The 52,003-nt window shown below is 65.5% G+C and carries 38 protein-coding genes; 29 read left to right on the forward strand and 9 right to left on the reverse strand.

The genetic code is table 11. From position 1 onward, the window contains the following. On the forward strand, positions 1-871 hold an 871-nt coding region (locus tag VGE27_RS13130), incomplete at its 5' end, for a DUF2911 domain-containing protein (RefSeq protein ID WP_331050120.1). 86 nt (positions 872-957) lie between these two features. Here the strand turns inward: VGE27_RS13130 and VGE27_RS13135 are convergent. After that, positions 958-1,692 (reverse strand): hypothetical protein, encoded by a 735-nt coding sequence (locus VGE27_RS13135; RefSeq protein WP_331050121.1) that lies wholly within the window; start codon positions 1,690-1,692, stop codon positions 958-960. A gap of 243 nt (positions 1,693-1,935) precedes the next feature. Then, positions 1,936-3,603, reverse strand: coding sequence for an energy-dependent translational throttle protein EttA (gene ettA / locus VGE27_RS13140; RefSeq protein ID WP_331050122.1), 1,668 nt, complete (start codon positions 3,601-3,603; stop codon positions 1,936-1,938). 107 nt (positions 3,604-3,710) lie between these two features. Here ettA and VGE27_RS13145 point away from each other — a divergent pair, with 107 nt between their 5' ends. The 4 genes from VGE27_RS13145 (at position 3,711) to VGE27_RS13160 (ending at position 7,617) form a co-directional block, all read left to right on the forward strand. Further along, a complete protein-coding gene (locus VGE27_RS13145) occupies positions 3,711-5,027 on the forward strand; it encodes a DUF1624 domain-containing protein (RefSeq protein ID WP_331050123.1) in 1,317 nt (438 codons plus the stop codon). Between the two features lie 71 nt (positions 5,028-5,098). After that, entirely contained in the window at positions 5,099-5,824 is a 726-nt protein-coding gene (locus VGE27_RS13150) for a cytochrome c biogenesis protein CcdA (protein ID WP_331050124.1), read from the forward strand. Positions 5,825-5,992: 168 nt separating this feature from the next. Next, complete coding sequence (locus VGE27_RS13155) at positions 5,993-6,541, forward strand: TlpA disulfide reductase family protein (protein ID WP_331050125.1); 549 nt, start codon at positions 5,993-5,995, stop codon at positions 6,539-6,541. Then, on the forward strand, positions 6,541-7,617 hold the full coding sequence (locus VGE27_RS13160) for a LacI family DNA-binding transcriptional regulator (protein WP_331050126.1): 1,077 nt from the start codon (positions 6,541-6,543) through the stop codon (positions 7,615-7,617). Before VGE27_RS13155 ends, VGE27_RS13160 begins: the two co-directional genes overlap by 1 nt. Positions 7,618-7,708: 91 nt before the next feature. Here the strand turns inward: VGE27_RS13160 and VGE27_RS13165 are convergent, their stop codons facing one another. Continuing rightward, positions 7,709-8,287, reverse strand: a complete 579-nt coding sequence (locus tag VGE27_RS13165; protein ID WP_331050127.1) for a hypothetical protein — start codon at positions 8,285-8,287, stop codon at positions 7,709-7,711. 53 nt (positions 8,288-8,340) lie between these two features. Then, entirely contained in the window at positions 8,341-9,843 is a 1,503-nt protein-coding gene (locus VGE27_RS13170; protein WP_331050128.1) for a pyridoxal phosphate-dependent decarboxylase family protein, read from the reverse strand. A 100-nt stretch (positions 9,844-9,943) separates the two neighbouring features. Between VGE27_RS13170 and VGE27_RS13175 the strand changes: the two genes are divergently transcribed. Continuing rightward, positions 9,944-11,146, forward strand: coding sequence for a mannose-1-phosphate guanylyltransferase (locus VGE27_RS13175; RefSeq protein WP_331050129.1), 1,203 nt, complete (start codon positions 9,944-9,946; stop codon positions 11,144-11,146). On the opposite strand, the gene VGE27_RS13180 is transcribed toward VGE27_RS13175, so the two are convergent. Next, positions 11,143-11,970 (reverse strand): enoyl-CoA hydratase/isomerase family protein, encoded by an 828-nt coding sequence (locus VGE27_RS13180; protein ID WP_331050130.1) that lies wholly within the window; start codon positions 11,968-11,970, stop codon positions 11,143-11,145. The genes VGE27_RS13175 and VGE27_RS13180 overlap by 4 nt on opposite strands. 194 nt (positions 11,971-12,164) lie before the next feature. Between VGE27_RS13180 and VGE27_RS13185 the strand changes: the two genes are divergently transcribed. Continuing rightward, a complete protein-coding gene (locus VGE27_RS13185) occupies positions 12,165-12,647 on the forward strand; it encodes a hypothetical protein (protein WP_331050131.1) in 483 nt (160 codons plus the stop codon). 241 nt (positions 12,648-12,888) lie between these two features. Here the strand turns inward: VGE27_RS13185 and VGE27_RS13190 are convergent, their stop codons facing one another. Then, on the reverse strand, positions 12,889-13,446 hold the full coding sequence (locus VGE27_RS13190; protein WP_331050132.1) for a 2'-5' RNA ligase family protein: 558 nt from the start codon (positions 13,444-13,446) through the stop codon (positions 12,889-12,891). Between the two features lie 35 nt (positions 13,447-13,481). Here VGE27_RS13190 and VGE27_RS13195 point away from each other — a divergent pair, with 35 nt between their 5' ends. From VGE27_RS13195 to VGE27_RS13225, 7 genes are all read left to right on the forward strand, one after another. Then, positions 13,482-13,751, forward strand: coding sequence for a putative signal transducing protein (locus tag VGE27_RS13195; protein ID WP_331050133.1), 270 nt, complete (start codon positions 13,482-13,484; stop codon positions 13,749-13,751). Next, complete coding sequence (locus VGE27_RS13200) at positions 13,748-14,560, forward strand: SDR family oxidoreductase (protein ID WP_331050134.1); 813 nt, start codon at positions 13,748-13,750, stop codon at positions 14,558-14,560. The genes VGE27_RS13195 and VGE27_RS13200 overlap by 4 nt, the downstream gene beginning before the upstream one ends. Positions 14,561-14,622: 62 nt before the next feature. After that, entirely contained in the window at positions 14,623-15,702 is a 1,080-nt protein-coding gene (locus tag VGE27_RS13205; RefSeq protein WP_331050135.1) for an L-threonylcarbamoyladenylate synthase, read from the forward strand. 14 nt (positions 15,703-15,716) lie between these two features. Then, the gene (locus tag VGE27_RS13210) at positions 15,717-16,634 is read left to right on the forward strand and encodes an enoyl-[acyl-carrier-protein] reductase (protein WP_331050136.1); all 918 of its coding nucleotides are present in this window, start codon (positions 15,717-15,719) and stop codon (positions 16,632-16,634) included. A gap of 38 nt (positions 16,635-16,672) precedes the next feature. After that, positions 16,673-18,589 (forward strand): ATP-binding protein, encoded by a 1,917-nt coding sequence (locus VGE27_RS13215; protein WP_331050137.1) that lies wholly within the window; start codon positions 16,673-16,675, stop codon positions 18,587-18,589. Between the two features lie 25 nt (positions 18,590-18,614). After that, the gene (locus tag VGE27_RS13220) at positions 18,615-19,070 is read left to right on the forward strand and encodes an SRPBCC family protein (protein ID WP_331050138.1); all 456 of its coding nucleotides are present in this window, start codon (positions 18,615-18,617) and stop codon (positions 19,068-19,070) included. 11 nt (positions 19,071-19,081) lie between these two features. Next, complete coding sequence (locus VGE27_RS13225) at positions 19,082-20,290, forward strand: MFS transporter (protein ID WP_331050139.1); 1,209 nt, start codon at positions 19,082-19,084, stop codon at positions 20,288-20,290. Between the two features lie 217 nt (positions 20,291-20,507). Here VGE27_RS13225 and VGE27_RS13230 read toward each other — a convergent pair whose 3' ends face one another. Beyond that, complete coding sequence (locus tag VGE27_RS13230) at positions 20,508-23,672, reverse strand: VPS10 domain-containing protein (protein ID WP_331050140.1); 3,165 nt, start codon at positions 23,670-23,672, stop codon at positions 20,508-20,510. 341 nt (positions 23,673-24,013) lie between these two features. Between VGE27_RS13230 and VGE27_RS13235 the strand changes: the two genes are divergently transcribed. From VGE27_RS13235 to VGE27_RS13250, 4 genes are read left to right on the forward strand one after another with little or no spacing between them, the layout of a single operon-like run. Next, positions 24,014-24,883, forward strand: a complete 870-nt coding sequence (locus VGE27_RS13235) for an SPFH domain-containing protein (RefSeq protein WP_331050141.1) — start codon at positions 24,014-24,016, stop codon at positions 24,881-24,883. Between the two features lie 42 nt (positions 24,884-24,925). Further along, positions 24,926-25,150: a hypothetical protein gene (locus VGE27_RS13240; RefSeq protein ID WP_331050142.1), complete on the forward strand. Its 225-nt coding sequence runs from the start codon at positions 24,926-24,928 to the stop codon at positions 25,148-25,150. Further along, entirely contained in the window at positions 25,150-26,595 is a 1,446-nt protein-coding gene (locus VGE27_RS13245) for an alpha/beta fold hydrolase (protein ID WP_331050157.1), read from the forward strand. The genes VGE27_RS13240 and VGE27_RS13245 overlap by 1 nt, the downstream gene beginning before the upstream one ends. A 42-nt stretch (positions 26,596-26,637) precedes the next feature. Continuing rightward, positions 26,638-28,269 (forward strand): alpha/beta hydrolase family protein, encoded by a 1,632-nt coding sequence (locus tag VGE27_RS13250; RefSeq protein ID WP_331050143.1) that lies wholly within the window; start codon positions 26,638-26,640, stop codon positions 28,267-28,269. Here the strand turns inward: VGE27_RS13250 and VGE27_RS13255 are convergent. After that, on the reverse strand, positions 28,262-31,237 hold the full coding sequence (locus VGE27_RS13255; protein WP_331050144.1) for an alpha/beta hydrolase: 2,976 nt from the start codon (positions 31,235-31,237) through the stop codon (positions 28,262-28,264). The genes VGE27_RS13250 and VGE27_RS13255 overlap by 8 nt on opposite strands. A gap of 112 nt (positions 31,238-31,349) precedes the next feature. On the opposite strand from VGE27_RS13255, the gene VGE27_RS13260 reads away from it, so the two are divergent. The 11 genes from VGE27_RS13260 (at position 31,350) to VGE27_RS13310 (ending at position 51,029) form a co-directional block, all read left to right on the forward strand. Then, on the forward strand, positions 31,350-33,110 hold the full coding sequence (locus VGE27_RS13260) for a histidine kinase (RefSeq protein ID WP_331050145.1): 1,761 nt from the start codon (positions 31,350-31,352) through the stop codon (positions 33,108-33,110). Then, a complete protein-coding gene (locus VGE27_RS13265) occupies positions 33,104-33,802 on the forward strand; it encodes a LytTR family DNA-binding domain-containing protein (protein WP_331050146.1) in 699 nt (232 codons plus the stop codon). The genes VGE27_RS13260 and VGE27_RS13265 overlap by 7 nt, the downstream gene beginning before the upstream one ends. Before the next feature lie 109 nt (positions 33,803-33,911). Then, positions 33,912-36,482: a zinc-dependent metalloprotease gene (locus tag VGE27_RS13270; RefSeq protein WP_331050147.1), complete on the forward strand. Its 2,571-nt coding sequence runs from the start codon at positions 33,912-33,914 to the stop codon at positions 36,480-36,482. A 147-nt stretch (positions 36,483-36,629) separates the two neighbouring features. After that, positions 36,630-39,209: a zinc-dependent metalloprotease gene (locus tag VGE27_RS13275; protein ID WP_331050148.1), complete on the forward strand. Its 2,580-nt coding sequence runs from the start codon at positions 36,630-36,632 to the stop codon at positions 39,207-39,209. Positions 39,210-39,465: 256 nt separating this feature from the next. Further along, a complete protein-coding gene (locus tag VGE27_RS13280; protein WP_331050149.1) occupies positions 39,466-42,660 on the forward strand; it encodes an efflux RND transporter permease subunit in 3,195 nt (1,064 codons plus the stop codon). Positions 42,661-42,734: 74 nt separating this feature from the next. Further along, positions 42,735-43,865 (forward strand): efflux RND transporter periplasmic adaptor subunit, encoded by a 1,131-nt coding sequence (locus VGE27_RS13285; protein WP_331050150.1) that lies wholly within the window; start codon positions 42,735-42,737, stop codon positions 43,863-43,865. Between the two features lie 150 nt (positions 43,866-44,015). Beyond that, positions 44,016-46,109: a M20/M25/M40 family metallo-hydrolase gene (locus VGE27_RS13290; RefSeq protein WP_331050151.1), complete on the forward strand. Its 2,094-nt coding sequence runs from the start codon at positions 44,016-44,018 to the stop codon at positions 46,107-46,109. 81 nt (positions 46,110-46,190) lie between these two features. After that, positions 46,191-48,050 carry a serine/threonine-protein kinase gene (locus VGE27_RS13295; protein WP_331050152.1) on the forward strand — a complete coding sequence of 620 codons (1,860 nt, stop codon included), beginning with the start codon at positions 46,191-46,193 and terminating at the stop codon, positions 48,048-48,050. Between the two features lie 411 nt (positions 48,051-48,461). Further along, the gene (locus VGE27_RS13300) at positions 48,462-49,367 is read left to right on the forward strand and encodes a pirin family protein (RefSeq protein ID WP_331050153.1); all 906 of its coding nucleotides are present in this window, start codon (positions 48,462-48,464) and stop codon (positions 49,365-49,367) included. A 16-nt stretch (positions 49,368-49,383) separates the two neighbouring features. Continuing rightward, positions 49,384-50,256, forward strand: coding sequence for a DUF481 domain-containing protein (locus VGE27_RS13305; protein WP_331050154.1), 873 nt, complete (start codon positions 49,384-49,386; stop codon positions 50,254-50,256). Between the two features lie 2 nt (positions 50,257-50,258). Continuing rightward, entirely contained in the window at positions 50,259-51,029 is a 771-nt protein-coding gene (locus VGE27_RS13310; RefSeq protein WP_331050155.1) for a DUF481 domain-containing protein, read from the forward strand. A gap of 90 nt (positions 51,030-51,119) precedes the next feature. Here the strand turns inward: VGE27_RS13310 and VGE27_RS13315 are convergent. Next, positions 51,120-52,003: DUF808 domain-containing protein (locus VGE27_RS13315; RefSeq protein WP_331050156.1), on the reverse strand; the 884-nt coding region annotated here is incomplete at its 5' end.

The raw sequence follows: 52,003 nt of genomic DNA on the forward strand, positions 1-52,003 counted from the left end.
CGCTCCCAATACGTGGCGCTACACGGTGACCGCCGATTCCATCGTGCGCGAAACGGTGTTTGCCGACAGCACATCGCGGCGCGCCTTTGCGGCCAGGGGTGGATTCGTGAACTGGCCCACGTTCATCTATGGCCCCACGGAGCTGCTCGCCGCGGCACGCGCCAAGAAGCAGCCGGTGGACTCACTGCCTGCGGTGGGCAATGCCGGCAATCTCGGCTTCACCGGACTGCTCGCGCTCTCGGGAGACTCGACACGCATGCGCGGCGGTGCCTACGCCATGGTGCTGCGGCATGATGCGCAGCAGCGACTGATCTCGGTGGACGGCAGTGGCACCACCAACAAGATCACCGCCACCCGCGGCGCAGCGGTCAACTTCGATGCGATCGCCAAGGCGATGAAGCCCACCGGCGTGCTGAGTCTTCGGGAAGACGCGCGCGGTGCCTTTGGTCAGGGCGGCATGGTGATCGTGGACTACGGACGCCCGCAGGTGCGTGACCGCAGCGTGTGGGGCGGCGTGCTGGTACCCTTCGACAGCGTGTGGCGCATGGGCGCCAACGATGCCACACATCTGTTCACCACGCGGCCGCTGGTAATGGGCAGTCTCGCCATCGCGCCGGGCATGTACACGCTGTGGGTGCAGCACACGCGCAGTGGCACCTACCTGATCGTGAACAAGCAGACCGGCCAGTGGGGCACGGTATACTCGTCAGCGCAGGATCTGGGCCGCGTGCCCATGACGCTCAGCGATGCGCCGGGCTTCACAGAGACGATGACGATAGTCGTGAAGTCGACCAATCCCACGAGCGGCGCGCTGGAGCTGGCGTGGGGCGACAAGGTCGCGAGTGTGCCCTTCACGATTGGCGCGCGATAGCGCTTGAGGATGTGTGAAACGACAAAGGGCGCCCCGCTTTGGGACGCCCTTGGTTGTGTTCGCGACATGCGCGATCGGCTTGCTGACTACTTCAGGAACCAGATGTAGACAGCGCCGCAGGTGCCGCCGTCCTTGAGATCGGCTGGCGTGGTTGGGTAGAACTCGACACCCGCCAGGTAGTCGGTGAAGATCTTGTCGAGATCGGGCGGCAGCGCGCTTTCGTAGGGATACACGCGCAGCCCATCGCGCACGACGGCCGCGCGGCAGGTCGGATTGCCCTTCGCGGCCACGAACGATTCGTTGTTGGGGCCGGCCACGATGTTCGCGCCCGCGTCGACCTTGAGCAGGTTGGAGAGCGGACGACCATCGGCGGCCTTGAGCTGCGCCGCGGTGAAGAACTTGCCCTGCGCCTTGGCGCGGCGGACATCGAACCCCGCCAAGGTCAGCTCGGTGGCCACACCCTTCGGCTTGGGTGCTTCGACATAGGCCAGGATTTCGAACTCGAGCGGCATCGGCGTGTTCGGGCCGACGGTGAAGTTGTCGAAGAACGCCTGGTAGCCCTTGGCCACGGCTTCGACGATGTGGCCGCCGTCTTCGAGCTCGGGGATGGTCACCATGCCGAGCGAATCGGTGGTGCCGGCTTCGATGGTGTGGTCGATGCTGATGACCGCGCCCTTGATGACCGTGGTGTCACCAGCCTTGCGGAAGCGGAGCTTGACCGGGCGGGGCGCGGCATCCTGGGCCTGCACTTCATGCGCCGGGGTCGCCAGGACCATGCCAGCGGCGACCAGCGCGAGGGAGAGAGCGTTTCGGAGTTTCATGGGGGAACGATAGCGTGAATGCGCGCGGTGCCGAAGGTGGGAGAGCGCCGGCGCGGGCCTCGTTCTGTTTACGTACGACGGGGGGAAATCATTCACGGGAATGCCGGACAGATCGGCAACGAAATTCCCATACTGTTGTCAGGCAACGCTTTACCGCCGGAAGCACAGCGGGGTGCCATCCACAAGAATGGCACCCCGCTTCTTTACTGCAACAGCGAAAATCGACGCCGACGTACGACTCGTCTATCGCACCAGCTTCTTGTACTTGATCCGATGCGGCTGGTCCGCATCAGGTCCCTTCCGGCGCTTGAGATCCTCGATGTACGCGCCGTAGTTCCCTTCGAACCACACCGTTTCCGAGTCGCCTTCGAAGGCCAGGATGTGCGTGGCCACACGATCCAGGAACCAGCGATCGTGGGAGATGATCACCGCGCAGCCCGAGAAATCGAGCACGGCTTCTTCCAGCGCGCGCAACGTATCGACGTCGAGATCGTTCGTCGGTTCGTCGAGCAGCAGCAGGTTGCCACCCTGCATCACGGTCTTCGCGAGATGCAACCGGTTGCGCTCACCACCCGACAGGTTCGCCACCAGCTTCTGCTGATCGGCGCCCTTGAAGTTGAAGCTCGCCGCATACGCGCGTGAGTTGAGCTCACGCTTGCCCACCGGAATCGTTTCACGACCACCGGAGATCTCTTCCCACAACGTGCGCTTGCCTTCGAGCGTGCGGTGCTGGTCCTGATAGCTGATCTGCACCGTCTCACCGACCACGAGCTGACCTGCATCAGGCTGTTCGAGCCCGTTGATCATGCGGAACAGCGTGGTCTTACCCGCACCGTTCGGACCGATGATGCCCACGATGCCGGCGCGCGGCAGATCGAAGTTGAGATTGTCGAACAGCAGCTTGTCACCGAACGACTTGCGCAGCCCCTTGGCGCGCACGACGTCGTTACCCAGACGCGGCGCCGGCGGGATGATGATTTCGTTCTGCATCACGCGATCGTTCTGCGCTTCGCTGGCCAGATCCTCATAGGCCTGCAAACGAGCCTTGTTCTTGGCCTGCCGCGCGCGCGGCGACATGCGCACCCACTCGAGTTCCTTCTGCAGCGTCTTCTGACGCGCACTGGCCTGCTTCTCTTCCTGCGACAGGCGCTGCTGCTTCTGCTCGAGCCAGCCCGAGTAGTTGCCCTCGTACGGCACGCCCTTGCCACGATCGAGCTCGAGGATCCACTTGGCGACGTTGTCCAGGAAGTAACGATCGTGGGTGATGGCCACGACGGTGCCCGGGAACCGCTCGAGGTGATGCTCCAGCCACGCCACGCTTTCAGCGTCGAGGTGATTGGTGGGTTCGTCCAGCAGCAGCATGTCCGGCTCTTCCAGCAGAATCTTGCAGAGCGCGACACGACGCTTTTCACCACCAGACAAATGCGTCACCGCGGCATCACCCGGCGGCAGACGCAGCGCGTCCATGGCCACGTCGATCTTGTTGTCGAGATTCCACAGATCGTGCTGGTCGATGTACTCCTGCAGCTTGCCCTGCCGCTCCATCAGCTTGTCGAAGTCCGCATCGGGCTCGGCGAACGCCAACGAGATCGCATTGAACTCGTTGAGCGCATCGCGCTGCGCCTTCACGGCCAGCTCGACATTGCCGCGCACGTCGAGCGACGCGTCGAGTTCGGGCTCCTGTGACAGGTAGCCGATGCGCGTACCCTTGTGCGCCCAGGCTTCACCCTGAAACTCGGTGTCCACGCCGGCCATGATGCGGAGCAGCGACGACTTACCGGCGCCGTTGGGGCCGAGGACGCCGATCTTCGCGCCCGGGTAGAAGGAGAGCCAGATATCGTCGAGGATGATGCGCGAAGGTGGAACCACCTTGCGCAGCGCCTTCATGACGTAGATGAACTGCGGAGCCATAGTCGAAAAACCGATGGGGGAAGAGCGCGGCGCTCCGGAACGAACCTGACGGCGGACCTGCACGTCGGATTCCGGGCGCGCGGCAACGGGCGTAATCTATCGGCTCTATGGACGTTTCGACGCCCCACCTCCCCGACGGCCGCCGCACGAACGGCCTTCGCACGAACGGCCTTCGCACGAACGGCCTTCGCCTGGACGGCACCCGCCTGGACAACATCGACCTGGTGCGCGGTCTGGTGATGGTGCTGATGCTGCTCGATCACACCCGGGATTTTGTGCACGCCACCGGGCAGTTCGAGAACCCGATGAACCTGGCCACGACCACGCCGTGGCTGTACGCCACGCGCTGGGTCACGCACCTGTGTGCGCCGGCCTTCGTGTGGCTGGCCGGGACGTCGGTGGGGCTCCAGTGGCTGCGGAGCAGCGGCGATCCGGCGGCGCGGCGCGCGCTGGCCGGCTACCTGCGCCGGCGTGGGGCATGGCTCATCGTGGCCGAACTGCTGCTGGTGCGCCCGCTCATGTACTTCAATGTCGACCCGTCGTACGCGGCGGGGCTGCAGGTGATCTGGGCAATCGGCGTGGGGCTGTTGCTGCTTTCGGTGGTGCTGTCGCTGCCCATGCGCGTGGTCGGGGCCTTTGGCCTCGTGGTCATCGCCGGGCACAACCTGCTCGATGGCCTCACCGTGGCGCCGTGGTTTCCGCCGTCGACCGAGGCGGTGAGCTGGGGCGCACGGCTCTGGATGACGGTGCACCAGGGCGGGCTGTTCCCGCTGGGTGCGTGGCCATCGCCGGTGGTGTTTGCGATGTACCCGCTGCTGCCCTGGCTGGGCGTGCTGTGCGCGGGCTATGGCTTCGCCGAGCTGTACACGCTGCCGGCGGCGCGCCGGCGGTCGCTGCTCTTGTGGGTGACTCTGGCCATGGTCGTGGTGTTTCTTGCCCTCCGGCTCACCCACGGCTACGGCGACCCCATTCCCTGGCGTGGTCAGGACTCGGCGGGGCGCACGATCATGTCCTTCATGAACGTGCAGAAGTACGGTCCTTCGCTGCAATTCGTGCTGATCACGCTCGCGCCGTCCTTCCTGCTGCTGGCGCTCACCGACGGCTCGCGCGCACGCGGACTGGGCGCGGCACTGGTCACGTTTGGCCGGGTGCCGATGTTCTACTACCTGCTGCAGTGGGTGTGGGCTCACCTGGCCGGCATGACGGTGACGGCCATTCATGGCGGTGACCTCGGGTTCTTCTTCCTGAACCCGGTGCAGCAGATCGTGGCCATGTCCGCGGGGCGCACGTTCACGGTGGGCGGCTCCCTCACCGAGGTGTATATCGCCTGGGCGCTGGGCGTGGTGCTGCTCTACTGGCCCTGCCGCTGGTACGCCGCACTCAAGGCCCGCCGGCCCGACCTGCCGCTGCTCCGGTACCTGTAATACCGCCATTCCACGGCGCGACTCCCCCTCGTGTTACAACGTCCTGACCAACCTCTCAGTACATTGATGTGATGCAGATCGACGTGGCCGCTCAGCTCTCCGGCAATCCTGCCGCCGTGCTCCCGCTCCTTTTTGGCGCGGGGGTGCTGACGAGCCTCACGCCCTGCGTCTACCCGATGATTCCGATCACTGCTGCCATCGTTGGTGGCCAGTCGTCATCGGAGCAGTCAGGCGCCACAAAGGCGTCACGTTGGCGCCCGCTCGGTCTTTCTCTGGCCTACGTGATGGGACTGGCGCTGGTCTACGCCGGTCTCGGACTGATCGCCGGGCTCACCGGCACCATGTTCGGTACCATCTCGTCCAACCCGTGGGCGTTCTTCGTCATGGCCAACCTGCTGCTGCTGGCAGCGCTGTCCATGCTCGATGTCATCCCGGTGCGGGTCCCCGCGGCGATCATGCAGCGGGCCGCCAACGCCGGCACCGGTGGACGGGCGGCAGGCGCCTTCGTCATGGGCGCGGCCTCAGGTCTCGTGGCAGCCCCGTGCTCTGCACCGGTCATGGCGGCCGTGCTGACCTGGGTCTCCACCACCAAGTCGGCTCTGCTCGGCTTCACCTACCTCTTCACGTTCTCGCTCGGCATGTGCACGCTGCTGGTGATCGTCGGCCTGTCTGCCGGCTCGCTCAGCCGCCTGCCGCGCGCCGGCGCGTGGATGCTCACGGTGAAGAAGGTCTTCGCGTTCGTGATGCTCGCGATGGCCGAGTATTACCTGGTCAAGATGGGCCAGGTGTACTTCTGATGCGCTGTTGATGTCTTTCTGATGGACGGAACGGGACCGAAACGAGTCGTTGGTCCCGCTTCGGTGTAACAGTCGTGTGCGCTCGGCAAATCCGGCCCGGTATCACTGGATCGACTTTGCCATTCAGCTGCGCGCGTTCCCTCCTGCAGTACTCCCACCTCGCCTGACATGCCTGCTTTTTTTGCCACCGCGCGCCGCGCGGCTGCCGTGACGACGCTCGCGTCGGCCGCGGCCCTGGCCACCCTCGCCGCTTCCCCGGCGCTTCCGACCATTGCCCCCCTCGCCGCCCAGGATCTGGGTATCGCCGTTGGCGAAAAGGCGCCGGGCGGTCCGCTCGAGACCATGACCGGCCAGACGGTCGATCTCTCCTCGTACATGGGCAAGCAGCCCGTGGTGATCGAGTTCTGGGCCACCTGGTGTGGCAACTGCAAGCAGCTCGAGCCGGCGATGCGCGCCGCCATGACCAAACACAGCGCCAAGGTGAAGTTCGTGACCGTGGCGGTGTCGGTGAATCAGTCGTACGACCGCGTGAAGGCCTGGCAGGCGGCCAACAAGCTGCCCGGCGACCTGCTTTATGATCGCAAAGGCACCGTGAGCGGTGAGTACGACGTGCCGGCCACGAGCTACGTGGTGGTGGTCGATCGCACCGGCAAGATCGTGTACACAGGTGTGGGCGGCACGCAGGATCTCGAGGCCGCGATCAAGAAGGCGCTGTGATGTCCGATCATTCCGATCGTTCCGAACACGACGAGCTCGCGGAACGCTCACCGTCCGTCACGATTCGCGATGTGGCGCGTGAGGCGGGGGTGTCCATCGCCACGGTGTCGCGTGTACTGAACGACGCCGCACGCGTGACCGATGACACGCGTGATCGCGTGCGCACGGTGGTGGCCCGCATGGGCTATGCCCCACATGGCGGCACACGCAGTCAGTTGCTGCGCCGTACGCGCACACTGGGCGTGCTGCTCCCCGATCTTTACGGCGAGTTCTTCTCCGAGTTCATCCGCGGCATCGATGAAACGGCCAAGAAGCACGGCTTCCTCACCCTGGTGACATCGGCGCGGCGTGAAGCCCACGAAGTGTCGGCCGCGGTGAGCAACATGCGCGGTCGCGTGGACGGCTTCCTCGCGCTGTCACCCTCGGTGACGGCGCGCGCAACGTTGGCGGAAGTGGCCGAGCGTTATCCGACGGTACTGGTGGGCGCGGGCAGCGATGTGGGCGATATCGCCGCGCTGTCGGTGAACAACTTCCAGGGTGCGGCGTCGATGATGAAGCACCTGTTGTCGCTGGGCCATCGCAAGATCGTGTTTCTGCGTGGCCCGTCGGGTCAGGTGGACGCCAGCGAGCGGCTGCACGCGGTGCGCGAAGTGGCCAACTGGTACGAAGACTGTGAGCTGCGTGAGCTGCACGGTGAGTTCCGTATGGACACCGCGTTCGATGTGGTCACGCAGTTGCTGCAGAGTGGCGCGCGACCGGATGCGATTTTCGCCGCCAACGACAGCATGGCGATCGGCGCGATCGCGGCTATCAAGGACGCCGACCTGCGCGTGCCGGAAGACATCGCGGTGACGGGATTCGACGACATCCCGATGACGCGGTACCTGTCGCCGTCACTCACCACGGTGCGCATGCCGATTTACGCGATGGGCGAACGGGCGGTGCTGCGTCTCATCGAGACGGTGCGCAGCGGCGAGACGTCGGTGCCGGTGAACCACGAGGTGCTGCCGGCGGAGTTGGTGATTCGGGCGAGCTGCGGTGCGGCAGTGCAGATGATCGCACAAGCCGCACGCTGAGAGCGCTAGCCCAATAAAAAAGCGCGCGACGGCGGGGGACCGCTGTCGCGCGCTTTGAGCTAGGGGCTATGAGCCCTGCGCTCGGGGGCTATTACTTCGACATGTTTTTTATGAGCTGGTCGAGGAACAGCTGGTCGACGATACCTGAGCTGCCACAGGGCAGTCGGTCGACGCTGTTACCGCCCGCCATATCGCGCGCTGAAGCCACGAAGGTCACGCCGGCGTCCGTCTTGCCTTTGCCATCGGGGGCGACGCTGACCATGAGCGACATGAAGATGCGGAACGTTGCCGCGTTCGGCCCGGTCATGCTCGAGCCACACGACACGAGCTGCACCATGTTCTTCCCCATGAACTGACGGGTGCGATAGAAATCAGGATTGCCGATCTGCCGGGTGGTGGGGTTGTCCACCGTGACGGGAATGCTGAAATCCGCAAAAGTCTGCTTCACCGCCGCGAACACCTTGGCCGGATCCGCCTCGAACGAACGCACCGATGCACGCGGCGCATCGGCGTACATGGTGACCTGGTCGGCGCCCTGGTAGATCGTGGCCTGAGCGGGCGCCCTGGCGCTGGTCGCTGCTGGTGCGCCGCCAGTGGTACCGCCAGAGCTGGCACAGCCTACCGTCAGGACAACGAGCGCAAGCGGGATTGCGACACGTCGGAAGGACATTGGACACTCCTCAAGGGTTCGATGAAACGGTGCCGCCGTGCTGCAAACGGCGTTCACCCGTGATGCTTGAGCACTCTTTGCGCTTCTTCTTCCAGGCCGCGCAGCAGCGCTTCGATATGCTCGACTCCTGTACGCGCGTTCATCACCGTGATGCGGAGCACCCGGCGTCCATCGAGCGTGGTGGCCGTGATCCAGCCACGTCCCGACCTATTGTACCGCTCGCGCAACCGGTTGGTGAGATCGTCCCGGTCCTCGTCGGCGACACCGTCTGGATACCACGCGAAGCAGAGGATGTTCGACTCGGGCTCGTGCAGGGCCCGGAAGTGCGGATGGCCATCCAGGCGGTCATACAACGTACGCGCCATGCTGCACAGGCGGTCGTACAAAGCGCCGAGCGCCGTGGCTCCGTAGCGCTGGAAAGCGACCCAGAGCTTGAGCACATCCGAGCGGCGTGAGCACTGAAACGAGCGCGGCCCCATGTCCCAGGCACGTGCATCATCGGCCGGCGTGAACAGGTACGGCGCCTGCTGGGCAAATGCCGACTCGAGCACATGTTCCTCGCGCACGAGCAGCATGCCGGCAGCCAGCGGCAGCAGCAATGTCTTGTGCGGATCCCATGCCAGTGTATTCGCCCGCGCCAGCCCCTTCAATCGATGCCGATGCGTGCGCGAGAGCAGCGCACCGCCGCCATGCGCGGCATCCACATGCAGCCACAGCGGCCCGCGGGCATCGGCAAACTCCTCGCACAGATCGGCGATGGCCTCCAGGTCGTCATACGAACCGGTGGCCGTGCATCCGGCCGTGGCCACCACCGCCATGACGGCGGTGCCGCGCTCGCGCAGCGCGGCCAATCGTTCGCGCAACATGGACACGTGCATGCGATAGCCGTCGCTGGGAATGACGATCACACGATCGAGGCCGAGACCCATCTCACCCGCCGCGCGAGCCACCGCGTAGTGCGCATGTTCGCCGCACACCAGCACCGGCGGCGATGTGCCCACACCGTTCTTCCAGACATCGGGAATGGCACGACTGCGCGCCGCCAGCAGTGCGGTCAGGGTCGCCTCGGTGCCTCCGGATGTCATCGTGCCACCGGCGCGCGAATCCCACCCGACCAGGTCCGTCATCCACTCGACCACCTGATGCTCGAGCGGCGTGAAGGCTGGCGACATCTCCCGCACCGCCTGCGACTGATTGAGGGCACTGATCAGCGCATCGGTCCACACGGCAGCGGGCAGCGGCGCTGACACCTGGTGACCGATGTACATCGGGTGCGCGAGTCGGTTCACATCCTGCAGCAGCAGCGACGACAACCGCCTCGCGACATCAGCCAACGGACGCGATCGGCGCGGCAGTGGCTCCGAGAGACGATCGGCAATCACCTCGGCGCTGTGCCACGTGCTCACCGCGCCTTCGCCGGTGCGTGTCTCGGCGAAGTACTGCGCGACCAATGCCAGGATCGGCTCGGCGGCGGCCAGTGTAGTATCTGCTTCCAGCAGCGCCAGAGGATCCGGCGCCGCCTCGTCCGGCATCCCGGTGAGGTGCGTGTTGGACATGCGTCGAGGTATGTTGTTCGAGTCGATGACGATGCGCCAGCCGAAGGGGCGTCCGTCCCCCGATCTGCAAACCGGCCTCTCCCATCCTTCGCCTGCCCTGATGTCCGAGCCCCACGCGGTCAGCCCGCATCTCGTGCCGTCGGTATCCGCCGAATCGGTCGCCGTGCTCAACGAGCCCGCGACGCCCGAAGCGGGCACGCTCGAGGATTTCGAGCCGGAACCGTTGCTCGACACCCGCACGGCCATGTGGGCGGTGATCTTCGCGGGCGGCATCGGCACCCGCTTCTGGCCGCTCAGCACGCCGCGTCGCCCCAAGCAGCTGCTGGCGCTGGTCAATGAGCGTCCGCTGATTGCCGATACGGTCGCCCGCTTGTCTCCTCTGGTGCCGGCCGAGCGTGTGCTGGTGGTCACCAGCGCGGACATCGCGGACGCGCTGCACGAGGCGATTCCGGAGATTCCGCGGGCCAACATGCTGGTGGAGCCGCGTCCCCTGGGCACGGCGGCGGCGCTCGCGTGGGGCGCGCAGGAAGTGGCGCGACGCGCGGGCCCGGACACGATCTTCGCCGCGCTGCACGCCGACCTCGCCGTGGGGCATCCCGACGTCTTCCGCGACACGCTCCGGCGCGCGGCTTCGATCGCGAGCAGCGATTCGCATCTCGTGGTGCTGGGTGCGACGCCGACGCGTCCCGAGACGGGTTTTGGCTACCTGCAGCCCGGCAACATGGTGGACCCGCTGGTATCGCGCGCCGAGGGCGGTGCGTGTCATGTGGAGCACTTCGTGGAGAAGCCGGGCGCGGCGCTGGCCGATGTGCTCATCGAGAAAGGGGCGCTGTGGAACACGGGTATCTTCGTGTGGCGCGCCAAGGTGGTGCTGGACGAACTCGCGAAGCATACGCACGAGCTGCAGCATGGCCTCTCCAAACTCGCCACGGGCGAGATGGAGGCGTTTGCCGAGCTGGTGACGTCGGTGTCGATCGACCGAGGCCTGCTGGAGCGCAGCCGGCGTGTGGTGGTGCTGCCGTCTGCCTTCGAATGGGACGACGTGGGCACCTGGGCTTCACTGCGTCGCGTGCGCGAACTCGATGACACCGGCAACGGTGTCATGGGCTCGGTGCACTGTATCGAAAGCTCGGGCAACGTCATTCACGCCGACGACTGCTGCGTGGTGGTGTACGGCGTGTCGGGCATGATCGTCGTCAGCATTCAGGGGCTGACGTTCGTGACCACGCAGGAGCGGGCGACGGAACTCGGACCGCTCCTGAATGCGCTGCCGGGCAGCCTGCGCTTCAATCCCGGGCGCTAGGCGCCACGAAAGACGGGCGCGCGCTTTTCGCGGAAGGCGTGCAGCGCTTCTTTCACATCGGCGCTGGCGAAGCAGTGCTTGATGTGAATGAGTTCTTCGCGCAGTTGCGCGTCGAGCGAGGCATCGGAGCTGCCCAGCAGCAGGCGCTTGCTGAGTGCGAGTGCGATCGGTGGACCGGCGGCGATGGCGGCGGCGCACTGCGCCACCGTCGCCCCGAATTCCGCGTCGGGGATGACGGAGGACGCGAGGCCGATGCGCTCGGCTTCGGCCGATGTGATGTCGCGACCGGTGAGCACGATGTCCATCGCACGCGCCTGTCCGATGAGACGTGGCAGGAACCACGTCACACCGGCATCGGGCGAGAGACCGCGACGCACATAGCCCGCGGTGCAGGTGGCACTCGCGCTCACGAGGCGCAGGTCACACGCCAGCGCGAGACCAAACCCGGCGCCTGCTGCGGCGCCGTTGATGGCTGCAATCACCGGCTTGTGGCACTGCGTGATGCTCTGCACCCAACGCCCCACCCAGTAGTACGCATCGAGCCGCTCGGCGCGGGTGTTGCCAAGCCCCACGGGTTCGGCGAGATCGAGGCCGGCGCAGAAACCACGACCGGCGCCGGTGATCACAACGACGCGCACGGCGTCGTCCTGCGTGGCGTCGTGCATCGCACGCGGCAGCGATTCGGCGAGTACGGGATTCACCGCATTCAGTCGCTCGGGCCGATTGAGCATGATCGTGCGCACACCGGCTTCGGTGGTGGACACCTCGAGGTGCGGATACGCCGACTGCTCCCGCGCGGCGCCCGCGTCGTCTCCGTTGGTCATGTGCTCATCTCGCAGCGAAGGTTGGCCTGGACTCACGAACTTACTGCGTACCCCCCACTACCATCCATGTGGGTCGTCCCGCTAGATCACTAGGATCGGACGTCCTCGATGACGGCCCCGACGCGATGGCGGTGCGGCGGTTCCCGCCCTTACGCTGCCCAAATCCAGCCCGTTCCCTGCCAGTCTCCGGTCCCATGGTTCCTTCCCGCGCTTCAGCTGCTGCCCGCCTCGACGAACCGTCTTCTGCCGAACAGGGGCCGCTGGTCTCCAGTGACACGCTGGCGCGCACGGCGGCCGAGACCTGCCGGCAACACGAGCGGCTCTCGAAGTTGATGGCGCTGGCCGTTTCGACGAACGAGCTGCAGGCGGCGCATGCGATGGTCGACACGATCGACCTGGCACTGGCCGAAGCGGTAAAGGACTTCGAGAAGAAGTGTGCGAAGGTGCCGGTGACCGAGGCTGGAGAAGTGCGGTCGGCCGCCAATGCCATGTGGCTCTCGGCGCGTGAATACCTGCGCCGCCACAGCATCGCCGAGAAGGCCTCGCGCCTGATCACGCAGGGTGACGATACGCTGGGCGATCTGCACTTCGAATACGAACTCGAAGCGTCGGCACTGCTCGGACTCAAGCAGGCCACCAGCGCGTATCAGAAGCTCCGTCCGGAAGCCCGCTGCTGACCTTTTCAGATTTTTCAGAGATCTGATTGGCCGCTGCGCGGCGAATTGAAAGGATCTGAAGGGAAAGGAGCAGGCCAGACGAACAACTGTTCACACATGTACATGTGAGCAGTTGTTCTTTTTTTTGTATTCTTTAGAGGCGGTTTCCTGCAGTTTTCCCTTTTCTCATGCTGTTTTCGCGTCGCGCAGCGACGCCGCTGTTGACCCTTCCAATCATCCCCATCCCTTTCCTGCCAGAGCGTTACCCACCAATCAACGGCAGCTCGAACAGCAGCTTGCTCGGCTGAGGATCGCGCGTGAGGTAGACCTGGAGCTTGTCGATGATGGCCGGGGCGGTCACCCGAAGCGCGAGCAGTTCGCGCTCCCGCTGCTGTGTGAGCGTGGGATAGAAGCTCAGCGTGCAATGCGGGGTGAACCGGAAGCGTGCGGCCTTGAACGGCAGGCCACTCTTGCCGATGCGTTCATGCAACGTGCGTAGAGGGCCGTGTGGATCGAGCGGCAACGAAACGATGTCCGTCTGCATGAACCGATGCGGCGGCTCGAGCCGCAACGACATGGGTGCCGTGGTGGCTGCAATGGGAGTCAATGCGTCCCGAATCCGTTCCACTGGTGTATCTGTGGGAATGGGACCCAGTCCTGAGGAACCGACCACCGTCACATGCGGCGGTGTCAACCGTGCGAGCTTCGGATCGAACCGGTGCTGAATTTCTCGCACGGCTGCGCCAGCTTCACCGGCCAGTTCCGTGAGTACGAAGATACCAAACGCCGCTGCCATGTTCGCAATGTAACGAACGGACACTCACGGCGGTTCCGCTGACGCGCTATTTTCGCGCCATGGGAGAAGCTATGGTGGTCATCCGTGAATACGTGAACGAGATGGAAGCACTCGTTGCACGCAGTGTGCTCGAAGCACATGAAATCCCCGCGGTCGTATTGCGTGACGATGCCGGCGGCATGCTTCCGGCCATGCACTTGTTGTATCCGGTGCGCCTTGCCGTGCGTGCGGTGGACAGTGCACAGGCGCTGCGCATCCTCGATGCGCCGTTCGAGATGGACGCGACCGATGATTTCGTGCCGGGCGACGACGCTCCGCGAGGACTGTGAGCGGCCCGTTCGCCAATCAGGTGGTGCTGATCACCGGTGCCTCGAGTGGCATCGGTGCCGAACTGGCACGGCAGTTTGCGGCCGGCGGCGCACGGGTGGCCTTGGCCGCTCGTGACGGCGCGCGTCTCGAAGAGGTCGCCGTTGCGTGCCGCGCGCAAGGCGCCGAGGCGTTCGTCGTAGCGTGTGATGTGAGCATTGAAGCCGATTGTCAGCGCATGATCCAGCAGACCGTCACGCACTTCGGCCGCCTCGATGTGCTGGTGAACAACGCGGGACTGGGGTCGAGTGCACCGTTTGAAAGCATCACCGATCTCTCGATCTTCGAGACGCTGATGCGGGTGAACTACCTCGGCAGCGTGTGGTGCACCGCCCATGCGCTGCCGTACCTGCGCAAGACGTCGGGACGCATCGTGGCCATCTCGAGCCTCACGGGGCTCACCGGTGTGCCCAAACGCACCGCCTACGCCGCCACGAAACATGCGATGGCCGGCTTCTTCGACTCATTGCGCATCGAACTCGATGGCAGTGGTGTGTCGGTGACGGTCGTGTACCCCGGCTTCGTATTCTCCGAGATCAACCAGCGCGCGTTGTCGGCCGATGGCACGCCCTACGGCGAGCGTGGCTACAAGCGCAAGCCCGGTGAGACGATGCCCACCGATGAATGCTGCCGGCTCATTCTGCGTGCGACAGAACGACGTGACCGCGACCTGGTGATGACGTGGCGGGGCAAGCTCGGTCGGTTGCTCAAGCTGATTTCTCCCAGTCTCGTGGACGGTATTGCCAAGCGCGCCATCGATACGCGGCAATAGCCGGTCCGTTGTGACGTGACTCGGCCCCCTGCCCCGTCGCCCGATTGTCGATAGAGTACGGGATGCGTGTTGTTGCCGTGGACGCCGTCCACCCTGATCCTGACGTGCTGGCCGATGCCGCCAGTGTCATCCGTGCCGGTGGGCTGGTGGCCTTCCCCACCGAGACCGTCTACGGGCTTGGTGCCAATGCGCTCGATCGCGATGCCGTGGCTCGCATCTATGCGGCGAAGGGGCGTCCCGCCTGGAATCCCGTCATCATGCATGTGGGCAGCGCGTCGGACGCGCAGCAGTATGCGGCCCACTGGCCAGCGAGCGCAGCGCGCCTGGCGGAGCGGTGCTGGCCTGGTCCGCTCACGCTGGTGGTGCCCCGTGCTGCGCACGTGCCCGACATCGTGTCCGCTGGTGGTGAGACCGTGGCGTTGCGCGTGCCGGCGCATCCGGTAGCCCTCGCACTCATCGCGGCGGCCGGATGTCCCATTGCTGCGCCGAGCGCGAACCGTTTCACCCAGGTGAGTCCCACCACGGCGCAGCATGTGGTGGCATCGCTTGGCGATCGGGTCGGGCTGGTGCTGGATGGAGGACCCAGTGCGGTGGGCATCGAAAGCACGGTGGTGGATTGCACCGGCGACACGGTGACCATTCTGCGTCCCGGTATGCTGGGGCGTGAGTCACTCGAGGAAGCGCTCGAAGGACTCGATGTGGCGGTGCGCCACGCCGCGCCACGCGCTGTGCCTCACGGGGCCGCACAGACGCTTGAAGCTTCAAGCAATACCACCAGCGAGGCCCCTCGCTCTCCGGGCATCGCGGACCGCCACTACGCGCCTCGTGCCGACGTATGGCTGTTTGCGCCAGAGCAGCTGCCAGAGGTGGTGGCAGCGCTGACCACACGACAGGCCGACACATCCGCGGCTGGCCCAGTGATCGCGTTGCTGCGCAGCGCGGCGTTCGGGGATTCATCGGGCGCCACGGGCGACATCACGGTCCTTCCCATGCCGGTGAAGGCAACCGCCTACGCGCAGGCGCTGTATGCGGCGCTGCATGAGGTGGATGCGCGCGGCGCGTCCCTCGTGCTCATCGAAATGCCTCCCGACGAGCCCGGATGGGACGGCGTGCGGGACCGCCTCACGAGGGCGTCCCGGTAGAGTATCTTTCCGGCATGCTACCTATCGACCTGACTGGAAAGCGCGCCCTCGTTGCGGGCGTTGCGGACGACAATGGCTTTGGCTGGGCTATCGCGAAGGCCTTTGCCGAAGCGGGAGCGAGTGTGTGTGTGGCCACGTGGCCACCGGCACTCAACATCTTCCTCAACCTGCTCGAGCGCGGGAAGATCGACGATTCGCGCCAGATGCCCGACGGCTCGCTGCTCACCTTCGAGCGCATCTATCCGCTCGATGCCGTCTACGACGCGCTGTCCGACGCGCCGGAAGACGTGCGCGAGAACAAGCGCTACAAGGAACTCGGCGACTTCTCCATCGACGGGCTCGCGCAGCGGCTCGTGTCGGACTTCGGCGAGAAGCCGCTCGACATCGTCTTCCATTCGCTCGCCAACGGGCCGGAAGTGAAGAAGCCGCTGCTCGAAGTGAGCCGCTCCGGTTATCTGGCCGCGTCGAGTGCGAGCGCGTATTCGCTGGTGTCCATGGTGCAGCGCCTCGGGCCGCTGATGCGCCCGCATGGTTCGGTGTGCTCGCTTACGTACATGGCCAGCGAACGCGCCATTCCCGGCTACGGTGGCGGCATGTCGTCGGCCAAGGCACAGCTCGAAAGCGACACGCGTGTGCTGGCATTCGAAGCTGGTCGCAAGTGGGGGCTGCGCGTGAACACGATCTCGGCCGGGCCGTACGCGTCGCGTGCGGCGAGCGCCATCGGCATCATCCAGACCATGGTGAAGTACTGCGCCGCCAACTCGGCGTTGCCCGAAGAGCTGGAAGCGCGCGAAGTGGGCACGACGGCGGCATTTCTGTCCAGCGGTCTCGCCAGCGGCATTTCCGGCACGACGGTCTATGTCGACAAGGGCTACCACGCGATGGGCATGGCCGTGACGATGCCGGCTGGCACCGAGCAGATCAGCGGCTGATTTCCCCGGCGTTCATCAGCGCGTTCCGCTGATCCTCCATGACTGACCCGGCATTGCGCACCGCAGAACATGAGTCCCCCACCGCTTCCACGGTGCGGGGACTCGGGCTGCGCGCGCGGCTTCTGGTCATGTCCCTGGTGACCATGACGCCACCCGTGCTGGTGGCGACACTGGTGGACATTCGCAACGACGGTTGGCCCGGTGCCCTGATGCTCGCGGGTGCCTTCGCCGCCGGGGGCGTGTTCGCCTACGCGGCGGGCAGTTACATCGTGCGTCCTGTGGAAGCGCTCATCCAGGACGCCCACGTGCTCTCTGCAGGATTGTCCGGGCATCGCTCCGTCATTCGTTCGAGCGACGAAGTGGGGCAACTCGCCATCGCGCTCAATCAGATGGCCGAAACGATGGAACGACGCACCGCGGCGCTGGCCGACAATGAGCGTCGCTATCGTTTTCTGTTCGACTCCAATCCGCTGCCCATGTGGGCGTGGGACGCCGAGACGACGAACATTCTGGCCGTGAATCAGGCGGCCATCGACAAGTACGGCTACGATCGCGAGCACTTCCTCACGCTGCAGATCGTCGACCTGATCGATCCGTCGGAGATGGAACGCTTCAGCGGCGCGCGTCTCCCGTTCTCCGAGACCCGCCAGAATGCCGGTAGCTGGATGCATCGCACCGCGACCGGCAAGCGACTGGAGATGGAGGTCATCACCACGTCGTCACGTCGTCTCGGACGCGCAAGCTGGTTGTCGGTGGGTATGGATATCACGGCGCGCCGTGAAGCCGAACGCGCACTGGCCCGCAGTGAAGAGCAGCTCCGTCAGGCGCAGAAGATGGAGGCCATCGGCACGTTCGCGGGTGGCATCTCGCACGACTTCAACAACCTGCTCACGGGCATGCTGGGGTACTGCGATCTGTTGCTGTCGCAGCTCAATCCGAGCACGGAAGCCTTTGCCGACGTGAGCGAGATTCGTGCGCTGGCCGTGCGTGGTACCGAGTTGTCGCGGCAGATTCTCGCCGTGAGCCGCAAAGCCGTGTTGCAGCCAGCCGTGCTCGATCCGAATGCGATCGTGCTGGGCCTCGACCGGTTGCTGCGTCGTCTGGTGGGCGAGCACATCACGCTGCACACCCACCTCGACAGCGAAGTGGGTACGGTGCGCGCTGATGCCGGTCAGCTCGAACAGGCGCTGCTCAATCTGGTCAGCAACGCGCGTGATGCCATGCCAAGTGGTGGACGCATCGACATCCGCGTGGGGCCCATCACCACGGAGCAGCGCCAGCGTTTCACGCTCGATGCGCAAACTGACTGGACGTCGATCAGCGTGGCCGACAATGGTACCGGCATGAGCGACGAGGTGAAGGCGCACATCTTCGAACCGTTCTTCACCACCAAGGCACGCGGCAAGGGGTCAGGGCTTGGTCTCGCGCTGGCCTGCAGCATGGTGGAGCGGGCCGGGGGTGAGATCCGCGTGGAGTCGACGCTCGGCGTGGGCACCACCATGCATCTCCTGCTGCCGCGTCTCGACGAAACGGTGCAGGTGGTGGACGATGCGGATCAGGAAGCGGGTTCGCTGGCCGGCACCGAGACGATTCTGCTGGCTGAAGATGAAGATGCGGTGCGCGCGGTGGCGACAGCGGCGCTGGAGCGTCGCGGGTATCGCGTGCTGGCGGCGCCCAATGGCGACGCGGCGATGGCGATCTCGCTGGCCTTCCCGGGCCGTATTGATCTGTTGGTGACCGATGTGGTCATGCCGGGCATGAGTGGTCGGGCACTGGCTGATCGTCTGGTGGTGCTGCGTCCCGGGCTGCCCGTGCTCTATGTGTCGGGCTACACCGATGACGAGGTATTGCGAAAGGGCATCAGCGCCGATGAACGCACGCTGCTGGCCAAGCCGTTCACGTCGCTGGAGCTGGCGCGCCGTGTGCGCACGATGATCGACAACGCGACGCCGTGATCAACCCTCAATTCCTGATGCAGCCATGATGAACTGGATCCTTGTCGTCATGGGTGCGATCGCGTCGATCGTCGTGGCGATGCTGGTGGGTGGCCTGATGGCACCGGCGCGTATCGAGATCGCGCGCACCATCCGCATTGCCGCGCGGCGTGAAGACGTGTGGCGTGTCGTGCATGACGTGCAGCAGATCCCGGACTGGTCGCCGCGCCTGCCGGCCTTCGAGGTGGCATCCGAAACGGCTCCGTCGGCGCTCACCCTGCGGCTCCGCAATGACAGTCAGGAGATCGTGGGCGAGTGGCACCTGCGCCTCGACGAAGTGGAAAGCCATACCAACCTTTCGGTGTCCGCCTCGAGTGTGACGGGCAATCCGATCGCGCGCTTCCTGCGCAGCTTCCGCAACCGCAACGCACAGGTGGACGCGTTCCTGGGCGGAGCGGCGGAGCAGCTGGGCGACTATCGCGCATCACCGCGAGATCAGTAGCCGCCGAACCCATGCGCCCTGACGACACCCACCCGGATCGCTGGCGCATGCTGGCACTCATTTCGGTGGCCGAGCTGTTGGGCATGTCGGTGTGGTTCACGGGGAGCGCGGTGTCGCCGCAGCTGGCCGAGCGCTGGGCACTCTCGGCCACCGACGTGGGATGGCTCACCACGGTGGTGCAACTGGGCTTCGTGATTGGCACAGCACTGTCGGCGGTGCTCAACCTGGCCGACGTGATTCCGGCGCGTCGTCTGTTCGCCACAGCGGCCACGCTGGGTGCACTGAGCAACGCATTGCTGTTGTTGGCACCGAGTTTTGGCTGGGCGCTCGTGGCGCGCGCGCTGTGCGGGTGTTGCATCGCGGGCGTGTATCCGCCGGCCATGAAGATGGCGTCCACCTGGTTTCGCGAACGTCGTGGCCTGGCGGTGGGTACCGTGGTGGGCGCGCTGACGGTGGGCAAGGCGTCACCGTATCTCGCGCAGGCCATTCCTGATGTCACGGTGCGCATGGTGGTGTTTGCATCGAGCGGCGCGGCATTGCTCGCGGCGCTGCTCGTCGGCGCGCGGTATGTGGACGGACCCTATGCGTTTCCGTCGCGTCGGTTCTCGTGGGGGCTGGTGGGTTCGGTGTTTCGCGAGCGTCGCTGGCGCCTGGCCACGGGTGGGTATCTCGGTCACATGGCCGAGCTGTATTCGTACTGGACGTGGATCCCGGCGTTCCTGGGTGCGAGTGCGGTGGCACATGCTGCAGCAACCGGTGCACCGGTTTCGACGCGTCTGGTGGGACTGCTCTCGTTCGGTGTGATTGCCGTGGGTGGCATCGGCTGCTTCTGGGGCGGCGTGGTGGCTGACCGTATTGGCCGTGCGCAGTTGGTGAATCGTGCCATGGCCCTGAGCGGCGCGTGCGCGCTGCTCATCGGACTCGCGTTTGGGCGTTCGTGGTGGCTGCTGGCGCCGCTCGCGCTGGCCTGGGGCTTCTTTGTCATTGCCGACAGCGCGCAGTTCTCGGTGCTGGTCACCGAAAGTGTGCCGCCGCATGCGGTGGGCACCGCACTCACGGTGCAGGTGTCGATTGGATTTCTGCTCACCACCATCACCATTCAGATCGTGCCGTTGCTCGTGCAGCGGATCGGATGGCAGTGGGCGTTTGCCGCGCTGGCGATCGGGCCGATGCTGGGGATTGCGAGCATTCGGCGGTTGCAGCGGCTTGGTACGGCGTGATCGACTCTTTTGCCACGGATTACACGGAGGGAGCGGAAACAACACGGATTTTTCTTGCGTCGATTCTGGAGTCTGTAGTCTCGAAACGGATCAGTTGTTTTGTTTGATCCGTGTAGTTTCCGCTCCCTCCGTGCAATCCGCGGCAAAGCAGTAAAAAAGCTGCCGACCGATCACGAGATCAGCCGGCAGCTCTTCACTTCACAGCGGTGCTGAAGACTTACTGCTGCAGGCGATAGTCGCCCGTCTCGTCTTCTTCCGCGCTGGTCTGACGGGCGCCCGGCGTATCGGCCGCCTTCACTTCGATGGCCGGGTGTCCGTGCTTCTTGCGGATCTCATCGATGGCGGGAATCAGATCCTTGTACGCCTTGCGCAGCTCCACCAGGTAGCCTTCGAGCTCCTTCGTGAGGATATCGAACACCTGCTGTGACTGGCGCGTCGGACGTGCCTCGGTGCTGGCCACCACACCCGACAACGCCGCGATCTGGTTGTTCACCTTGATCGGGTAGTTGAGCGGGTCCTGACCCGACTGGTTCTTGACCTGGTAGATCTCGGCTTCCATCGCGCTGATCTTCTGGTCCAGATCCTTCACCAGCGTGGCGTAACGCGCCGAGTCGCTGCCGACCGCGTTCATCTTCTCGACGGCCTGCTGACGCACGTAGCGCACCGTGCGCACGGCATCATTGGCGTCGGTGGTACGATCGCGGATCTGCATGAGCAGCTTGTACTGCGCCAGGAGATCGGCGCCCGTCGCGTTGCTGCGCGGATCCTTCTTCACGACGAGACGCGCGTCACCAGACGGCTGGCCATCCACCAGCAAACGCACGGTGAAGTTGCCCGGCGGAATGATCGGTCCGTTCATCGAGCCAGCCCACATGATCATGCCCGGGAACGCCGTCGCGTCACTCTCGCGCAGATTCCACGAGAAGGTGTTCATGCCGGTGTTGTTCGTGGGCGGACGATCGGCGGCCACGGCGCGACGGCCACCTGCAGTAGGCGTCGGTGCGACCGCGTCACTGGCAAAACTGCGGATGGTGCGACCGGTGGAATCGCGGAACTCGATGGTCACGCGCTTCGCCGGCTCCTTGAGCCAGTAGTACACGATCGTGCCGGCCGGCGGGTTCTGACCCACCGGTGATGCTGCGCTGCCACCGCCACCGAAACCACCGCCCCAGTTGAGGCGATACGCCGCGCTCGGCGTGAACAGGTGCGCCCGCTTGGCCAGCAGCGTGGTGTTCACCTGACGCAGCAGGCTGATGTCGTCGATCACCCAGAACGAACGACCATGCGTGCCCGCGATGACGTCGCCTTCCTTGATGGCGATATCGTGCACCGGCACCTGCGGCATGTTGCGACGCAGCGAGAACCACGTGCCGCCGTCATCGAGCGACGCCCAGATGCCGCGCTCGGTGCCGGCGAACAGCAGCCCCGGACGCACTTCGTCTTCGCGGATGACACGCGTGAACTCATGCGATGGGATGCCGTTGGCCTTGCCGCTGCCATCGATGCGCGTCCACGTCTTGCCGAAGTCCGTCGTCTTGAAGAGGTACGGCTCGTTGTCGTCCATCTGGAAGCGGTTGGCCGCGACATACGCCGTGCCGGCGTTGAAGTGGCTGGCTTCGATGATGGAGACACGCGCCCATTCCCGCTCCTTCAGGATGGCCGGGGTCACGTTGGTCCACGACACGCCGCCGTTGCGCGTGACGTGCACCAGGCCGTCGTCGGTGCCGGCCCAGATGGTGCCCTTGGCGATCGGCGATTCGGCGATGGCGAAGACCGTGCCGTAGTACTCGACGCTGGTCTGGTCCTTCGTGATCGGACCGCCCGACGGGCCCAGGGTGCGCGGATCGTTGCGCGAGAGGTCGGGCGAGATGGCCGTGTAGCTGTCGCCTTCGTTGACCGTCTTGAACAGCACGCTCGAACCGACGTACAGCGTCTTCGGATCGTGCGGGCTCACCAGCAGCGGGAACGTCCACTGCATGCGGTACTTCGCGTCCTTCGCATCATGGCCCATCGGATTGAGCGGCCACGGATTGATGTCACGCGTGAGTCCCGTGCGCATGTCCTTGCGCGTGAGATAGCCGCCGTAGCTGCCCGCGAACACGATGTCCGGATTGTTCGGCAGCGGCGCAATGAAACCCGACTCACCGCCGCCCGCGTCCTTCCACATGTCGATCGTGATGCCACCCGGCGCACGCGACGGGCCGCACAGCGTGCTGTTGTCCTGCTGCGCGCCGCAGATCTGGTACGGGAAGTGGTTGGTCGTGGTGACGTGGTAGAACTGCGCCGTGGCGTAGTCCACATCCGTCCACGTCTTGCCGCCGTCCGCCGACACGTTGGCGCCACCGTCGTTGGCTTCGATCATGCGATTCGGATCGTCCGGCGCGACCCAGAAGTCGTGCGAGTCGCTGTGCTTGACGCCCTGCACGTTGCTCCACGTCTTGCCACCGTCACGCGAGACCTGGAACGACACGTTGCTGGCGTAGACCACGTCCGGATTCTTCGAATCGGCGTAGATCTTGGTGTAGTACCAGGCACGCTGCCGCAGCTTGCGTTCGTCGTTCACACGTTCCCATGTGGCGCCGGCATCGTCCGAACGGAACACACCACCCTCATCCGCTTCGATGAGCGCATAGAGACGGCGCGAATTGCCGCCGCTCACCGTCACGCCGATGTTGCCCCACAGGCCCTTCGGCAGGCCGGGGTTCTTCGTGATCTCGGTCCACGTGTCACCACCGTCGGTGGTCTTGAACATGCCCGAGCCCTTGCCGCCGGAGACGAGCATCCACGGCTTGCGATGCGCCTGCCAGAAGCCCGCGTACAGCACGTTCGGGTTGGCGGGATCCATCACCAGATCGGCGGCACCGGTGGAGTCGTCACGGAACAGCACCTTCTGCCAGTTCTTGCCGCCGTCCTTGCTGCGGAAGATGCCGCGTTCCGCATTCGGGCCCCACACATGCCCCTGCACAGCGGCGTAGACGAGCTCGGGGTTGGTGGGGTGGACGCGGACCTTGGCGATCTGGCGCGAGTCGTTGAGGCCGATGTTGACCCACGTCTTGCCACCGTCGGTGGTCTTCCACATGCCATCGCCGTGGGAGACGTTGCCGCGGATGGCAAACTCGCCGCCGCCGACGTACACGACATCCGGATTGCTCGGTGCCACCGCGACCGCACCCGTGGTGCCGCCGAAGTATCCGTCGGTCATCGGCAGCCACGTGTCGCCACCGTCGGTGGTCTTGTAGACGCCACCACCGGTGGTGCCCATCCAGTACTCCTTCGGACGGGCCACGGAGCCGGCAACCGCCACCGAGCGACCGCCGCGATAGGGACCGATCTCTCGCCACTTGAGCGAGGAGATGGCGCCGGTATCAAACGGCGCGGACAACAGCCCGGGGCCTGCGGGACGAGCCGCGGCGGGGCGAGCCGTCGGCCGTGCCGTTTGGGCACCCATGGACAAAACAGGACATAGCGCCGAGGCCAGGAGGGCCAGGCGCGGAACGAGGTACTTCACGGGGCGGGACCTCCGTATATGTGAGTGGCGCCCTGCGACTATTGCGAAGGCATTTCCTCACCGCAAGGCTTTTTCCCCGACACCGCATCTCCGGCTCCAAAGGCCGGGGCAACGCTACGTCTCGTGGCGTTCCCTGAAACTGCTCAGCCCATCTTGCGTACAGCGATACTGAAGTGATATCACTTTAATACCAACCCCCTCCAAGAGGTTTGCATATGCTTCGCGAAACCGAGGTCCACCCGGCACCTGGGCTCCTCATGGCCATTGTGCTGGTGGCGGCGATCTTCGGGTCGGTCGCCCTGATCATCTGGGGTGCCCGCTCGGGCATGCCGCTGTACATGATCGCCGGCGTCGTTCTGATCTTCCTGACCACCCTCTGCTTCAAGGGCCTGTTCACCGTCGACCCCAATGAGGGCCGGGTGCTGACGCTCTTCGGCAACTACAAGGGCACCGTGCGCACGTCGGGGCTGTGGTTCGTGAATCCGTTCATCCAGCGGTCTTCGGTGTCGCTGCGCGTGCGCAACTTCGAGACGAACAAGCTCAAGGTGAACGACGCGCAGTCGAACCCGGTGGAGATCGGGGCGATCGTGGTGTGGCGCGTGACGGATACGGCCGAGGCGATCTTCGAGGTGAACGACTACGTGCAGTACGTGGCGGTGCAGAGTGAGTCGGCGCTGCGCGCGCTGGCCTCCACGCATCCGTACGATTCGCATGGCACCGGAGAGATCTCGCTCAGCACGCACCAGACCGAGGTGAACAAGGGGCTGCTCGAGGCGCTGCACGAGCGGCTGGCCAAGGCGGGCGTGGAAGTGATCGAGGCGCGTATCAGTCACCTGGCGTATTCGCCAGAAATCGCGGCGGCCATGCTGCAGCGCCAGCAGGCCAGCGCGATCGTGGCTGCGCGCCAGACGATCGTGGAAGGCGCCGTGGGCATGGTGGAGATGGCCCTCGAGGCACTCAAGACCCGTGACATCGTGGAGCTCGACGGGGAACGCAAGGCCGCGATGGTGAGCAACCTGCTGGTGGTGCTCTGCTCGGAACGTTCGGCGCAACCGGTGGTCAACACCGGCTCGCTCTACACCTGATCCGGCGTCAGTATCTGATGATCGTGTGCCCGGTGCTGCATCATGGCTGACCGCAAGTCGTTCCTCCTCCGGGTGGACCGTGACGTGCTCGACGCGGTGCAGCGCTGGGCAAACGATGATCTGCGCAGCCTGAACGGGCAGATCGAGTTTCTGTTGCGGAATGCGCTCCGTGATGCGGGACGCGCGCCGAAAGCGAAAGCGGCACCAGATGCAGACGTGGCGGACGCGGAATCGGACGGCAGTGGGACATCGGACGGTTCCGCGTGATGGTCCTGCAGCCGCCGGGCATGCCAGCCATGCCGTCGCTGCCGTCGGGTGCGTGGACCGTGACCGCCCGCGGGGATTCGCTGCACCGCGATACGATCACGTTCTCGGCCCAAGGTGCGCCGCGTGCCGCAGAACTGTGGACGCTGCGTGTACCGGAGCATCGAGCATCATCAACGCAGCGCAACCCACAGCGTGTCACGTTGCGCGCAGTGCGCGTTCCGGCTCTGCGGTCTCCGGGAGACGCCATCGTTGCACCGATCGTGTTTCTCGCGGGCGGGCCTGGGGATGCCGGTACGCGGGCGATCGGCGGCATGCCACCGACGATGCTCGATTCGCTGCGGGCGCGTGGCGACGTGATCGCATTCGATCAGCGTGGCACACGTCGTTCAGACGCGCGCCTCTCCTGCCTCACATCACCGCTGCCGATGCAGGTACCGCTCACACGCGGCGCGCGCGACTCGGCAGCAGCGGTCGATGCACAGCAATGCGTGCAGCAGTTCAAGAACGCCGGCGTGATCCTGGCAGGGTGGTCGACGCGGGAGAATGCCGAGGATCTCGAGTCGCTGCGCATCGCGCTGAACGTGCCGCGTTTGTCGTTGTTGGGCGGCAGCTACGGGACGCACCTCGGGTTGGCCTACGTGGGTGCGCATGAGACGCGGGTGGCGCGCGCGGTGCTGGTGGGGGTGGAAGGGCCCGATGACACGTTCAAGTTGCCGTCGCGCGTGGATGCGATGTTTGCGCGATACGCCGCGCAGGTGGACGCGGACACATCACGCGCTGGCCGTGTGCCGCTGGGTGCGGCCATCGATTCGCTGCGGACGCTGCTCGATCGGACGCCCCAGGTAGTGGGGCTTTCCCCAACCGCAGGCACTCCACAGGTGATGGTCGATGGATCCACGGTGCAGCGGTTCGTGGCCGACGCGCTGGGCGATCTGACGGCGTTGCGCCGTTTGCCCAGCGAGGTGGACCGACTGCTGCGCGGAGACCTGACTCCACTCGTGCCTACCGAAGCGCGTCGTCGGCAGGCGCGCATGATCGATGGCATGAACCTGCTCATGAACTGCACTTCTGGCGCCAGCGCAGACCGGCAGGCACAAATCGCGCGGGAGACGGCGAGCAGCCGCCTGGGCGATGTGATCGATGCCCCCACGCCGGCAATGTGCGCGTCGACGGCGACGGAGCTCGCTCCGCTGCCGCCGACGCTGCCCGCGCAGGTGTCCGCGGCCGTGCTGTTCGTGAGTGGGACATGGGACGGTCGCACACCGGTGGCCAATGTGGATGCGTTACTGCCACGTTTTCGCAACGGACGGCATCTGGTGATCGAACATCAGTCACACGGGCTGATGGGTGATCCCACGGTGTGGGACGCCACGCTGCAGTTCTTCGCTGGACAGGATGTGCCAAGCACTGTCGTGCGTCGCCCGATGCCGGCTTTGGTGCGATAATTCATTCGCTGTTCCTTCGTCGCTTTGCACGGAGTCGTTTTCATGATGCATCTCATCTTCCGCCGCGGCCGTCGCGTCGGCGTCGCGACCCTGATCATTGTGGTGTGTGGCATTCTGGCCGGCTTGCTGTTCGCCCGGTCAGCGCGCGCGCAGGCAGCACCCACAGCAGGCGTGGTCACACCGACGCTGTTCGTGTATCTGCGGGGCAATGACACGGTGGCCACCGAGACGTTCAGTGCCGATGCGGGCGCATTGCGCGGTGCGCTGGTGCTGCGTGGACAGCCGTCACTCACCTGGACACAGCAACGCAGCGGCACGACTCTCACGTCGCTCGATGTGGCGGTGCGCGCGCCCGGTGCGCTGTCGGATGCCGCGCCACTGCAGGAAGTGACGCTCACGACCCGCAGCGACAGCGTGGTCATCAACTCGCGCTCCGGCAGCCGTTCGCGCACGCAGGCCGTGGCCAGCCGTGATGGAGCGTTGCCACTGGTCGGACAGTCGGTGATGCATGCGGCAATCGTTTCGCGCGCGGCGCGGCAGTTGAACAAGCGCGTGGTGCCGGTGTTCATGGCGTCGGGCATGCAGACGCTCGATGGTACGGTGGTCACCGTGGGCGACACCACCACCCTCACCATCGCCGGCATGGCCGTGCGCACGGTCTGGCGTGGTGACACGCCGCTCGAGATCAGTGTACCGGCGCAGGGGCTGCGCGCCGTGCGTGCCACCGGCCCGGTCACGCTCGCACCAGCAGGCGCCATCAGCTACAACGCGCCGGTCAATGCGCCTTATGGCGCCGAACAGGTCACCATTCCCACCGCCCGTGGCTACACGCTGGCCGGCACGTTCACCAAGCCCACGGGGCGAGCCGGCAAAGTCCCGGTGGTGATCACCATCAGTGGCAGCGGGCCGCAGGAACGCGATTCACGGATACCGAGCATCAAGGGCTACGAGCCATTCCGCGAGATTGCCGATACGCTGGGCCGTCGTGGCATCGCGGTGCTGCGTTACGACGATCGTGGTGTGGGCGCGAGTGGCGGTGCGGAGTCCCGCGGCACCGCCACCAGCACCGACTTCGCCGACGATGTGCAGTCGGTGATTGCCTGGCTCAAGACACGCCCCGATGTGGACCCCACGCGCATCGCACTGGCCGGTCACAGTGAAGGCGGACTCATCGCGCCCATCGTGGCCGTGCGCGAACCGTCCGTGCGCGCGATCGCGCTGCTGGCCGGCCCTGCATACGATGGCCGTCGCATTCTGGTCTCGCAGAATGAGACGGTGCTGAAGGAACTCTCCGATGTCACCGACGCGCAGCGCGACTCGCTGCGCCGCCGCATTCCGGCATCACTCGATTCCATCGAGCGCGCCAATCCGTGGTTCGGACAGTTCATGCGTACCGATCCGAAGCTGATGCTGCGCCAGGTGAAGCAGCCCGTACTCATTCTGCAGGGCGACACCGACCTGCAGGTCACTCGCGAACAGGCCGATACCATCGCGGCCACGCTGCGGGCGGCCGGAAATCAGCGCGCGACACTGCGCCATTTCCCGGCCACCAATCACCTCATGCTCGCCGATTCCACCGGCGCGCTGAACGGCTACGCGCTGTTGCCCAACACGCAGGTGCGAAAAGAAGTCCTCGGCGCGCTGGCCGACTGGATGGTACTGACGCTCAGATAGGCGCCCGCAACGCGCGCAGCGATCCCTGCCACTCGATGACCCAGCCGCGTGCACGCCAGCGTGTGAGCAGGACGTCGTACTCGGGGGCGTAGTTGGGCACGCCGAGCATGGGCGAATAGATCCAGCGATGGGTGGGCGAATAGGCGACGAGTACGCCCGGCGCGTCGGGCAGGTCGATGGCTTCGAGCCATAGTGAATCATTTCCGATGCGCGCCCATCGCGGCGTCTGTGCCACCATCATCGACGTGCGCGGGGCACGCTTGGAGCCCCTGGCGCTCGTGTCACTGTACAGAATGGACCGCACGATGGCCTGCGTACCAGGCGCCACGTGCAAGCCGCGCCCGGTACGCGCGAACCACCGCGCGCCACCGTTGCCGGCACCTGGGCGCGCCGCCACGCCGGCCACGAGGCCAACTCCCGTATGACGGGTGAGCCACGCGTCGATCGCCGGAAGCGATCCTTCCGACTGCGCGGTCTCGAAGAGCACCCATCCTCCGCCGATCTTCACCGCGCCGGCGCTGCCCACCAGCTGCGGCCACGACACAAAGTGTTCGGCGTTCACGCGCACCGAATCGAATGACAGCTGCCACATGGGACGCCGCTCGGTGGCCAGATAGCGCAACGCCATCGAATCGCTGATGGCAAACGAATCGGCCGGTGCCGATGCGTTCACCGTGAAGGCCAGCGCGGTCATGCGCTTGTAGGGGCGCCCGACTCGGCGCACATCACGCTGACGCGGCAACAACACGCCGGGCGGCACCTTGGTCCAGTTGGAGAACCAGATCTCTACCGGCATTACGCCCCACGATGCGAGACCGAAGTCGTTGGTCTCGTCGGCCATGAATCGCACGAACGCCGGCAAGCCATCAGTGCGACGCAGGAACCAGACGGATGGAAAGCCATCCACCGTGGCTGCGACCCGTGCATGCACCACGCCATCGATGGTGCTGTCGCGCAGCGCGCGCAGGTCGGCGGCGTGACGCGCCAGCCGCAGCGTGCGCTCCGGCGCAAACGCGAACTGTTCACGACGCTCGGTGATGTACGCGATGTTCAGTGGCATCGTGGTCGTGGCACCACCGGGGCCATTGAATGATCGTGCCGCCACGGTGTCTCGCACGATATCGAGGAACATGCCACCCGTGAGCGGCATGCGTGCATTGCGCCAGGCATTGAGCGCATAGTTGCGCAGATCGCTGTTGCGCTCGAATGACGGTTGATCGGGATACGGATGCTCACTGAATGTGGTGCGCTGCCACTGAGTGAGCAGATCCATGCGCATGCTGGTGATCGCGGCCAGCAGGGAGTCTCCGCCCATGCGGGCAATCGCCCGATCCAGCAGCGCGGTCGCCACGCGGTCGCCGCGCGACACGGGGGATGCGGAGGGCGGCGCCGGCGGCCTGGGCATTGACGGCCCAGCGGACGGACGCGCCGGAATGCGCAGCAGCGGAGTCATCACCGTCTGCGAGGCGATAGCCTGACCGCCAAAGAGCCGGCCAAGAGTGCCAGCCACCTGCGGGGATGAGGTCCAGAGATCGTCGTCATGTCCCGCGCCGTCGAGCAACAGCGTGTGCGCATTGGAAAATCCGCGGCGCACCTCATCGGCGTTCATGGGCGGGGTGCGACCATCCATCGTGCCGCTAACGAACAAGGCCGGCACGTCGGAGCGAATGGGCGCACGGAACGCATCGCCCAGATCGGGAACGCCAAATGCCGCGGCATCGAGCGTGGTCCAGGGGAAATTGAGCGCCCCGCCGAACACGCTCTCCCGTTCGCCCGCTGCCACCATCGCGCGTCGCGCACCGGTGGCACCGCTGGCCAGATCCATCGCCAGTGACATGGCCGATGGGCGTAGCACGGCCTCTCGAATGCCGCTCACGAGTTGGGCCACGAGCGAGGCGTCCCCCTGTTGCACCATGGACAGCATGACCGGCACGAGTGACGCGGTCTGCGTGCGGCCGAGCGCGCCGGCCACGGCCAACTGCAGGTCGAATGGGCCGATGACCATGGGGCCGCCGACCCCCGGAGGTCCCTGCACCACGCCGGTGAGCGGCCGCGCCTGCAAAGATCGCAGGGCGTCACGCAATGCCTGCGTGAGATCGGGCGTGAGCGTGCGCGCGACGGAATCCTTCGCCGCCCAGGTGGCGAGACGCTGCAGTATCCGATCTGCATCCCGCGGATCCTTGAACGTGTGATCCGGCCCTTCCGTGCCCATCAACACGATGCGCTGCACGGCGTGCGGAGCGTGCCGCAGCGTTGCCAGCGCGAGGTGCGTGCCGTAGCTCATGCCCCACAGGCTCACCTGCGGCACACCCAGTGCCTGCCGCAGCACATCGATGTCCTGTGCGCTCTGCACGGTGGTGTAGGCCGCGAGATCGACGCCCTGCGTTTTCCACCACGCTACGCAGCGCGCGGTCTCACGACGCACCGCTTCGATCTGACGTGCCTGACTCATGAGGGAATCGTTGCGCAGCGGTGCCGTGGAGGAGCGCGGGCATGGCGCCGGTGGTGCTGACTGGCCGGTGCCCCGTTGGTCGAGCAGGATCACGTCGACATGCTGCCGCACGCTGTCGAAGACCGGCCAGCGATTGCCGCGTGCCGCGTCGATGCCCGAGCCACCCGGACCACCGGCCAGGTAGATCACTGGTGCGGCGCCGGCGACTGGATGCCGCGCCCGAAGCCGCACCAGACGCAGCGTCTGCCGTGGACCGCTGGGCTGATCATGACGGCGTGGGACATCGAGCGTGCCGAGTTCGGCGTCGATGGTGCCGTGTGCACGGGTGACAAACGGGTGGGGCTCGAAGCGAATGTGTGCGGCGGCAGGAGCCGCGAGCTGCGCCTGGGCTTCGATGTGCGTCGGCGGGCAGGCCATGGATGCCGTCAGTGCGAAGCCTGCCAGCAGCCGACGGCGCGCGCGCAGGACGAGCGCCACGAAGAAAGGCCTGGTGTTGTGCAAGGTGGTGTTGTGCATGTCCACATGCTGCGCGCTCCCTGTGCGGACCGGGGGAATCGATCGGCGAACGGCACCAGCGGCCTGCCGAACGACACCAGAGACCACGCCGGTTCGTACTACCTTCCTAGCCATGTTCGTACCGCGCCTGCGCCTCGTGCTGATCCCCTTCCTGCTGTTCGCGCTGCTGATCGTCGGCTTCGTGCTGGGTGATGCACCGGCCGGTGCACGCATCACGGCACAGGGTATGCGGCTGGAGAGTGATACCCCGGATGCGTGGCGCACACTGGATGGAAAGACGCTGCGCACCTGGAGTGGTCCGTATTGGCTGCGCTACCAGGTGCAGCTCACCGAGACCGATCGCGCCCGCCCGCTGGGCATCGCCATGGGGCTGCGTGGAGCCAGCGAAGCCACATGGGATGACATTCCACTCCCACCCAATGGCGTTGTGGGGAACAGCGTGGCGACGGAGGTGCCGGGTCATATCGATTGGATTGTGCCGGTTCCGACCACACGCGCCGACACGGGCGCGCACGCGCTGGTGATTCGGGTATCCAGCCAGCACCAGAGTCGTGCGTTTTCCCGCGCCGATCTGGCGGTGCGTGTTCAGGCGCTCGACGACCTGTATGGCATGCGGTACCGTGGCTGGCTGCTGCCATCGCTGGCCATGGGATGTCTGCTCGTGGCGGCGCTGTATGTGGCCACCGTCATCGCACGCACCGGTGCGCGCCAAGGTGCGTGGGTGCTGATCGGATTGTGCGTGGTGGGACTGGTACTTCCGGCGCTCGAGGCGTGGCGTCCGCTGGTGGGATACCTGTACACCCAGCACCTGACCCGATTGCTGGCCATTCGGTTGCTGACCGCGGCATCGGCATTGCTGCTGCCCGCCTACTTCGCCCTGCGTTTCGATGCACGTCCGGCACTGCGATCACTGCGCATCGAGCGAGTGTTGTACGTGGTGCTGGTGGTGAGTCTGGCAACGTTTGCCACCCCCTTCGATCTGGCGGGGTGGCTGCTGCATGCGAGCGGGTTGGCCATGTCCCTGCGCATCACGTGGCGATCCGCGCGGGGAGACTGGTCCGGCGCTGCGGGAATGCTCACCGTGCTGCTCGGCACCACGCTGCTGGCCGCCCTGATCGCTCCGGGCATTTACATCGATGGCCTCTATGTCATCGCGTTCGCCGCGATCCTGATCACGGTGTTGCTGACCCACGCCGGCTTCCTGCGCACCGGTGCGGAACGCAGCGTCGCCCTCGAGGCGGCACGCGCGCGATTGAGTACGGCGTTGCTGCGCGGCAGCATCCATCCGCACTGGCTCATGAACACGCTCATGTCCCTGCAGGAACTCATCGAGCGATCACCAGCCGAAGCCAGCCGCATGGTGGAATTGCTCGGCGACGAGTTTCGCATGGTGCGTGCGGCCAGTGACGAAGGCTGGATCACCGTGGATGAAGAGGTGGCGCTGTGCCGTACACACCTGGCCATTGTATCCATCGGGCGCCCGCATCCGCTCACGTTGCGCGTGGAGGGGGAGGCGTTGTGGCGCGAACATGCCATACCACCTGGCGTGTTGCACACCCTGATCGAGAACGGCCTCACCCACGGTGCACATACCGCGCCGGATTCGCATGATGCGTTTGTGTTGCAGGCCGTTGACGGCGGAGCGCAGCATCTCACGCTCGTGATGTCCGCTCCTGGCACGCCGCGCGCAGGGCAGACCATCAGCCCTGGCACCGGCACACGATTCATCGAGGCCAGCCTCCGCACCGCGTTCCACACCGACTGGCAATTCACGCAGGCACCACAGGACGATCGGTGGGTGAGCACGCTGATCCTGCCCCGCATGGCGATGCGCCGTGGGTTTCGCGAGCGCATCGAGCGTACGCCATGCTGAACATTCTCGTGGTCGAAGACGAACCGCTGGTGCAGCAGCGCATTGTGCGGCTGGTTCGGGAAATCCTGGGCCCCGCGGCGTCGATCGACAGCGCGATGTCACTGGACGATGCCGACGATGCCCTGCGCCGTCGCGTCATCGATCTGCTGCTGCTCGATCTCAACCTGCAGGGCGAGGACGGGTTCACGCTGCTGCGTCGTGCGGTGGCCAGCACCTTCCACACCATTGTCATTTCCGCACATGCCGAACGAGCGCTCGATGCGTTTGCGTTGGGTGTGCTCGATTTCCTGGCCAAGCCCTTTCCGCGGACGCGTCTGGCGCAGGCGCTGGAGCGGGCGCAGGCGGCCACCCGCATGTCAGGGCGCGGCGCACAACTCGTGGGGGTGTGGCGCACACACGGGGTCGCCTTGTTGCCGGTGGATGACATCGCCTGGATTCAGGCCGATGGCGACTATACCGCGCTGCACCTGGTGAACGGGCGTCGTGAACTGCACGACAAGACCCTCGATCGCCTGCAGCAGGTCCTGCCGGCGGCCTTTGTGCGCATTCATCGCTCGTATCTGGTGAATATGCAGCAGGCCGAAGCCCTGCAGGTGGAAGGCGGTGGTCGCTATCGCCTTCGCATGCGCGGCGGCACTGAACTGCCGGTGGGACGATCCCGTGTGCAGGCCGTGCGCGAACGACTGCTGTAGCCTCGTGGGACGTCGCACCGTGAGCCGATCGGTGCCGGAGACAGCGTCGGACAGGGACATCCCGTAGGTTTGGAAGGACCGGCATTTCAGCCCTCCCTCTATCCCACCAATGCGCTACACCCAATCCACGCTCGCCGCCGGACTGGCCACCGTTGGCCTCGTGCTCGGCGCCTGTGCGCCGAAAGCCACGCCGGCCCCCACTCCCGCGCCAGCCGCGGCTCGTCCTGCGGCCGGGCCCGGTGCGGCTCCCGCCGGTGCACCCGCTGCACAGCCCGGCGGTGGTGCTGGCGGCGGCGGTGCCGCGGGACAGGATCCGCAGCCCCGCGCCTACAGCGCCGTCATCACACCGCGTGCCGTCACCAAGAGCGGCGTGTTCAAGGTGCACCAGGTCGGCTCGCGTCTCTATTTCGAGATTCCGCGCGCCGAACTGGGCAAGGACTACGTGGTGGTCACCACGCTGGCCGGCACACCCGATGAAATCGGCATCCGCGGCACGCAGGGCGGCAACAACGTCGTGCGCTTCGAACGCCGCGATCATCGCGTCTATGTGCGCGAAGCGTCGTTCCGAGACATGATCGCCGACACCGCCGCGTCGCAGCGTCTCGCCGCAGAACTGATCGGCGTGACCAAGATTCTCGCCGCGCTCAATGTCGAAGCGTACGGCCCCGACAGCTCGGCCGTCGTGGAAGTCACACGCATGTTCACCGGCGGTGTGCCGGAATACTCGGCGCTGGGTCGTCGCGCGCAGGTGGATGCCGCCCGCTCGTACATCGAGCGCTTCGCGGCCTACTCGCGCAATGTGAACGTGACGGCCGTGCAGTCGTTCACGCCGCAGGGTGCGGCGCCGGCCGGCGGCGGTGGCCCACCGGGCGCAGCCAACCCCAACGCGCCCAGCACGGAGAAGTACACGTTCTCCATTGCCAAGCTGCCCGAGCAGCTGATGATGCCGCGCATGCACGACGAGCGCGTGGGCTATGGCACCGTGGTGCAACGTGATTTTTCCGGAGCCACGCAGCGTGTGGAAACGCGCCGCTACATCTCGCGCTGGCGCCTGGAGTGCAGCGATCGCAAGGTGGGCAACCTGTGTGTGCCCAAGAAGCCCATCACGTATTACCTCGATCCGGCCACGCCGGCGTGGCTCAAGCCGTGGATCCGCAAGGGCATCGAAGCGTGGGTGCCGGCGTTCGAAGCGGCGGGCTTCCATCAGGGTATCGTAGCGGCCGAAGCGCCCACCAACGACCCTGACTTCTCCGGTGAAGACGCCACGGTGAGCATGGTGCGCTGGTTGCCGTCGGCCACCGAAAACGCGGTGGGTCCTTCACTCAAGGACCCGCGCACGGGTGAAATTCTCGACGCCGACGTGCAGACGTACCTCAACGTCATGAATCTCACGCGCGCCTGGTACTTCACGCAGGTCGCGCCGCTCGACCCGCGCGCGCAGAAGCTGCCGTTCCCCGATTCGCTGGCCGGCCGCCTGCTCGAGTACGTGACCGCGCATGAAGTGGGACACACGCTGGGCTTCCCGCACAACTTCAAGGCCAGTTCCATGTATCCGCTGGACTCGGTGCGTTCGAAGACGTGGGTGGCCAAGATGGGCCACACGCCCACGCTGATGGACTACTCGCGCTACAACTACGTCGCGCAGCCGGAAGACGGCATTGCACTCGACGACCTGATCCCGAAGGTAGGTCCGTACGACATCTATGCGGTGAAGTGGGGCTACAGCCCGATCGCCGGTGCGCGCACGCCCGACGACGAGCGTCGTCAGCTCGATCAATGGGCGCGCATGCAGGACACCATTCCCTGGTATCGCTTCAGCGGTGATGCCGGTGGTGTCGATCCCGCCGAACAGTCGGAAGCAGTAGGTGATGCCGATGCCGTGCGTGCCACCGCGCTGGGCATCAAGAACCTCAAGCGCGTGATGGGCTTTCTGGAAAGCGCCACGGCGTGGAAGGAAGGCGACACGTACGACAATCTCGAAGAGTTGTACAGCCGCACGGTGAATCAGTGGGCCACCGAACTGGGGCATGTGTCGCGCATCGTCGGGTCCGAGTACCGCCACGAGAAGGTGGTGGGTCAGGTGGGACCGATCTGGCGCAACGTGGAGCCGGCTCGTCAGAAGGCGGCCGTGCAGTTCCTGCTCGACAACGCCTACACCACGCCAACGTGGTTGCTCGACGAGAACATCCTGCGGAAGGTGGAGCCGAGTGGCTCGCTCAATCGCGTGGGCGCCGCGCAGGCGCGTTCGATGACGGCGATGCTGGCCAACGACCGCCTCGTGCGCATGGTGGAGCTCGAAGCGCGGGCCAAGTCGCGCAGCGAGGTCTATCCGGTGGCCGAACTGCTGACGGATCTGCGTCGTGGTCTCTGGAAGGAGACGGCCACGGGCGCGCCGATCGACGCGTTCCGTCGCCGGCTGCAGCGTGTGTACCTCGAGCAGATGGCCGCCAAGATCAACCCGCCGGCCCCGGCTGCCGGCGGTCAGGGCGGTGGTGGCGGCGGCTTTGGCGGTCAGGCGCCGGTAAGCCCGGCCGACATTCGCCCCATCATCAAGAGCGAAATGCGCGCCCTCGACGCCCAGCTGGCCTCGGCCATCGGCCGGACGAGCGACCGCATGAGCAAGGCGCACCTCGAAGACGCCCGGGACCTGATCAAGACCATGCTCAACCCCAAGGACTGAACGGGACCGAACACAGTCTGAACAGGCTCTGGAAAATGGAGGACTGACGGGGGCTGGGCACGACGCCTAGAATCCATCGATGCACGGGTCGGACCAGCTCGCCGTTGCCAGCTGGTTCGGCCCGTTTCCTTTTTCCCGTCGGGTCACATGCACAACCGTCGTTACATGCCGCTCCTGGCGGCGGGCCTCGTGTTCGCCGCCTGCCGACCGGCAGCCAAGCCGGCGACTGCTCCCACGCCGAATGCACCGGCCGGTGCCAACAATCGCCCGGCCGGCCCCACACCCGCCGGTCCCACGGCTGGTCAGCCGCCCGCCGGCGCGCCCAACCTTGCCGCCCTGGCCGGTGCCATGGGTGCGCAGGGTGAACCCGCGCCCCGCCCGTACGCGTCGGTCATCACGTCGCGCGCGAAGTCCAAGGACGGTGTGTTCGGCGTGCACCAGGTGGGCGCCCGTCTCTACTTCGAAATTCCGGCCGCGCAGCTCGGCAAGGATTTCATGGTGACCACCGTGCTGTCCGGCACGAATGCCGCCATCACGGGCAGCACCAATGGCCCGACGCGCCTCGTGCGTTTCGAGCGCCGCGACAACCGCATCCTGCTGCGCGACGTCAACTACAACAACGTCGCCTCCGACACCACGCTGCAGACGGCGCGGGCGATGTCGCTGATCGAGTTCTTCCCGATCCTCGCATCGTTCAATGTCGACGCCTACGGCAAGGACAGCGCGTCCGTGATCGATGTGACGCGCCTGTTCACCGGCGGCGTGCAGGAGTTCACGGCCAATGGCCGCCGCGCCACGGTCGACGCGTCGCGTTCGTTCATCGACAAGTTCTCGGCGTTCTCGCGCAACGTGAACGTGACGGCGGTGCAGACGTTCACGCCGGTCCCCACGCCGGGCGCCGCGCCGCTGCCGATTTTCGGCGGTGGTGGTGCACCGGGCACGTCGACGGAGGCCTACACGTTCTCCGTGGTGCGCCTGCCCGACGACCCGATGATGCCGCGCCTGTACGACGAGCGCGTGGGCTACTTCTCACGCGCCCGCACGGACTTCGGTTCGCGTGAGCAGCGTGTGCTGCCGCGCCGCTACATCAGCCGCTGGCGCCTCGAGTGCTCGGCTCAGAAGCAGGGCAACCTGTGCGTGCCGAAGAAGCCGATCACGTACTACGTGGATCCTGCCACGCCCGCCTGGCTGGTGCCGTGGGTGAAGGCCGGTATCGAGGAGTGGCAGCCCGCGTTCGAGGCGGCCGGTTTCTCCAAGGGCATCGTCGCCGGCCAGGTGCCGAACGATCCCGAGTTCTCCGGTGAAGACGCCAGTGTGGCGATGATCCGCTGGCTACCGTCGCCGGTGGCCAATGCGCAGGGCCCGAGCCTGGTGGACCCGCGCACCGGTGAGATCATCGATGCCGACGTGCAGATGTACCACAACATCCTCGACCTGCAGCGTGAGTGGTACTTCTCGCAGGTGGGGCATCTCGACAAGCGCGCGCAGACTTTCCCGTTCCCCGACTCGCTGATGGGCCGTCTCATCCAGTTCGTCGTGGCACACGAAGTGGGACACACGCTGGGCTTCCCGCACAACTTCAAGGGCAGCTCGATGTACCCGCTCGACTCGGTGCGCTCGAAGACGTGGGTGGCGAAGATGGGTCACTCGCCGTCGATCATGGACTACGCGCGCTTCAACTACGTCGCGCAGCCCGAAGACAACATCCCGTTGGCCGATCTCGTGCCGCGGGTCGGCGTGTACGACACCTATGCCGTGAAGTGGGGCTACTCCCCCATTCCCGGAGCGACCACGCCTGAAGCCGAACTGCGTCAGCTCGATGCATGGGCGCGCATGCAGGACACGGTGCCCTGGTACCGTTTTGCCAGCGATGCCGGTGCCGGTGGCGCCGATCCGGGTGAGCAGTCGGAAGCCATCGGTGATGCCGATGCCGTGGCCGCCACGGCGCTGGGCTTCAAGAACATCGCCCGCGTCATGAAGCTGGTGGATGGCGCCGCCAGTGCCGACAAGACCGCTGACTTCTCCCTGCTGCGCGCCACGTACAACGGCGTAGTCGGCCAGTGGGCGCTGGAAGCCAACCACGTCGCGAAGATCGTGGGCGGTCTGGACAAGCAGGAGAAGCGGCTGAGCCAGAGCGGTCCGGTGTGGACTCCGGTGTCCCGCGCGCGCCAGAAGGCGGCCGTGAAGTTCCTGAACGAACAGGTGTTTGCCACGCCGGCCTACCTCACCGACGTCCCGACGCTTCGTCGTCTCGAGTCGGAGGGCAACATCAACCGCGTGGTGGGTGCGCAGGCCCGTGCACTGAACAGCCTGCTCAACAACACCAAGCTGCAGCGTCTCGTGGAGATCGAGGCGACGTCCAGCAATCAGGCCAATGTGTACTCGGTCGGTGAGATGCTGACCGACGTGCGCCGCGGTGTCTGGAGCGAAGTGGCGTCGGGCAAGCCGATCACGGCCTACCGTCGTCGCCTGCAGAACGTGTACCTCGAGCAGATGGCCACCAAGATCAAGCCGCCGGCCACCTCGCCGGCCGAGGCGCAGATCGCGCAGCTGCTGGGCATCCCGCTGTCGCAGCCGCGCGACTTCCGGGCCATCGTGAAGGACGAGGTCCGCACGCTGGATCGTGAGCTGGCGGGCGCCATTGGTCGCAGCAGCGACCGCGCCTCACGGGCTCACATGCAGGATGCCCGGGACCAGATCAAGACGATGCTGGACACGGACAAGTAGGACTTTCTGGAGCACTGACCGCCGGGCAAGCAACGACTTGCACCGGCTGGTTCAACGGGGTGGCCGTGCATCTGCGCGGCCACCCCGTGTGTTTCCGGACCTTTCTGGACGTTTCCGTCCACTTTCGTGGGATTTCGCTCATTTTCCGACCGAAATCGGGGCAAAACCCGGAGCGTATTGTGGGCATGCCACGTAATCCTGAGTGCCGGGCGATTCTGGAAGCGCCCGTGGTACTGGCGACTCCCGCTCCTCTGCCATGTGGATTGTACAACTCGCCCTGCGGCGCCCCTACACCTTCATCGTCGGTGCGCTGTTGGTGGTGCTCTTCGGGGTGCTGTCGGCCCTGCGTATGCCGACCGACATCCTGCCGGAGCTCGATATCCCGGTCGTGTCGGTCATCTGGTCCTACAACGGCCTCCCGCCCGAGGAGATGGAGCGCCGGTTCGGGACCCCCTATGAACGAGCCGTCACCACCACCGTCAACGACGTCGAGCATATCGAGTCGCAGTCGCTGGCTGGTGTCACGGTCATCAAGGTGTTCTTCCAACCCGGGGCGCGCATCGAGTCGGCCGTCGCTCAGCTCGCGGCGGTGTCGCAGTCCATCCTGCGCATCATGCCACCGGGCGCGGCTGCGCCATTCATCGTGCGCTACAACGCGGCCAATGTGCCCGTGCTGCAGCTCGCGCTGGGTGGTGACTCGCTCTCCGAGCAGCAGCTCTCCGACCTGGGCACCAACGGCATCCGCACCCGCCTCGCCACCGTGCGCGGCGCCAGCGTGCCGCAGCCGTATGGCGGCCGGTCGCGCCTGATCAACGTGGATCTGGACCCCGCCCAGCTTTTCGCGCGTGGCCTTTCTCCCACCGATGTCAGCGACGCGATCAACGCGCAAAATCTCGTGCTGCCCGGCGGCACGGCCAAGATCGGTGAGCGCGAGTACGTTGTGCGCCTGAACGGCAGTCCCGACATCGTCGAACAGATGAACGACCTCCCGATCCGGGTGGTCAATGGGGCGCTCGTGCGCATCCGCGACGTCGCCCATGTGCGCGACGGCTACTCGGTGCAGACCAACATCGTGCACCGTGACGGGGTGCGCGGCGCGCTCATTCAGGTGCTCAAGTCGGGTGGCGCGTCCACCATCGACGTGGTCAACCGCGTACGCGGCGCCCTACCCGGCATCCTCGCCACGCTGCCACCGGCCCTCAAGGTCGATATCCTGGCCGACCAGTCGCTGTTCGTGAAGGCCGCCCTCAAGGGTGTGGTCATTGAAGCGCTCATCGCCGCCTGCCTCACGGCCGCGATGATCCTGATCTTCCTTGGCAGCTGGCGCTCCACGCTCATCGTGGCACTGTCCATCCCACTGTCGATTCTCTGCTCGGTGACCGTGCTGTCCATGCTCGGGCAGACGCTCAACGTGATGACGCTGGGTGGCCTCGCGCTCGCGGTCGGCGTGCTGGTCGACGACGCCACCGTGGGCATCGAGAACATCCACCGGGTGCAGGAGCACGAGCCGGACATCGAGAAGGCCATTCTCGACGGCGCCGGCCAGATCGCCATTCCGACCCTCGTGTCGACGCTGGCCATCTGCATCGTGTTCGTGCCGATCTTTTTCCTGAGTGGCGCTGCCGGTTCGCTGTTCCGTCCGCTGGCCATGGCCGTGGTATTCGCGATGATGGCGTCGTACGTGATCTCGCGGACGCTGGTGCCCACGCTGGTGCGCTACGCGATGGAGCGTGAACGCGCGCTCGAAGCGAAGCGGGCCGGCATGCCCAAGCGTCCCGGCTTCTTCGCACAGTTTCACCACAACTTCGAACATCGTTTCGAACAGTGGCGCGTGAGCTACCGTGGCGCCGTGACGGCGATGCTGGCGCGTCCCGGCCGCCTGATGACGGTGGCTGGTCTGGTCGTCCTGTCCGCCGGCGCACTGGCTCCATGGCTGGGTCGGGACTTCTTCCCGCAGATCGATGCAGGGCAGATTCGTCTGCACCTGCGCGCACCGGTGGGCACGCGTCTCGAAGAAACCGCGCGCGTTGTCGCAGCCGTGGAAGACCGCATTCGTGAGATCATTCCGCCAGGCGACCTCACCACCATTATCGACAACATCGGTCTGGCCACGACCAGCTCCACGAACCTGGCCTACAGCGACAACCCCACCATCGGCATGACTGACGCCGACCTGCTCATCACGCTCACCGAGCACCGTGTGGGCAATACGGCCGACTATGCGCGCCGCATCCGTCGCATGGTGCGCGATGAGTTCCCCGATGTGCTGGTGTTTTTCCAGTCGGCCGACATCGTCGGACAGATTCTGAATGCCGGTCTGCCGGCGCCCGTGAACGTGCAGGTGGTGGGTGCCAACCGGGCGGAGAACATCAAGGTGGCGCGCTTCATCGAGGAGCGGATCAAGAAGGTGCCCGGCGCCGTGGACGTGTACCTGCAGCAGCGCCTCGAAGCGCCGCAGCTCAACGTGACCGTGGACCGTGCGCGCGCCGCGTCACTGGCCCTCACGCAGCGTGACGTGGCCAACGATCTGCTCGTGTCGCTGGCATCCAGCGGGCAGGCGGCGCCCAACGTCTGGCTCAATCCGCAGAACGGCGTGCAGTACAGCGTGAGTGTGCAGACACCGCAGTATCGCATCGCGTCCATCGAAGACATCGGTCGCACGCCAGTGCTGGGAGCGGCGGGCGCGAACAGTGGCACGATGCCGCAGATGATGCAGAACCTCGCGACCGTGAGCCGCTCCACCAGCGTGGGTGTCATCAGCCACTACGATGTGGCGCCTGTGTACGACGTGTACGCCAATGTGCTCGATCGCGACCTGGGTGCGGTGGCCGACGACATCGATGTCGTCCTCGACTCACTGCAGGAATCGCTGCCCCGCGGCACCACGCTGGTGATGCGCGGGCAGGTGGCCAGCATGCGCACCTCCTACGCTGGTCTCGCCACCGGTCTCGTATTCGCGATCCTGCTGGTGTACCTGATCATGGTCATCAACTTCCAGTCGTGGCTCGACCCGCTCATCATCGCCTGTGCGCTGCCGCTCGCGATGGCCGGCGTGATCTGGGCGCTGTATGCCTGCGGCAACACGATCAGCGTGCCCGCCTTCATGGGCGCGATCATGAGTATGGGCGTAGCCACTGCGAACGGTATTCTCGTGGTGTCCTTCGCCAACGAACGCATGGATGCCGGACTCACTGCGCTCGAGGCGGCCATCGAAGCGGCGGCCACACGCCTGCGCCCCGTGATCATGACCGCACTCGCCATGATCGTCGGCATGGTGCCCATGGCTCTCGGACTTGGTGAAGGCGGCGAGCAGAACGCGCCGCTCGGCCGCGCCGTCATCGGCGGCCTGCTCTTCGCGACGTTTGCCACCCTGACGCTGCTCCCCTTTGTTTACAGCCGTCTCCGTGCTCACCGGCACGGAGTGGTTCCTTCGCCGGTATTGAACTCGTGATGCGCTCCGTCATGCGAACTCCCGCTTCGTCGACCAATCGCGGCCACCGCACCGGTACCCACTCGGGTCCGCGCGTGCGTCGCGGCCGAATGATGCCGATCGTCTTCGTGCTGATCTTCGCGGCGCTGCTCGTGGCGGGGCTGTTGCCTCGTCTCGCCCAGTCACGCTCCCGCGCCGAAGAAGGTGCGCGGTCCACGGCTGTGCCCACCGTGTTCACCGAGCCGGTGAAGCGCGACACATCGAGCACACCATTCGAGTTGCCGGCCACGCTCAGCGGTGTGCACGAAGCCAACATCTTCGCGCGTACCAACGGCTTTGTGCGGCAACTGCGTGTCGACATCGGCTCGCCGGTGCGCGCCGGCGACACGCTCGCGATTCTCGACATGCCGGAGCTGCGCGAACAGGAGCGGCAGGCCACGGCCGTGCTCGAGCAGACCGAAGCCAGCGCCAACCTCGCCCGCACCTCGCTCGACCGCTGGAAGCAGCTGTCGGCGCAGGGCGTGGTCACACCGCAGGAATTCGACGAGCGCACCGCCAACGCCAGCGTGACCGACGCCAATTCGCGCGCTGCGCGGGCCAACCTGGCCAATCTGCGCGAACTGATGCGCTTCGGCGTGCTCATCGCGCCATTTCATGGCGTGGTAACAGCCCGCTCGATCGATATCGGCTCGCTGGTGGTGGCCGGCGCAGCGGCCGGTGCACGCCCGCTGCTGTCGCTCGTGCAGACCGACACCGTGCGTGTCATGCTCCAGGTACCGCAGAGCGCCGCCCCGCGCGTGCGCGTGGGTATGCGCACGTCGGTGGTGGTGAGCGACCTGGGCAACGAAGAGATCACCGGCACCGTGGTGCGTACCGCTGGCGCCATCGATCCGGTCACCCGCACGCTGCTCACCGAAGTGCATGTGCCCAACGGACAGCGACGCCTGCTGCCGGGCATGTTTGCCACGGTGCGTCTCAAGGTGCCGTCGTCGCCATCGCTGCGAGTACCGGCCATCGCACTCATCGTGCGCGGAGACGGTACGCAGGTCGCGCGCGTGGAAAAGGACACCGTGCGTCTCGTGCCCATCACCATCGGCCGCGACTACGGCACCTCACTCGAAGTGCTGGGAGGCCTCGAGCCGGGTGATCAGGTAGTCGTCAATCCACCCGAGTCACTGGCTTCAGGTCAGGCGGTGAAGGCCATCGCTCGCGGCGGCGCGAAGTAGCAGTGCCCTAGACACGCCGCCGAGTTCGCTCGGCAGAGTCAGTGCACAGACGCACTATTCAGGGGTCCGACATTCCGGTGTCGGGCCCCTGTGGCATTTGCTGGTTCGTGTTCGTGTGTTTCATGTGTTGGCCCCTTTGCCGTGCCCATCATGCTCATGCTTCCGATCCCGGTGCTCATCGGCTTCGTCATGCCGCTGCCGTCACCCACGACGTGGGAAGACACGGCCACAGATGCGGGGGACATGGCCGCCGTTGCATCGTGGGTCTCCTTCGACGCGCCTGTCGGACTCGAGATGCGCACGACACCGGCGCTCGCATCAGCCTTGTCGCGCGAAACGGGCGGTGTCTGGCAGGCCGACGCACTCGGCAATCTGATGCTGCGCCGCGGAACTGGATCGCCGAAACGCGTGGTGGCCTGCGCGATTGATCGGCCAGGGTTTGCCGTCACCCAGATCACCACCGATGGATTTCTGCGCCTGCATCGCGTGGGCAATGTGGCGCATGCCTTGTGGGATCAGGCACACGAAGGCCAGCAGATCGAAGTGCTCACCGATCGTGGCGCAGTACCGGGAGTGGTGGCCATCGCGAATGGACACTTCGCCCAGCAGCATCGTCGCGATTCCCTCGTTGCCACGGCCGATGAGTTGTGGGTGGATGTTGGCGCGCAGTCGGCGGCCGACGTGCAGGCACTGGGCATCGCGCTGCTCGATCCGGTGCAGCGCCGTCTCCCGGCGTGGACGTATGCCGATCGTGTGAGCGGGGCGCAGGCGGGACTGCGGGCGGGGTGCGCCGCGGTGACGGGTGCTGCACGCGGTGAGGTGCCGCGCGGCGAGACCATGTTTGTCGTGAGCGTGCAAGGCGCCTTCGGATGGCCCGGTTTGGGTGGTGTGCTCGCACGCATACCCGGATTTGTGGCGGACACGATCACCGTGTTCCTGAATGGCCGCGGCGAGCGCCAGCAGCGGTGGGCACGCGCCGGTGCGCTGCCCAGTATCAACGCCGGTGTGTATCGCGCCGCCAGGGCAGACTCCCTGCGCATCGTATCGCCCGCGGTGCGGCATGCGGGCACGCTGGTGGAGAGTATCACACTCGCCGAATCCCGCTGGTTGCTGTCGGAAGCACAGCGTGCGGCCGGTGTGAGCACGAACGACGCCGGTGTGTTTGTCATGGTGCCGGTGCGGGATCGCGCACGCGCTTCGATAGCAACAGAGCCGCATGCGGCAACAGCGCGATTGCTCACTACACTGGCGGACCTGCCCGGCGTGCCCACACACGAATGGCGTGTGCGTGATGCCGTGCGGCGTGCACTGCCAGCGTGGGCGCAGTCGCGCGCGCAGGTCGATGATGCCGGCAACCTGATCGTCACCGCAGGCCCGGCGCGCGACACCGTGGTGTTCATGGCACATCTCGATGAGGTCGCGTACGACATCACCACGATTGCCCGTGATGGCACGGTGTCACTGCGCGCACGTGGCGGTGCCATCGGCTCGGCGTGGGAAGGACAACCCGCACTGCTGCATCTGCCGCCCACCTCCAACGGCCTGCCCGATACGCTGGCTGGCGTCTTCGTGCCGCGTGACTCGGCGCGCACCAGACAACCGGCACGCATGACCGCGTGGTTTGGGATCGACTCTGCGGCGCTCGTGGCGCGCGGTGTGGTGGTGGGCGCTGGTGTGACCAGCCCCAAGAGCGCCGTGCGTCTCTCCGGCCCCCGATTCACGGGACGCAGTATGGACGATCGCGCCGGCTCCACCGCGCTGCTGCTCGCATTGGGGCAGATCGATCCCGCGCGTCTCGACCGCACGGTGATTTTTGTGTGGTCCACGCAGGAAGAAACGGGCCTGATCGGCGCACAGGCCGTGGCGAACCGCATTGGCGCTTCGGTGCAGCGCATGTACAGCATCGATACGTTCGTGAGTTCGGAGACACCGCTCGAGTCGCCGCACTTTGCGTTCGTGCGGTTGGGCGCGGGGCCAGTACTGCGGGCCATCGAGAACGGCAGCATTTCGCCGCCAGCCGTGCGTGCCCATGTCAGCCAGGTGGCGCGTGCGCAGAACATCCCACTGCAAACAGGACTCACCCAGGGCGGCACCGACGGGACATCCTTCACGTTCTTCGGGGCTCCGAACACCGGACTCTCGTGGCCGGGCCGCTACAGCCACACGCCCGCCGAGGTGTTGGACCTGCGTGATGTGGAACGACTGGGGTCGCTGATTGCCGCCCTGGCGCGTGCACGCCCCTGACCCTGGCGAGCGGCCTCTCGTCATCGGCAGAGTGCAGGCTGCCTGCAACTCGTCCGTGCCCCCTTCGTAGTTTAGGTGAGCATGTCGAATCAACCCGAGACTACCCCGACCGAACTGGCCGCCCTGCGCGTTGCCCTGAGTGGACAGTATGCCATCCAGCGCGAACTGGGCCGCGGCGGCATGGGCATTGTGCTATTGGCCCGCGATGAACGCCTCGACCGCGCCGTCGCGCTCAAGGTGCTCCCGCCCGCGCTGGCGGAGGCCGGCGAAACACGCGAACGATTCCTGCGCGAAGCCCGCATGGCTGCGCAGCTGTCGCATCCGAACATTGTGCCGGTGTACCGCGCCGATGAAATCGGTGGGTATGCGTTCTTCGCGATGGGGTTCGTGGAAGGCGAGTCGCTGGGTGATCGCATTCGTGACCGCGGCTCGCTGCCGGCGGCGGAAGTCGTGCGTATCCTGCGTGAAGTGGCGTGGGCGCTCGCCTACGCGCATGCGCGTGGCATCGTGCACCGCGATGTGAAGCCGGACAACATCCTGCTCGAACGTGCGTCCAGTCGCGCCATCGTGACGGACTTCGGCATCGCGCGCGCCGACTTCAATCCGGCGCTGACGCAGGACGGATACGTCCTGGGCACGGTGCACTACATGAGTCCTGAGCAGTCCAGCGGTGACGTGCTCGACGGACGCAGCGATCTGTACGCACTAGGCTGCATCGGCTTCTATGCGTTGAGCGGCCGTTTGCCGTTCGAAGGGACATCGCCGCAGGCCATCCTGGTGGCACACGCGACGAAGGAACCACCGGCACTGCGCAGCGTGGCGCCCGAGGTGCCGACGGCACTCGCGGCGGTGATTGATCGCTGCCTGCGCAAACACCCCGACGAGCGATTCGCGACCGGCGAAGAACTCGCCGATGCGCTGGCCAAGGCGCTCGAGCATCTCGAACACGATGTGCGTGATGTGGGTGGCAAGGACACGCTCAACAGCGACGACGCGATGGCCGTGTGGCGTCGTGCGGCCGAGCTGCAGGCTGAAGCCGCGGCGCGCCTCGAGACGCGCATGCGGGCCAATGACACGCGCGCCCTCGCGGCTCCTCAGGAATTGAGCGGCGATCAGGGCAGCAACAACGCCACCGGCGCTCCCACCGACGCCTATCGACTGCGCGATGTGGAGGCGGCGGCCATCGAAGCCGGCATCTCGCAGCGTTTCGTGATGCTCGCGCTCGATGAACTGCGCGCCAAGCCCTCCGGTCAGGCGCTCGCGCCCAGCATGTCCCCCCGCCGCGAGCGGCTCACCACACGATTGCTGGGCACTGCGCAGCGCACGCTCTCGGTGTCCCGCACGTTCCGCGCGCCCCCACGCACCGTGTTGCAATCACTGGGCCGCACGCTGCAGGGTGCGCCGTGGTCACTCGCCCTGCGCGACACGCTCGGCGGTCATCCGCTCGATGGCGGCGTGCTGGTGTTCGACCTGCCCGCGATGGCCGATGCCAATTACAAGTGGACGTATACGCGCTATGGCGTGTACGTCCCGCAGGTGCGTGTGTCGCTGAGTGCGGTGCCGGGTGATTCACGGAGCTGCGAAGTCACGATGACGATCGACCTGCGCCGCGGCCTGATGGCCAACATCGCGAGTTGGCTGGCCGTCTCGAGCGGCAGTTCCCTTGGTGGCGGCGCATTGGGACTCGTGCTCGGCAAGAAGCTGCTCGCCCTTGGTGGTGTCGCACTGATGGGCCCCATGCTCGGTGGTGCAGTGGTACTCGGCGGCATCACGATCGCGAGTGTGGCCCCGATGTACCGGTGGGGATTGCGCAAGGCCGAGGGGGAATTGCTGGCCGCACTGGCCGCGATCGATGTGGCGATGCGGGCATTCGACATCTTCGGCGAAACGCCGCCTGCTGTAGCGACACCGCGCGCGGATGCGCCGATCATTGTGCCCTGAAGCTCGGCATACAGCTCAGATGTCTGAGATCTGAGATCTGAGATCTGAAATCTGACGGATATAGACAGGTGAGAGATCAGACCGTCCTAGAGTTCAGAGGTCTGAGTGCACGGGGCGGGCTGCCTTCCGTCGTGACGCGCAGAGATCAGCGGCCCGGGCTTTCGGTGCGTCGGGCGCACAGTCGGAGGCACAGGCCTCCGTGTGTCGGGCGCACACGATAGGCGGCCGGCGTAAGTGCTCAGGCTTCTGACATCTACGACGGTCTGATTTCTCATTCCTCTATCTCCGTCAGATGTCAGATCTCAGACATCTGACATCAGATATCCGCTCCCGGATCCCGGTTACAATTCCCGCCCATTGACATGCCTCAGAACTGAGATATATTCAAGTCATCTCAATTCGGAGCTCTTTATGTCCATTCGTCCTGTCAAAAGTATCGTCACGGCCCAGCCAACCACCGAGGGCGCCGGGGTGCATCTGCACCGCGCATTCGGGTTCGGCAACACGACCGAGACCGACCCGTTTCTGCTGTTCGACGATTTTCGGAATGATGTGCCGCGGCAGTATCAGGCCGGTTTTCCCTGGCATCCGCATCGTGGCATCGAAACCATCACCTACGTGCTGGCCGGCAATGTCGAGCATGCCGACTCGCTCGGCAATCGTGGACTGCTGGGGTCCGGCGACGTGCAGTGGATGACCGCTGGCAGTGGCATCGTGCATCACGAGATGCCGATGGGTGATCCGCAGGGTCGTATGCATGGCTTCCAGTTGTGGGCAAACCTGCCGTCGTCACTGAAGATGACGGCGCCGCGGTATCAGGATGTGAAGTCGAAGGACATCGTCGAGATCACCGATGATGATGGCACGATTGTGCGCGTGATCTCCGGCGAGTTCTGGGGCAAGCGTGGACCGGTCGATGGCATCGCGGCCGATCCGAGTTATCTCGATGTGTTTGTGCCGGCTGGTGTGCGCAAGTCACTGCCTGTCGACGCCTATCGCAGCACATTTGCCTACATCTTCGAGGGCAGCGGCACCTTCCGGCACGCTTCGGGCAACATGGGGGTACTCACCGAGCGAACGGCCGGCGATGACGATGACCTCGTGCGCGACCTTTCCGGAAATCGGTCGCTCATCCTGTTCGATACGGGCGATGAAGTGGTGGTACGCGCCGGTGAGAACGGCGTCCGTTTCCTGCTCGTCAGCGGTGCGCCGATCAAGGAGCCCGTGGCGTGGTATGGTCCGATCGTGATGAACACCCAGGCCGAGTTGCAGACGGCCATGCGCGAACTGCGCGAGGGGACGTTCCTCAAGCCGTAACGTTTGTCCGTGACTGATGACGCGACGACTCGCTCACGCTGTTGCAATCCGCTATGTGTCGTTGGGGCTGGCCATGCTACCGCTCGTGTTGCTGGCCCCACGATTCGCCGCCGCTCAGGGCACCACCAGCGTGAGTTCGGGCAGCCCCACCACCGCCGACTCCGCCAAGGACAGCACGACAGCGAAGCCCGCCCCCAAGGCACCGCCCAAGCCGAAGGTCTTCGACTTCACGGGGTCGCTTGGCTTCGCGCAAACGCGCGGCAACGCGACCGCGCGCAATATCAATGTCGGCAACACCATCCGATATCGCCTTGGTGAGTGGACCATCCGGCAGGATCTGTCCTTCATCTACGGCGAATCCAACGGACGTGTGAATGCGAATTTCTGGAACGGCGGACTGCGATTCGACCGCAACGTCGCTGATCGCATCGAGTTTTTTCTCGCCTCGCGATACGACCGCAACGTGCCGCAGGGCGTGACGAGTCGCTTCCAGCAGGGCTTTGGGCTGAACGTCGTGGCCTTCGAGGACAGTCGCAATCGCGTGCAAGTCTCGCTCGGTGGCTCGCTCTTCTCCCAGCAGCTCGAGCCCGGCGCGGTGGCGAGAGTTTCACGCGCATTTCCGGCGGCGCGGGCCGCCCTCGACTATCGCTATCGATTCTCGCAGCTGGCGTACCTGCGCCAAACAGCTGAGTATCTGCCGGCCATTGGTGACACGGCCACATCCGTATTCGTGAACACCGAGAGTGCCATTGTCGCCCCGATTTCGCGCAATGTGGGCGTGAAGATCGGCTATGTGGTCCGCTACAACTCCGAGCCGCCCATTCGCAACGACGTGCCCCTGCGAACCACCGATATGTTCTTTTCGTCGGGACTTACCCTTACGTTTTGATCATGCGTACACATCTCCTTGCCACGGCCGTGGCCACAGCATTCGCCGCCGGTGCACTCGCACCCGCCGCCCTGCGCGCGCAGGACGCAGAGCCGAAGAAGAAGAACCTCGAAGTGTCTGGCACCGCCGGTTTCACACAGACCAGCGGCAATGCCAACGCCACGACAACCAACTTCGGCAACAAGGTCAAGTACACGGCACGCGGCTGGATCCTCGCCGAGGATCTCGCGTTCTTCTATGGCGAAGCGGAAAACAAGGTCAACGCCAACTTCTGGAACGGTGGTCTGCGTGCAGAACGTCGCATCATGGAACGTATCGGCCTGTTCGTGGCGGGACGTTTTGATCGCAACGTGCTGCAGGGCATCGCGAGTCGCTTTGAAGAGGGCTTCGGTGTGGACGTGAAGGCCATTGTCGCCAAGCGTGACCAGCTCTCGTTTCAGGTCGGTGGCTCATTGTTTCAGCAGAACCTGACACCGGGTTCCACGGCGACCGCCAAGCGCAATTTTCCCGCCGCCCGCCTGGGACTCGACTACAAGCACAACTTCACCGAACTCGCGTACTTCCAGCAGACGGGTGAATATCTGCCCAACCTGTCGGACAGCGATGCCTACCTGATGAATTCGGAGTCATCGCTGGTAGCGCCACTGTCGCGCCGACTCGGACTCAAGCTGTCGTACGTCGTCCGCTACAACAACTCGCCACCCATCCGCGAGGAAATGCGGCTCAAGACCACGGATACCTTCTTCTCCAGCGGCATTACCGTTTCGTTCTGACCGCGTGAGACAAGGCAGTTCTGCATAGACAGTACAAGGCGCGGCAGATCCATGAGATCTGCCGCGCCTTTGCATTGTGGGCGTCGTTGCTCAGACCTTGGCGCGAGGACGGAGCTTCTTCGCCAGCACCACGATGCCGACCAGCACGGCACCGGCCACCACACCAAGCAGGGCATCGAGCAAAACCTTGGCCACTGTGGCCATCGCGCCTGTCGCAGCGGCCCAGCCGGCCAGCACGACATCAATCGCGTGCACACCGTGAGCGATGATACCGCCACCTACCGTGAACATGGCTGCGGTGCCGAGTACCGACAGGCTCTTCATGAGCCACGGCGCCGTCTTGAGAATGACACCGCCGATGGCGCGGCCACGGTTGTGCAAGGCGAGCCCGAGGTCGTCGAGTTTCACAATGCCGGCCACAAGTCCGTACACGAACACCGTGGCGGCAAGACTCACCAGGCTCAGTGCACCGATCTGCATCCCGATGGGCGCCGCACTCATCGTGCCCAGCGAGATCACAATGATCTCGGCCGACAACACGAAGTCCGTGCGGATAGCGCCCTTGATCTTGCCCTGCTCCACCGCGATGCGCTGCTCGTCCGTGAGCTCGGGTTGTGCGATGACCGGATGCACCGTGTCGGACTCTTCATGCCGATGCAGCGCCTTGTGCAGCAGCTTCTCCACGCCTTCATAACACAGGAACAAGCCGCCGATCAGCATGAGCGGCATGACCGCGCCAGGCGCGAACGCGCTGATGAGCAGCGCCACGGGCACGAGGATCACCTTGTTGACCAGGGATCCCTTGGCCACCGCCCACACCACCGGCAATTCACGATCGACCCGCACACCGGAGGCCTGTTCGGCATTCAGCGCGAGATCGTCGCCCATCACGCCCGATGTCTTTTTCGCAGCGACCTTGGTCAGCAGGGCGACATCATCGAGCATCGACGTGATGTCGTCGAGCAATACGAGCA

Origin of the sequence: Gemmatimonas sp., assembly GCF_036405635.1 — a bacterium.
GTDB lineage: Bacteria > Gemmatimonadota > Gemmatimonadetes > Gemmatimonadales > Gemmatimonadaceae > Gemmatimonas.

Bases quoted from the DNA above. Each gene is read 5' to 3' on its own strand.
- VGE27_RS13135 (WP_331050121.1), bottom strand. From the start codon at position 1,692: ATGAAACTCCGAAACGCTCTCTCCCTCGCGCTGGTCGCCGCTGGCATG.
- ettA (WP_331050122.1), bottom strand. From the start codon at position 3,603: ATGGCTCCGCAGTTCATCTACGTCATGAAGGCGCTGCGCAAGGTGGTT.
- VGE27_RS13145 (WP_331050123.1), top strand. From the start codon at position 3,711: ATGGACGTTTCGACGCCCCACCTCCCCGACGGCCGCCGCACGAACGGC.
- VGE27_RS13150 (WP_331050124.1), top strand. From the start codon at position 5,099: ATGCAGATCGACGTGGCCGCTCAGCTCTCCGGCAATCCTGCCGCCGTG.
- VGE27_RS13155 (WP_331050125.1), top strand. From the start codon at position 5,993: ATGCCTGCTTTTTTTGCCACCGCGCGCCGCGCGGCTGCCGTGACGACG.
- VGE27_RS13160 (WP_331050126.1), top strand. From the start codon at position 6,541: ATGTCCGATCATTCCGATCGTTCCGAACACGACGAGCTCGCGGAACGC.
- VGE27_RS13165 (WP_331050127.1), bottom strand. From the start codon at position 8,287: ATGTCCTTCCGACGTGTCGCAATCCCGCTTGCGCTCGTTGTCCTGACG.
- VGE27_RS13170 (WP_331050128.1), bottom strand. From the start codon at position 9,843: ATGTCCAACACGCACCTCACCGGGATGCCGGACGAGGCGGCGCCGGAT.
- VGE27_RS13175 (WP_331050129.1), top strand. From the start codon at position 9,944: ATGTCCGAGCCCCACGCGGTCAGCCCGCATCTCGTGCCGTCGGTATCC.
- VGE27_RS13180 (WP_331050130.1), bottom strand. From the start codon at position 11,970: ATGACCAACGGAGACGACGCGGGCGCCGCGCGGGAGCAGTCGGCGTAT.
- VGE27_RS13185 (WP_331050131.1), top strand. From the start codon at position 12,165: ATGGTTCCTTCCCGCGCTTCAGCTGCTGCCCGCCTCGACGAACCGTCT.
- VGE27_RS13195 (WP_331050133.1), top strand. From the start codon at position 13,482: ATGGGAGAAGCTATGGTGGTCATCCGTGAATACGTGAACGAGATGGAA.
- VGE27_RS13205 (WP_331050135.1), top strand. From the start codon at position 14,623: ATGCGTGTTGTTGCCGTGGACGCCGTCCACCCTGATCCTGACGTGCTG.
- VGE27_RS13210 (WP_331050136.1), top strand. From the start codon at position 15,717: ATGCTACCTATCGACCTGACTGGAAAGCGCGCCCTCGTTGCGGGCGTT.
- VGE27_RS13215 (WP_331050137.1), top strand. From the start codon at position 16,673: ATGACTGACCCGGCATTGCGCACCGCAGAACATGAGTCCCCCACCGCT.
- VGE27_RS13220 (WP_331050138.1), top strand. From the start codon at position 18,615: ATGATGAACTGGATCCTTGTCGTCATGGGTGCGATCGCGTCGATCGTC.
- VGE27_RS13225 (WP_331050139.1), top strand. From the start codon at position 19,082: ATGCGCCCTGACGACACCCACCCGGATCGCTGGCGCATGCTGGCACTC.
- VGE27_RS13235 (WP_331050141.1), top strand. From the start codon at position 24,014: ATGCTTCGCGAAACCGAGGTCCACCCGGCACCTGGGCTCCTCATGGCC.
- VGE27_RS13240 (WP_331050142.1), top strand. From the start codon at position 24,926: ATGGCTGACCGCAAGTCGTTCCTCCTCCGGGTGGACCGTGACGTGCTC.
- VGE27_RS13245 (WP_331050157.1), top strand. From the start codon at position 25,150: ATGGTCCTGCAGCCGCCGGGCATGCCAGCCATGCCGTCGCTGCCGTCG.
- VGE27_RS13250 (WP_331050143.1), top strand. From the start codon at position 26,638: ATGATGCATCTCATCTTCCGCCGCGGCCGTCGCGTCGGCGTCGCGACC.
- VGE27_RS13255 (WP_331050144.1), bottom strand. From the start codon at position 31,237: ATGCACAACACCACCTTGCACAACACCAGGCCTTTCTTCGTGGCGCTC.
- VGE27_RS13260 (WP_331050145.1), top strand. From the start codon at position 31,350: ATGTTCGTACCGCGCCTGCGCCTCGTGCTGATCCCCTTCCTGCTGTTC.
- VGE27_RS13265 (WP_331050146.1), top strand. From the start codon at position 33,104: ATGCTGAACATTCTCGTGGTCGAAGACGAACCGCTGGTGCAGCAGCGC.
- VGE27_RS13270 (WP_331050147.1), top strand. From the start codon at position 33,912: ATGCGCTACACCCAATCCACGCTCGCCGCCGGACTGGCCACCGTTGGC.
- VGE27_RS13275 (WP_331050148.1), top strand. From the start codon at position 36,630: ATGCACAACCGTCGTTACATGCCGCTCCTGGCGGCGGGCCTCGTGTTC.
- VGE27_RS13280 (WP_331050149.1), top strand. From the start codon at position 39,466: ATGTGGATTGTACAACTCGCCCTGCGGCGCCCCTACACCTTCATCGTC.
- VGE27_RS13290 (WP_331050151.1), top strand. From the start codon at position 44,016: ATGCTCATGCTTCCGATCCCGGTGCTCATCGGCTTCGTCATGCCGCTG.
- VGE27_RS13295 (WP_331050152.1), top strand. From the start codon at position 46,191: ATGTCGAATCAACCCGAGACTACCCCGACCGAACTGGCCGCCCTGCGC.
- VGE27_RS13300 (WP_331050153.1), top strand. From the start codon at position 48,462: ATGTCCATTCGTCCTGTCAAAAGTATCGTCACGGCCCAGCCAACCACC.
- VGE27_RS13305 (WP_331050154.1), top strand. From the start codon at position 49,384: ATGACGCGACGACTCGCTCACGCTGTTGCAATCCGCTATGTGTCGTTG.
- VGE27_RS13310 (WP_331050155.1), top strand. From the start codon at position 50,259: ATGCGTACACATCTCCTTGCCACGGCCGTGGCCACAGCATTCGCCGCC.